Annotated in this window: 47 protein-coding genes and 4 tRNA genes (1 of these 51 only partly in view); 17 read left to right on the forward strand and 34 right to left on the reverse strand. The window is 67.8% G+C overall.

The features are described from left to right. Positions 1 to 290 (forward strand): integrase core domain-containing protein (locus CFN17_RS17965; RefSeq protein WP_208749055.1); only part of this gene is annotated, 290 nt, incomplete at its 5' end. 6 nt (positions 291 to 296) lie between these two features. Here CFN17_RS17965 and CFN17_RS17970 read toward each other — a convergent pair. The 4 genes from CFN17_RS17970 to CFN17_RS17985 form a co-directional block, all read right to left on the reverse strand. Further along, positions 297 to 1,925 carry a GTPase gene (locus CFN17_RS17970; RefSeq protein ID WP_208749056.1) on the reverse strand — a complete coding sequence of 543 codons (1,629 nt, stop codon included), beginning with the start codon at positions 1,923 to 1,925 and terminating at the stop codon, positions 297 to 299. Beyond that, positions 1,922 to 3,679, reverse strand: coding sequence for a dynamin family protein (locus CFN17_RS17975; protein WP_208749057.1), 1,758 nt, complete (start codon positions 3,677 to 3,679; stop codon positions 1,922 to 1,924). The genes CFN17_RS17970 and CFN17_RS17975 overlap by 4 nt, the downstream gene beginning before the upstream one ends. Positions 3,680 to 3,743: 64 nt before the next feature. Then, positions 3,744 to 3,819, reverse strand: a tRNA-Glu gene (locus CFN17_RS17980). Positions 3,820 to 3,947: 128 nt separating this feature from the next. Continuing rightward, positions 3,948 to 4,019 (reverse strand) — tRNA-Gln (locus CFN17_RS17985). A 345-nt stretch (positions 4,020 to 4,364) separates the two neighbouring features. On the opposite strand from CFN17_RS17985, the gene CFN17_RS17990 reads away from it, so the two are divergent. After that, positions 4,365 to 5,756, forward strand: coding sequence for a hypothetical protein (locus CFN17_RS17990; RefSeq protein WP_208749058.1), 1,392 nt, complete (start codon positions 4,365 to 4,367; stop codon positions 5,754 to 5,756). Positions 5,757 to 5,783: 27 nt separating this feature from the next. On the opposite strand, the gene CFN17_RS17995 is transcribed toward CFN17_RS17990, so the two are convergent. From CFN17_RS17995 to CFN17_RS18075, 17 genes are all read right to left on the reverse strand, one after another. Further along, positions 5,784 to 7,091 (reverse strand): sialate O-acetylesterase, encoded by a 1,308-nt coding sequence (locus CFN17_RS17995; protein ID WP_208749059.1) that lies wholly within the window; start codon positions 7,089 to 7,091, stop codon positions 5,784 to 5,786. Between the two features lie 247 nt (positions 7,092 to 7,338). Continuing rightward, positions 7,339 to 8,067 carry an HAD family hydrolase gene (locus CFN17_RS18000; protein WP_208749060.1) on the reverse strand — a complete coding sequence of 243 codons (729 nt, stop codon included), beginning with the start codon at positions 8,065 to 8,067 and terminating at the stop codon, positions 7,339 to 7,341. A gap of 1 nt (position 8,068) precedes the next feature. Beyond that, on the reverse strand, positions 8,069 to 9,607 hold the full coding sequence (gene gltX / locus CFN17_RS18005; RefSeq protein ID WP_208749061.1) for a glutamate--tRNA ligase: 1,539 nt from the start codon (positions 9,605 to 9,607) through the stop codon (positions 8,069 to 8,071). Positions 9,608 to 9,653: 46 nt separating this feature from the next. Continuing rightward, complete coding sequence (locus CFN17_RS18010) at positions 9,654 to 10,430, reverse strand: fumarylacetoacetate hydrolase family protein (RefSeq protein ID WP_208749062.1); 777 nt, start codon at positions 10,428 to 10,430, stop codon at positions 9,654 to 9,656. A gap of 36 nt (positions 10,431 to 10,466) precedes the next feature. Next, positions 10,467 to 11,276, reverse strand: a complete 810-nt coding sequence (locus CFN17_RS18015; protein WP_208749063.1) for an MBL fold metallo-hydrolase — start codon at positions 11,274 to 11,276, stop codon at positions 10,467 to 10,469. 59 nt (positions 11,277 to 11,335) lie between these two features. Continuing rightward, on the reverse strand, positions 11,336 to 11,710 hold the full coding sequence (locus tag CFN17_RS18020) for a DUF1304 family protein (RefSeq protein WP_208749064.1): 375 nt from the start codon (positions 11,708 to 11,710) through the stop codon (positions 11,336 to 11,338). 169 nt (positions 11,711 to 11,879) lie between these two features. Continuing rightward, the gene (locus tag CFN17_RS18025) at positions 11,880 to 12,992 is read right to left on the reverse strand and encodes a branched-chain amino acid aminotransferase (protein ID WP_208749065.1); all 1,113 of its coding nucleotides are present in this window, start codon (positions 12,990 to 12,992) and stop codon (positions 11,880 to 11,882) included. Between the two features lie 140 nt (positions 12,993 to 13,132). Beyond that, complete coding sequence (locus CFN17_RS18030; protein WP_208749066.1) at positions 13,133 to 14,185, reverse strand: 3-isopropylmalate dehydrogenase; 1,053 nt, start codon at positions 14,183 to 14,185, stop codon at positions 13,133 to 13,135. Positions 14,186 to 14,487: 302 nt separating this feature from the next. Next, positions 14,488 to 16,047, reverse strand: a complete 1,560-nt coding sequence (gene metG, locus CFN17_RS18035) for a methionine--tRNA ligase (RefSeq protein WP_208749067.1) — start codon at positions 16,045 to 16,047, stop codon at positions 14,488 to 14,490. A gap of 9 nt (positions 16,048 to 16,056) precedes the next feature. Beyond that, positions 16,057 to 16,824, reverse strand: a complete 768-nt coding sequence (locus CFN17_RS18040) for an ABC transporter ATP-binding protein (protein ID WP_395925562.1) — start codon at positions 16,822 to 16,824, stop codon at positions 16,057 to 16,059. Beyond that, on the reverse strand, positions 16,821 to 19,607 hold the full coding sequence (locus tag CFN17_RS18045; RefSeq protein WP_208749068.1) for an ABC transporter permease: 2,787 nt from the start codon (positions 19,605 to 19,607) through the stop codon (positions 16,821 to 16,823). The genes CFN17_RS18040 and CFN17_RS18045 overlap by 4 nt, the downstream gene beginning before the upstream one ends. Before the next feature lie 219 nt (positions 19,608 to 19,826). After that, positions 19,827 to 21,422 carry a phosphoglycerate dehydrogenase gene (gene serA, locus CFN17_RS18050; RefSeq protein ID WP_208749069.1) on the reverse strand — a complete coding sequence of 532 codons (1,596 nt, stop codon included), beginning with the start codon at positions 21,420 to 21,422 and terminating at the stop codon, positions 19,827 to 19,829. Positions 21,423 to 21,574: 152 nt separating this feature from the next. After that, entirely contained in the window at positions 21,575 to 22,600 is a 1,026-nt protein-coding gene (ilvC, locus tag CFN17_RS18055) for a ketol-acid reductoisomerase (RefSeq protein WP_208749070.1), read from the reverse strand. 70 nt (positions 22,601 to 22,670) lie between these two features. After that, on the reverse strand, positions 22,671 to 23,183 hold the full coding sequence (gene ilvN / locus CFN17_RS18060) for an acetolactate synthase small subunit (RefSeq protein ID WP_018773531.1): 513 nt from the start codon (positions 23,181 to 23,183) through the stop codon (positions 22,671 to 22,673). Positions 23,184 to 23,185: 2 nt separating this feature from the next. Beyond that, positions 23,186 to 25,084, reverse strand: a complete 1,899-nt coding sequence (locus CFN17_RS18065) for an acetolactate synthase large subunit (RefSeq protein ID WP_208749071.1) — start codon at positions 25,082 to 25,084, stop codon at positions 23,186 to 23,188. Positions 25,085 to 25,434: 350 nt separating this feature from the next. Continuing rightward, complete coding sequence (gene ilvD / locus CFN17_RS18070; protein ID WP_208749072.1) at positions 25,435 to 27,156, reverse strand: dihydroxy-acid dehydratase; 1,722 nt, start codon at positions 27,154 to 27,156, stop codon at positions 25,435 to 25,437. Positions 27,157 to 27,284: 128 nt separating this feature from the next. Beyond that, entirely contained in the window at positions 27,285 to 28,223 is a 939-nt protein-coding gene (locus tag CFN17_RS18075) for a LysR family transcriptional regulator (RefSeq protein ID WP_208749073.1), read from the reverse strand. A gap of 162 nt (positions 28,224 to 28,385) precedes the next feature. Here CFN17_RS18075 and CFN17_RS18080 point away from each other — a divergent pair, with 162 nt between their 5' ends. The 3 genes from CFN17_RS18080 to CFN17_RS18090 all read left to right on the forward strand — a co-directional run bounded on the left by CFN17_RS18080 (position 28,386) and on the right by CFN17_RS18090 (position 30,624). Continuing rightward, on the forward strand, positions 28,386 to 29,297 hold the full coding sequence (locus CFN17_RS18080; RefSeq protein WP_208749074.1) for a hypothetical protein: 912 nt from the start codon (positions 28,386 to 28,388) through the stop codon (positions 29,295 to 29,297). Positions 29,298 to 29,366: 69 nt separating this feature from the next. Further along, complete coding sequence (locus CFN17_RS18085; protein WP_208749075.1) at positions 29,367 to 30,431, forward strand: PQQ-dependent sugar dehydrogenase; 1,065 nt, start codon at positions 29,367 to 29,369, stop codon at positions 30,429 to 30,431. Between the two features lie 117 nt (positions 30,432 to 30,548). After that, positions 30,549 to 30,624, forward strand: a tRNA-Lys gene (locus tag CFN17_RS18090). A gap of 417 nt (positions 30,625 to 31,041) precedes the next feature. Here the strand turns inward: CFN17_RS18090 and CFN17_RS18095 are convergent. Further along, positions 31,042 to 31,200, reverse strand: a complete 159-nt coding sequence (locus CFN17_RS18095) for a hypothetical protein (protein ID WP_208749076.1) — start codon at positions 31,198 to 31,200, stop codon at positions 31,042 to 31,044. Between the two features lie 226 nt (positions 31,201 to 31,426). Between CFN17_RS18095 and CFN17_RS18100 the strand changes: the two genes are divergently transcribed. Further along, complete coding sequence (locus CFN17_RS18100; protein ID WP_208749077.1) at positions 31,427 to 31,612, forward strand: hypothetical protein; 186 nt, start codon at positions 31,427 to 31,429, stop codon at positions 31,610 to 31,612. Between the two features lie 16 nt (positions 31,613 to 31,628). Here CFN17_RS18100 and CFN17_RS18105 read toward each other — a convergent pair whose 3' ends face one another. After that, a complete protein-coding gene (locus CFN17_RS18105) occupies positions 31,629 to 31,817 on the reverse strand; it encodes a hypothetical protein (RefSeq protein WP_208749078.1) in 189 nt (62 codons plus the stop codon). Positions 31,818 to 31,962: 145 nt separating this feature from the next. On the opposite strand from CFN17_RS18105, the gene CFN17_RS18110 reads away from it, so the two are divergent. After that, positions 31,963 to 32,604 (forward strand): DUF2510 domain-containing protein, encoded by a 642-nt coding sequence (locus CFN17_RS18110; protein WP_208749079.1) that lies wholly within the window; start codon positions 31,963 to 31,965, stop codon positions 32,602 to 32,604. A gap of 62 nt (positions 32,605 to 32,666) precedes the next feature. Here the strand turns inward: CFN17_RS18110 and CFN17_RS18115 are convergent, their stop codons facing one another. Next, positions 32,667 to 33,098 (reverse strand): universal stress protein, encoded by a 432-nt coding sequence (locus tag CFN17_RS18115; protein WP_208749080.1) that lies wholly within the window; start codon positions 33,096 to 33,098, stop codon positions 32,667 to 32,669. Positions 33,099 to 33,221: 123 nt separating this feature from the next. Next, positions 33,222 to 33,749 (reverse strand): MarR family winged helix-turn-helix transcriptional regulator, encoded by a 528-nt coding sequence (locus tag CFN17_RS18120; protein ID WP_261792263.1) that lies wholly within the window; start codon positions 33,747 to 33,749, stop codon positions 33,222 to 33,224. A gap of 101 nt (positions 33,750 to 33,850) precedes the next feature. Here CFN17_RS18120 and bcp point away from each other — a divergent pair, with 101 nt between their 5' ends. From bcp to CFN17_RS18150, 6 genes are all read left to right on the forward strand, one after another. Next, the gene (bcp, locus tag CFN17_RS18125; protein WP_208749081.1) at positions 33,851 to 34,324 is read left to right on the forward strand and encodes a thioredoxin-dependent thiol peroxidase; all 474 of its coding nucleotides are present in this window, start codon (positions 33,851 to 33,853) and stop codon (positions 34,322 to 34,324) included. 87 nt (positions 34,325 to 34,411) lie between these two features. Then, positions 34,412 to 34,496, forward strand: a tRNA-Leu gene (locus CFN17_RS18130). 247 nt (positions 34,497 to 34,743) lie between these two features. Next, positions 34,744 to 35,418 (forward strand): fasciclin domain-containing protein, encoded by a 675-nt coding sequence (locus tag CFN17_RS18135; RefSeq protein WP_208749082.1) that lies wholly within the window; start codon positions 34,744 to 34,746, stop codon positions 35,416 to 35,418. A 213-nt stretch (positions 35,419 to 35,631) separates the two neighbouring features. Continuing rightward, positions 35,632 to 37,302 carry an ABC transporter substrate-binding protein gene (locus CFN17_RS18140; RefSeq protein WP_208749083.1) on the forward strand — a complete coding sequence of 557 codons (1,671 nt, stop codon included), beginning with the start codon at positions 35,632 to 35,634 and terminating at the stop codon, positions 37,300 to 37,302. 79 nt (positions 37,303 to 37,381) lie between these two features. Next, entirely contained in the window at positions 37,382 to 38,884 is a 1,503-nt protein-coding gene (locus CFN17_RS18145) for a malate:quinone oxidoreductase (RefSeq protein WP_208749084.1), read from the forward strand. Between the two features lie 108 nt (positions 38,885 to 38,992). Beyond that, the gene (locus CFN17_RS18150) at positions 38,993 to 42,205 is read left to right on the forward strand and encodes an efflux RND transporter permease subunit (RefSeq protein ID WP_208749085.1); all 3,213 of its coding nucleotides are present in this window, start codon (positions 38,993 to 38,995) and stop codon (positions 42,203 to 42,205) included. On the opposite strand, the gene CFN17_RS18155 is transcribed toward CFN17_RS18150, so the two are convergent. The 4 genes from CFN17_RS18155 to CFN17_RS18170 form a co-directional block, all read right to left on the reverse strand. After that, complete coding sequence (locus CFN17_RS18155; protein WP_208749086.1) at positions 42,202 to 46,485, reverse strand: Pls/PosA family non-ribosomal peptide synthetase; 4,284 nt, start codon at positions 46,483 to 46,485, stop codon at positions 42,202 to 42,204. The two genes, CFN17_RS18150 and CFN17_RS18155, sit on opposite strands and share 4 nt — an antisense overlap. A 15-nt stretch (positions 46,486 to 46,500) precedes the next feature. Beyond that, positions 46,501 to 47,925: an aspartate kinase gene (locus CFN17_RS18160; protein ID WP_261792264.1), complete on the reverse strand. Its 1,425-nt coding sequence runs from the start codon at positions 47,923 to 47,925 to the stop codon at positions 46,501 to 46,503. A 129-nt stretch (positions 47,926 to 48,054) separates the two neighbouring features. After that, the gene (gene ectB, locus CFN17_RS18165) at positions 48,055 to 49,326 is read right to left on the reverse strand and encodes a diaminobutyrate--2-oxoglutarate transaminase (protein WP_208749088.1); all 1,272 of its coding nucleotides are present in this window, start codon (positions 49,324 to 49,326) and stop codon (positions 48,055 to 48,057) included. A 456-nt stretch (positions 49,327 to 49,782) separates the two neighbouring features. Further along, entirely contained in the window at positions 49,783 to 50,814 is a 1,032-nt protein-coding gene (locus tag CFN17_RS18170) for a M20/M25/M40 family metallo-hydrolase (RefSeq protein WP_208749089.1), read from the reverse strand. Positions 50,815 to 50,960: 146 nt separating this feature from the next. Between CFN17_RS18170 and CFN17_RS18175 the strand changes: the two genes are divergently transcribed. Further along, positions 50,961 to 52,085, forward strand: coding sequence for an LLM class flavin-dependent oxidoreductase (locus CFN17_RS18175; protein WP_146337233.1), 1,125 nt, complete (start codon positions 50,961 to 50,963; stop codon positions 52,083 to 52,085). Continuing rightward, the gene (locus CFN17_RS18180) at positions 52,085 to 52,546 is read left to right on the forward strand and encodes a MarR family winged helix-turn-helix transcriptional regulator (RefSeq protein ID WP_208749090.1); all 462 of its coding nucleotides are present in this window, start codon (positions 52,085 to 52,087) and stop codon (positions 52,544 to 52,546) included. The genes CFN17_RS18175 and CFN17_RS18180 overlap by 1 nt, the downstream gene beginning before the upstream one ends. Before the next feature lie 25 nt (positions 52,547 to 52,571). On the opposite strand, the gene CFN17_RS18185 is transcribed toward CFN17_RS18180, so the two are convergent. Beyond that, on the reverse strand, positions 52,572 to 53,375 hold the full coding sequence (locus CFN17_RS18185; RefSeq protein ID WP_208749091.1) for a transglutaminase family protein: 804 nt from the start codon (positions 53,373 to 53,375) through the stop codon (positions 52,572 to 52,574). A 73-nt stretch (positions 53,376 to 53,448) separates the two neighbouring features. Continuing rightward, complete coding sequence (locus tag CFN17_RS18190) at positions 53,449 to 54,258, reverse strand: hypothetical protein (RefSeq protein WP_208749092.1); 810 nt, start codon at positions 54,256 to 54,258, stop codon at positions 53,449 to 53,451. Between the two features lie 98 nt (positions 54,259 to 54,356). Here CFN17_RS18190 and CFN17_RS18195 point away from each other — a divergent pair, with 98 nt between their 5' ends. Both CFN17_RS18195 and CFN17_RS18200 read left to right on the forward strand, forming a co-directional pair. Continuing rightward, the gene (locus tag CFN17_RS18195) at positions 54,357 to 55,031 is read left to right on the forward strand and encodes a DUF1684 domain-containing protein (protein WP_208749093.1); all 675 of its coding nucleotides are present in this window, start codon (positions 54,357 to 54,359) and stop codon (positions 55,029 to 55,031) included. A gap of 4 nt (positions 55,032 to 55,035) precedes the next feature. Next, on the forward strand, positions 55,036 to 55,521 hold the full coding sequence (locus CFN17_RS18200) for a GtrA family protein (RefSeq protein WP_208749094.1): 486 nt from the start codon (positions 55,036 to 55,038) through the stop codon (positions 55,519 to 55,521). A 12-nt stretch (positions 55,522 to 55,533) separates the two neighbouring features. Here the strand turns inward: CFN17_RS18200 and CFN17_RS18205 are convergent, their stop codons facing one another. The 3 genes from CFN17_RS18205 to nadB form a co-directional block, all read right to left on the reverse strand. Next, the gene (locus tag CFN17_RS18205; protein ID WP_208749095.1) at positions 55,534 to 56,697 is read right to left on the reverse strand and encodes a cysteine desulfurase family protein; all 1,164 of its coding nucleotides are present in this window, start codon (positions 56,695 to 56,697) and stop codon (positions 55,534 to 55,536) included. Between the two features lie 8 nt (positions 56,698 to 56,705). Then, entirely contained in the window at positions 56,706 to 57,599 is an 894-nt protein-coding gene (nadC, locus tag CFN17_RS18210) for a carboxylating nicotinate-nucleotide diphosphorylase (protein ID WP_395926932.1), read from the reverse strand. Between the two features lie 62 nt (positions 57,600 to 57,661). Continuing rightward, a protein-coding gene (gene nadB, locus CFN17_RS18215) for an L-aspartate oxidase (protein WP_208749096.1) crosses the window boundary here: on the reverse strand, positions 57,662 to 57,671 show its 3' portion. 1,721 nt of this gene lie beyond the right edge of the window; only the last 10 of its 1,731 coding nucleotides appear in the window; its start codon lies beyond the right edge, outside the window — the gene reads right to left on this strand; the stop codon is at positions 57,662 to 57,664.

The raw sequence follows: 57,671 nt of genomic DNA on the forward strand, positions 1-57,671 counted from the left end.
TGACCGACAACGCCCTGGCCTACATCCGGTCCGCGGACTTCGCCAAGGCCATCGCGGATCTCGGCGCCAAACACCGGCGCACCAAACCGCGCAGCCCCTGGCAGAACGGCAAGGCCGAACGGTTCAATCGCACCCTCCAGGAAGGCTGGGCCTACAAGAACGCCTACGACTCCAGCGACCACCGCACACAGGCCCTAACCGGCTGGCTAGACTTCTACAACCACCGCCGCAACCACAGCGCCCTCGGAGGACGACCACCCATCAGCAGATGTAACCAACCTGCTGGCTGAGTACAGCTAGCCCGCGGCCACCTTCAGCGCGGCGGTGAACGAGGCCAGCCGGCTAACTTCCAGTGCCACAGGTTCCACCACCAGATCCTCCGCGACGGCGGAAACGGCCGCTTCCAGCCGCTTCCTGGCCGCCGCGCCCCGTGCTGCCGCCGCGGCGCCGGCAATGAACTTTGCCGCGAGTGCCAGCACCACCCCCAGCAGCACCCCCGCGGCGATCAGGAGAGTCGGAACCGGCCAGCCCTCGACTCTCGGGACCTCAGGCACCGGCAGCTGCAAGTAGCCCAGTGCCGCCATCAGTCCCAACCAGCCAAACCCGGCCAGTGCCGCCACGAGGGCCAGCCACTGGATGGCGTTGAACACGCCCCACCACCAGGATTTTCTTCCCGCGGCCAAGTCCGTCGAAGCGATGGCCCGGTCCACGGCGTCGGGCATGTTGTCCCGGCCCTCACGGGCGGCGCTGCGGATGGCGGCACGCCACGGACCCGGGGCGCCGTCGGACGCGGCATCGGCGAATTCCCGGACGGCGGCATCGGTCCGGGCCCGCTCGGGCGCCCCCGCGGGCGGCAGCGACGTCCGGTTCACCTCCGGTTTGGCACCCTCGCGGCGCAGGTTCAGCCGCCGCAGCGGATCCGGCCGGAACCTGGCCAGCCACCGCGTCACGGGCCAGCCCGTGCGCCGGGTCGCCTCCAGCTTGTAGGACCGCACCACGGCGTCCGCCACAAGCGGCACGTTGGCGGCTACAGCCAGCTCGCCGGCCAGCCGGGCCTTGGACGCGGCCGTCGGACCGGCAGCTGTCCCGCCGCCGGGAGCCGCCCCGGATTCGTCGGCGAGCCGGGCGGCGGCCCGGGTGACGTCGGCCGCGAGCCGCTGCGAGATCGCCCGGCGCTGCATGGCCGCCTGGCGGATGGCGGCCCGGACCTTGTCAACCCCCGTTCCCAACAGGGCGGAGGCGGCAAGCACCTGGACCTGCGCCAGGCCGTCCCGGGCCAGGATGCCTCGCAGCGACTCCAGGACGGGCCGGACCTCATGCTCCGGGAGTCTGTCCACCTGGTTCAGGACCACCAGGGTTACGGCTCCGTGGGAGGACAGCGGCGCCAGGAAGTCGTGGTGCACGGCGGCGTCGGCGTATTTCTGCGGATCGAGGACCCAGACGAGGACGTCCACCAGCCCCACCATCCGCTGCACAACCTCCCGGTTGGCCGCCCGCGTCGAGTCAAAGTCGGGCAGGTCCAGAAGGATCAGCCCGGTGCCGTCGTCGGCGAAGCCCGACACCGGCGCGGCGGTGTGCCGTTGCCGGACGCCCAGCCAGTCCAGCAGGGCCGCGCTGCCCTCGACGCCCCAGATCCCGGCGAGCGGCTCGGTGGTAGTCGGCCGGCGCACCGCCGCCGTCGCGATCTCGGCGCCGCTCACCGCGTTAAAGAGGGAGGACTTTCCGCTGCCGGTCGCACCGAAGAACCCCACCACCGTGTGTTCCGCGGACAGCGACCGCCGCGAACTCGCCCGGTCGAGCACCTGCAGCACCTCAGCCAGGGCTTCCTCCGGGAGGACCCCGGCGGCGAGTTCGCGGGCGTCGTTGAGGGCCTCAAGCCTGCGGTCCAGCCGGGACGTTTCGCGTAGGGCGCCGTGCCGGCTCATGCGGCGGCCGCCAGCCGGCGTAGTGCCGCCGCGTGCCCGGCCAGGGCCGCCTGCTGCGCGCCGCCGTCGACGTCGAGCCTGGCCAGGAAGCGCTGGCTCTCTGCCGTCAGCAGCCGCCGGCAGCGTGTTTGCAGGTCGTCGCGCGCGGTCCGGGCGAGCCGGCGGACGGCATCTTCCCCGAAGACGGCCTCCAGGAGCCGCTGGCCCACGACGGCGGTGCCGCCGGCCACCCCGATCTCGAGACCGGTCAGGCCCGCGGTCATGGAAAACACCACGATCATGAGGGCAGCACCGAGGCCGTTGATCCCGAACGACAGCCACCGGGCGTGGGTCCGCTTCCCCTGGCCTTCGGTGCGGATGAGCTCCATCAGGCTCCCCTGCCAGGCACGGATCTCGGCCGCGACAGTGTCCGCGAATCCCGGAGAGGTCCCGGAGAGGTCGTCGGTTCCGAGCAACTGCCTGCCGGCGGGGTCCGAACGCCAGCGCCGGTCCGCGTGCTCCGCCGCATTGGCGGCTTCATCGACGATCACCGCCTGCAGCCCGGTTTCGATGGCCGTCTCCACCCTGACCGCGGGCGCCGGCTCGCCCCGGAAGAATGCGCCGATCCGGTCCCGGAACCGCCCGATGTTTTGTTCCATGGCGCGGAAGAACTCGCCCGTCCCGACGAAGTCCTGCCACCGGGCCAGCACCTCGCCGCGGAGCAGGGCGCCGTCCCGGGTGGCCTCGAGGATTCTGGCCACGGCGTCGTCGTAGGCGCTGGCGGCGTCGGCGGAGAGCTGGTCTGCGGCGTGCTGCTGCCCGGATGCGGCCTGCTGCGCCGCCTCGACCCGATGGCTGAGCGCCAGGACGGCCCCGCTGAGGGTCCGCCGGGCGATGTCCGCCCGGCCGGCGGCGTCCGCCGCCAGTTCGCCGAGCCACACCCGCAGGGGCTCGGCGGCGGCACCCGGGAGCATCCCTGCGCCGTCGAGGTCCAGTTCCGGCACCACGAAGAGCCGTGCCGCAGCCAGGCCTTCCCGGCTGAGCATGTCCCGAAGATCCGCACTGACCTCCGCCTCCGCTGCCGGCGGCACCCGGTCCAGGACCACGGCCACCATGATGTCGCGCGCGGCGGCGTCCAGCAGCAGGCGCCACGGCACGGCGTCGGCATACCGGTTGGCGGTGGTGACAAACACCCAGAGGTCCGCCGCGGCGAGCAACTGGCCTGCGAGCTGTCGGTTGTCCGCGGAGATCGAATCGACGTCGGGCGCGTCCAGGAGGGCGATCCCGGCGGGCACCGCCGGGTCGGCAACAAGCACAAGCGACGTCACGGGCCCGGCACCGGGATCGGCCGGGGTTGAGCCGGCCACCAGGCCTCCCCGGATCCGCCCCAGGGCGGGCAGGATCCGGTGGCCTTCAAACCAGCCGGCGTCCCCGGGATGGTGCAGCAGGACGGGCTGCCGGGTTGTGGGGCGGATCGCGCCGGCGCGCGTGACCGCATGGCCCACCAGGGCGTTGACCAGCGTGGACTTCCCCGCTCCCGTGGACCCGCCGACCACGGCCAGCAGTGGGGCGTCCAGGCTGCGGAACCGGGGCAGGATGTAGTCGTCGAGCTGGTTCACCGCGTTCCGCAGGTCCAGCCGGGTGCGCTCCGCGCCGGGCAGTGACAGCGGCAACCGGAGCGCGGCGAGGTCCTGCCGTACCGCTTCAAGGAGCGCGACGGCGGCCACGGCATCCGTGGCGGCGTCCGCGGTCCCGGGCGTTTCATTGGAGCTCACAGCATCATCATGCCAGTTCAGGCAAAGCAAAACGGCCCCGGGCTAATGCCCGGGACCGTTTCAGTGGTGACCCCAGCGGGATTCGAACCCGCGTTACCGCCGTGAGAGGGCGGCGTACTAGGCCGCTATACGATGGGGCCGCGTACTTTATGAACAGCATTTCTGCCGTTCAAGCCAAATGATTGTTTCATACATTTGACCTCAGTTCCAAATCGGCCAGCCGATTCAAAACTTCCGAAAATTTGCGGAATTCCTCAAATTTTCAGAGCTGGGATACCAGGACTCGAACCTAGAATGACGGTACCAGAAACCGTAGTGTTGCCAATTACACCATATCCCAATGGCACTTTCGGACCGGATGTTTGGGCTAAACCCTCGCTCCCGGCGCCTCAGCACGAGTAATTACTTTACCCGAGACTTTTCGCTTGCACAAATCGGCGCAGGACCGGCGCGGCGGGGGCCCCGAATGGGCGCCGGGCGGCGCGGATGGACCGGAAAAACGCGGAGCAACCCTTGCCATTCCGGCGCAAACAAGTTTACGCTCGGTAAGTTACCAACGAGTAACCACCCCCTCCCCCACGCCGTTGAGGGCAGCTTTGCGACTATTTTCCAGTGTTAGCTGCATCACAGCCGGGGTGGCCGGCAGCAGAGCCGCTGCCGGCGGGACCGTCGAGAGGAATCTTCTGTGCCACAGAGCCGTGCCGCCGCCATCAGAACCCGCCCCCGCGCCCAACAAGTCGCCATAGCCATCCTTGCTTTGCTGCTCATTGCCCTCCTGGGGTTTTATACCCTCGTCACGGGCAGGATTACGGACGGCTCGGCCAGGCTCCGGGACGGTGCCGGGCAGGCCGCGGCGGGCGCCGATCAGTTGAAGGACGGCGCCGGTAAACTCGCCGACGGTGCCGGCCTGGCTGACACCGGCGCCGGCAAACTGTCCGCGGGGGCGGACAAGATCTACTCCGGCATCAGTAACAAGCTGGCGCCCGGAGCAGACAAGCTCCAGGCCGGTGCCGGGGAAATCGCCCAGGGCGCCGTCAAGATCGAAACCGACGTCACCAACAAACTCGCCCCCGGCGTTTACAAGGTCGACGACGGCGCGCAGAAGCTCGCGGCGGGAGCCGTACAGCTGTCCGCCGCGCTGAGCCCGACGCCGGCGGGCAACGCCGAGAACAACCTGGCGGACGGCGCCACCCAGCTTGACGCGGGCGCGGCCCGGCTGGCCGCAGGCACCGGCGCGCTGGCCGGCGGCACGGACCAGCTCAAGGGCTACCGCGGTGCCAACGGCGATCCGGAGGCGGGGACGGGGACCGCGGCCCTGGCTCAGGCCTTGGAAATGCTGCAAGCTGCGGCGAATGATCCGGTCCAGGGGCTCGTGCCGTTGTCCGTCGTCAAGGACAAGATCGCCAAGATCACCGCCGGCGCGCACAAACTCGACGCCGGAGCGACCCAATTGCAGGCCGGCGCGCAGCGGCTGGAGGACGGAGTCGGCCAGCTGCATGCAGGAACCGGCAAACTCACCGCCGGCTTCGCCACGCTCGCCGGCAAGCTCAACAGCCAGGATCCCGCGAACCCGGGAGTCGTGCTGGGCACCCGGCTCCTGGCCGACGGCACCGCGAAGATCCGGGTCGGGATGGACGGCGTTCCCGGTGACCCCGAGCACCCGGGACTGCTCAAGGCCGCCGCCAGGATGACCTCGGGGACCTCGCGGCTCGCTGACGGAACAGTGGCCCTGAACGCCGGCATCAAGGGGACGCCGGGCGACCCGGCCAACCCCGGCCTGCTCGGCGGCTCGCAGGCCCTGGCCTCCGGGGCATCCGAACTCGCGGACGGCAACACCAGGCTCGCGTCCGGCTCATCCCGGCTGGCCACGGGAGCGGACAAGCTCGCCGACGGCAATGCCCGGATCGCCGACGGGACCGGCACGCTGTACTCCGGCGCCGCTGCGGTATCCCCCACGAGCATGCTCCGGGAGTCCGACGTCGCCACGGCGCTGGGGCTGGTGGGGGTGCTAGGCCTGGGCTCGCTGGGCACGTTCCTGGCGCTGCGCAAACGGAGGGTGCAGGCGCAGACGTCCTAGTTTGCGCTGGTCACTTTCCTCGGCCGGTCACCATGTTGGGCTGGTCACCTTGGCTGCACCGGCAGAGATCCTCGAAGTGGTCGGAAAACCGGGCCGGGAACCCTTGACCGTGACCGTGAGGGTGCGGCCCTTGTCGGCGGAAACGGGTTTGTAGGTCCTGCCGGTGGCGCCGCTGATGGCCCTGTGCGAGCGGTACCACTGGTAGGACAGCCTGACCGTCCCAGGTCCCCAGGACCCGGGCACCGCGGTGAGCGTGGCCCCGACTTTCGCGGTACCCCGGATCGACGGCGCCGCGGAACTGAGCGTTCCCCAGGTCACCTTGCCTGCACCGGGCGAGATCCTGGAGACGGAGGCATACCCGGACTTGGAGCCGGTGACCTTCACCGTCAGGGTTCGCCCGACGTCGGCCGCGGAGGGCCTGTATGTGGCCCCGGTCGCCCCGACGATCGCCACGTGCGAGCGGTACCACTGGTAGGACAGCCTGACGGTTCCGGGAGTCCAATTGACGTGGGCCACCGTCAGGGTGGAGCCGACCTTCGCGGTACCCCGGATGGCCGGCACGGGCGCACTCAGCGGGATCGAGGTAACGCGCGCGGCTCTCCAATAGGCCGAAAGGTAGGAGCTGCCCAAGTACTGGACCCCGGACCTGGAAAAGTGCGTTGTGTCGCCGCGATTGACGCCTCCGGCCTTGGAGGGCGCGAACGCGGTGAAGAGAACCCGGGCCGGAGTTTCCTGTTGGCTCCTGTCCACGTTGTTCCGGCCCGGAACAATTGCTATCCCCTCCGGCGACATGCGGCCGAGCACGAACGGCAGAGTTGGGGCCGCCAGCTTGCTCCGGAAGAACGCAATGAGTTGGTCCAGCTTCGCGGCATAGGTCGCCGCGGACATTTGCGAGTTGTTCTCGCCCTGGTGCCACAGGACGCCCTTGAGCACCACGGTGTATCCGGCCGCCTTCGCCGCCGCGATTCCCTCAAGCGTCTGTGTGACGGCAAGGTTGGGCAAGTCCACTTTCGGGGCGGAAGCCGCGCCAACGGTCCAAGTGAGGGCCCCATGGGCACCGGTGAATCCGGTCTGGCCGTGCGCTGCGGGGATGACGAGAACGCCAACATTGGCCGGCTGCGTCTTCAGGTACTCGCGGGCCATGGTCGTCGCCGGCGAGATCCCGGTGGCGGAGTCATGCATGTCCAGGGGAACCGTCGCCGGCCGGAAGCTCCGGACTTTAGCGCCGTACTGGAAAATCCTCGGGTCCTCTGCGTCGTTGGCGCCGCCGACCGGCAGCCCGCGTCCCGACATGTTCGACTGCCCTGCGGCCAGGAACACGTGCAGGATCTTCACGGACGTCCGTGCCTGTGCGGGTGCTATGCCCGCCAGCATCAGTCCAAGAACCGCCAGGCCAATTACCAGCCCCCGATAGAATCTGGCCGTGGCTCGGTACACGGATCCCCCAATCCGTCAGCAGGCGTTGCAGCCCGAATCCCCCATAGTGCTTTATCAAACGAGATACTACAGGAACTTTAGTAAATCGGGCGCAAGTCCTCGGGGGAACTGCGGGAAGCGCCTATAGAGGGGATCCTCACGCCAGTTAAGCCAGGAATTTCAGCAGGTCTTGGAGGGAGCTGATCTCCCGGCCGGCGAAGCCGGGGGCCGGCTCCCCGCTGCGGTTCAGCCAGACACCCAGGAGGCCGGCCGACGTCGAGCCTTCCGCGTCGAGCAGCCGGTTGTCCCCGACATAGAGAGTCTCTCCGGGCCCGGTGCCGATCCGGCGGACCCCCTCGAGGTAGATGGCGGGGTCCGGCTTCGCGACGCCGACGGTGTCGGTGCCCACGAGCACCGCGATCCGTTCCAGGCCTGCCGCGTCCAGCTTCACGCGCTGGTAGTCGTGGACGTTATTGCTCACGGCTCCGTAGGGGATGCCGGCGGCGTCCAGGGCATCCAGCACCGGCCCGACGTCGTCGAACGCCCGGATGTAGCCGTGCTGGCGACTGGCATAGGAGCTGACCCAGTGGTGGGCCTGCTCGTCGTCGTCCAGTTCGACGCCGAAGTACCCCAGCGCCGCCCGGCCGCGGAGGAGCCGCTGCTCATTGAACGTCAGCTCCCCGGCCAGGTAGCGGTCGTAGAAGTGCGTGGTCTCGTGGGTGAAGATCCGTCCGAACCGCTCCCACCCGGCCTCGTCGAGGCCGGGCAGGAGATGCTCACTGACGTCCCGGAGGGCAGCGGTCATGGAGAACTCGAGGTCCACCAGGGTGTCGTCGATGTCGAACAGGACACCCCGGACGGAGCCCGCCCCTGTGCCCGGGCCAGCCGCCAGCATGTCAGCCGCGGAAAGCGCGCAGGCGGGCAAGGGACGAGTCCTTGCCCAGGATGACCATGGATTCGAACAGCGGCGGGGAGATCCGGCGGCCCGAGACGGCGGTGCGGACCGGGCCGAAGGCCAGCCGCGGCTTGACGCCGAGTCCCTCCACGAGGGCTTCCTTCAGAGCGGCCTGGATGTTCTCGGCCGTCCAGTCAGCAACCGGCTCCAGCGCGGACAGCGCCGCGTCGAGGACCTCGGTGAGGTTCTCGGGCAGGCCCTTGCGGGCGTCGTCGGCGACGTCGATCGCGTCGTCGTCCTTGAACAGGAACGCGATCATCTCCGGCGCCTCGCCCAGCAGCGAAATGCGCTCCTGGATCAGCGGCGCGGCCTCGGTCAGGATCTCGTCTTCGCGGGCGGTGAGGCTCTCCCCCACGAGACCGGCGGCCTGCAGGTAGGGCACCAGGCGGCCGCGGAAGTCCTCCGGCTCCAGCATGCGGATGTGGGTGCCGTTGATCGCTTCGGCCTTCTTGATGTCGAAGCGGGCAGGGTTGGCCAGGACGTCGTTGACGTCGAAGTTCTCGATCAGCTGCTCCACCGTGAAGATGTCCTCGTCGGCGGAGAGGCTCCAGCCGAGCAGGGACAGGTAGTTCAGCAGGCCCTCGGGGATGAAGCCGCGGTCCCGGAGCAGGAACAGGTTGGACTGCGGATCGCGCTTGGAGAGCTTCTTGTTACCCTCGCCCATGACGTACGGCAGGTGCCCGAAAACCGGCATGTAGCTCGCGACGCCGATGTCCATCAGGGCCCGGATCAGCACTACCTGGCGCGGTGTGGAGGAGAGCAGGTCCTCGCCGCGGAGCACGTGCGTGATCCCCATGAGGGCGTCGTCCACCGGGTTCACCAGGGTGTACAGCGGGGAGCCGTCGGCACGGACAATGACGTAGTCCGGGATGCTGCCGGCCTTGAAGGTGATCTCGCCGCGGACCATGTCCGTGAAGGTGACGTCTTCATCGGGCATGCGGACGCGCAGCACCGGCTGGCGGCCCTCGGCCTTGAACGCGGCGAGCTGCTCGTCGGAGAGGTCGCGGTCAAAGTTGTCGTAGCCCAGCTTGGGGTCGCGGCCGGCGGCGCGGTGGCGGGCCTCGACTTCCTCCGGCGAGGAATAGCACTCGTAGGCGTAGCCGGCGTCGACCAGCTTGGCCACGACATCCTTGTAGAGATCCAGGCGCTGGGACTGGCGGTAGGGCTCGTGCGGGCCGCCGACTTCCACGCCCTCTTCCCAGCTGATGCCGAGCCATTTGAGCGCCTCGAGCAGCTGCTGGTAGCTCTCCTCCGAGTCGCGTGCCGCGTCGGTGTCCTCGATCCGGAACACGAACGTGCCCTTGGTGTGCCGGGCGTGGGCCCAGTTGAAGAGGGCCGTGCGGATCAGGCCGACGTGCGGGGTGCCCGTGGGTGACGGGCAGAACCGGACACGGACCGGGGTCTCGGCGGTGACTTCACCGGTGGAGGCAGCAAGCGGGGCGGAACTGGAGACGGCGTCGGACGCGGAGGGAGTAGTCATAGTGGTACCAACATTACCAATCTCCACCGGCGCCGCCTGCCCGCAGCTAGCGGCGCACCACCGGGTTGGAGAGTCGTCCGATGCCCTCGATCTCGACCTCGAAGCGGTCGCCGGCCTGGACCGCGCCGACGCCGGCAGGGGTGCCGGTCATGATGACGTCACCCGGCAGCAGGGTGAAGGCCTGCGAGACGATCGAAACGAGTTCCCGGACGCCGCGGATCATCTGGCTGGTGCTGCCGTCCTGGCGCACTTCCCCGTTGAGCCGGCCCTGGATCCGCAGGTCCTCGGTGTCGAGTTCGGTCTCGATCCATGGCCCGAGCGGGGCCGAGGTGTCAAAGCCCTTGGCCCGGGCCCACTGCAGGTCCGTCTTCTGCACGTCGCGGGCGGTGAGGTCATTGCCGCACGTGTAGCCGAAGATGACGTCATCCACCCGGTCCTCGGGCACGTCCTTGCAGATCCGGCCGATGACCACGCACAGCTCGGCCTCGAAGGACACGTCCTCGGAGAATTCCGGCAGGACGATGGGATCGTTGGGCCCCACCACGGAGGTGTTCGGCTTCAGGAACAGCAGGGGCTGCTGCGGGACCTCGTTGCCGAGCTCCCGTGCGTGCTCCGCGAAGTTACGGCCGACGCCCACCACCTTGCTGCGCGGAATGATCGGGGCCAGGAGCCGGACATCTTCCAGCTTGTGCTTCACGGGGGTCCGTTCCACGCCGTGGAAGAAGGGGTCGCCCTTGATGACAGTGACTTCCTCACTGCCGGGCTCACCTTCCACGACGCCGTAGAGGGGATCAGAATCAACGACAAACCGGGCGATACGCATGGTCCCTAGCCTACCGTCCCGGCAGCCTGCCCAAGGTCAGCGGCCCTGGCCGCGGAGGTAGTCGAGCTGTGCGGCGACCGAGAGCTCCGCGGCGCGGCGGACGGCGGGATCGACGTCGGCGTACACGGCGTCCGTAACGGCACCAACATCGGTCTGAGAGCTGGCGCCGGCGCCTGCGCCGATGGCGCGAAGAGCGGCCCGGACCTGCTCGAGCCGGCCCAGCCGGTGGTCCCGGTAGGCGCGCACCACCTCATCCAGGGCCGGCAGGACGGGCCCGTGGGCCGGCAGCACCGTGGCCGGGCCGAGCCGTTCCAGCCGGTCGAGTGACCCGAGATAGTCCGCGAGGGTGCCGTCCGGGTAGTCCAGCACTGTGGTCCCGGTTCCGAGCACCGTGTCGCCGGTCAGCACCGAGCCGTGCGGGCCGTCCTGCGGCAGATGGAAGCACACCGAATCCGAGGTGTGGCCCGGCGTCGCCATGACCCGGATTTCCACCCCGGCGGCCTGGAGTGTTTCGCCGTCCTGCAGCGGCGGCGCGCCGTGGCAGTGGGCGGGATCCGCGGCCCGCACCGGCGCCCCCGTCAGCTCCGCGAACCTCGCGGCGGCCGCGGTGTGGTCCGCGTGCCGGTGCGTGATCAGGATAAGCCCGATCCGCCCCTCCCCCGCCAGGGCGTGCAGGTGCCGCTCGTCGAGAGGACCGGGGTCGACGGCGACGGCGCCCGCCGCTCCCGGCGCGCCGATGAGATAGGAGTTGGTTCCCGCCAGGCTCATGGGGCCCGGATTCGGGGCGAGCCGGAACCGGGTCAGTTCGCTGCTGCGGACAATGCCGCGGGATGTCTCGGAAGTCACGGTCCCATCCTTGCACTTGTTCCGCCGGTACCGGTCCGGCTGAGCCTATCCGCCGGAACCTAGACGAGCAGCAGGATTGTGATGATGAGCGGCAGGACGGCCTCCGCGATGGCCAGTCCCCAGAGCCGCCGTTCGGTGAGGAACATGGCGAGGCCAAGGACCATATGGCCGATGCAGACAAACAGCAGGACCGCTTCGCCGGCTGAGGCATTGGCGCCCCCGAGCATGAGGGCTCCGACGATGGCGCCGACGCCCCAGATCACGTTGTAGAAGCCTTGGTTCAGGGTGCCCAGCCGCACGGTCTCGGTGTTGTCCGGGTCGGCGACGGACAGCCGCTGCAGGCGCTGGTCCCGGAGGAACAAGGTCTCCACGATGCCGACACTGATCAAAAGGACGCCGAAAACCGCGCCCAGAACTTGGATCAGCCCCGTCATCTGCACATTGTGCACCGGCCACTGCGGTGCCGAACAGTGCCGGACAGACACGTTACGCCGTGCGTTAGCGCATTTTTGCCGAATTTTTCACCGCAAGTGCAGACGTCGACGGCGGCCCCCTCCGAAAAGTGGGGGCCGCCGTCGTGCGTCACGTTGCGTCGCTTACAGGCTAGGCGAGGCGGGTGAGCCAGCCGTGGGTGTCCTCCACGGTACCGGTCTGGATGCCGAGCAGCTGGGCGCGGATGGCCATGGTGGTCTCGCCCGCCGTGGCGTCCTCGGAGCCGATGAACTCGGAGGCGTCCTTGAGCACGCCGATGGGGGTGATGACGGCGGCGGTGCCGCAGGCGAAGACCTCGGCAATTTCACCGGAGGCAACTCCGTCGCGCCACTCATCCAGGGTGATCTTGCGCTCGGTGACCTCGCGGCCCATGTCCTTGGCCACCTGGATCACGGAGGAGCGCGTCACGCCCTCGAGGATGGTGCCGCTGAGGGCGGGGGTGACGAGCGAGCCGTCCTTCATCACGAAGAAGACGTTCATGCCGCCGAGTTCCTCGACCGCGTTGTCGTTGAACTGGTCCAGGAAGAGGACCTGCTTGCAGCCGTGTGCCTCGGCTTCCTGCTGGGCGATCAGCGAGGCCGCGTAGTTGCCGCCGCACTTGGCGGCGCCGGTGCCGCCGCGCCCGGCTCGGGCGTATTCGCGGGAAATCCAGATCGAAACGGGCTTGAGCTCGCCGCCGAAGTAGTTGCCGGCCGGGGACGCGATGACGCGGAAGGAGACCTCGCGTGCCGCCCGCACGCCCAGGAAGGCCTCGGTGGCGATCATGAAGGGGCGCAGGTACAGGGCCTCGCCATCACCGGAGGGCACCCATTCCTTGTCCGCGGCCACGAGTTCGCGGATGGCACCCAGGAAGTATTCTTCCGGCAGTTCCGGCAGGGCCAGGCGCCGGGCCGACTTGTTCAGCCGGGCGGCGTTGGCCTCGGGGCGGAAGGTCCAGATCGAGCCGTCGGCGTGGCGGTAGGCCTTCAGGCCCTCGAAAATTTCCTGGCCGTAGTGCAGCACCGCGGCGGAGGGGTCCAGGGCGATCGGACCGTAGGGCTCAACCCGGGCATCATGCCAGCCGCCGTTGCCCTCGGCATCGACGCTGTAGTCGACAACTGCGGTGTGGTCGGTGAAATAGTCGCCGAATCCCGGGTTTGCCAGGATGGCTGCACGCTCTTCAGCAGACTTCGGGGTCTCCGAGAGGTGCTGGGTGAATTCGACGCCGTGGGCAGTCTGAGTCATGGTTCCTCCACGATCGGCTGCCTGGCGTGGGAACGTGGTTCACCCTCGGACCACGGCAGCATATTGGTGATTCGAAACAAGCTTACGCCCGTTGGCGGCGGCGGATTGGCGGTTTTGCCGTACCGGGACGGCTGCCGGTGCTACAGCGCCGCCGCGATGGCGTCGCCCACCTCGCTGGTGGTGCGGACCGCGCCGTCGCGGGCTTCGACGTCGGCCGTAACGGCAGCCTCGATCTTCCGGGCGGCGCCGCCGAAGCCGAGGTGGTCCAGCAGGAGCGCGGCGGAGAGGATCGCGGCGGTGGGGTCGGCTTTCTGCTGGCCGGCGATGTCCGGGGCGGACCCGTGGACGGGCTCGAACATGGACGGCGCGGTGCGTTCCATGTTGATGTTGCCGGACGCGGCCAGGCCGATCCCGCCGGTCACTGCGGCTGCGAGGTCGGTGATGATGTCGCCGAACAGGTTGTCGGTGACGATCACGTCAAACCGGGACGGGTCGGTGACCATGAAGATCGTGGCCGCGTCGACGTGGAGGTAGTCATGGGTGACCTCGGGGAATTCCTGGGCGACGGCCTCCACGGTGCGCTTCCAGAGCTGGCCGGCGAAGACCAGGACGTTGTGCTTGTGCACGAGGGTGAGCTTCTTGCGGGGACGGTCGTTGGCCCGCCGGAACGCATCGCGCACCACGCGTTCCACGCCGTGGGCGGTGTTCAGGGAGACCTCGGTGGCGACCTCGTGCGGGGTGCCGGCACGCAGCGTGCCGCCGTTGCCGACGTACGGGCCTTCGGTGCCTTCACGGACCACGATGAAATCGATCTCGCCGGGATTGGCCAGCGGGCTGCCGACGGTGCCATAGAGGCGGGAGGGCCGCAGGTTGACGAAGTGGTCCAGGCTGAAGCGCAGCTTCAGGAGGAGCTCGCGCTCGATGATGCCGGAGGGAATCCGGGTGTCGCCGGGGGCGGCCCCGACTGCCCCGAACAGGATGGCGTCGCGCTTCTTCAGGTCGGCGAGGGTTGCCTCGGGCAGGGTCTCCCCCGTCTCGAGCCAGTGCTCGGCCCCCAGCTTGTAGTGGGTCTGCTGGAGCACGATCCCCTCGGCGGCCGCGGCCTTCTCGAGGACCTTCAGGGCCTCGGCGGTAACTTCCGGGCCGATGCCGTCGCCCGGGATGACTGCCAGATCAATCGTGGATGCGCTCATATTGCCAGCGTAGCCAAGGGATCCACATTCTGGTCAAGTCGTCTCACTATTCAAACACCAGCGTCCCTCCCTCACGTCCTGCAGGCAATACCATCACCCTCCCTCACGTCCTGCAGGCAAAAGCAGAACGCTCCCGCACCCCGGCGCGGGGGGTGCGGGAGCGTCGGGCGGACCGCCGCAGGATCTGCGGGAGCGTCGGGCGGACCGCCGCAGGATCTGCGGGAGCGTCGGGCGGACCGCCGCAGGATCTGAGGGAGCGTCGGGCGGACCGCCGCAGGATCTGAGGGAGCGTCGGTTTGGGCTCAGGCCTCGGCGGGCTCCTCGTACTTGGGGAACACCGGGGCCGGGGCCGGGAGGCTCGTGCCGGCGGCAATCGGCGTGCCGATCGCGGTGAACTGGCGGGCGTCGCCCTCGGGCTGGCCGAGCGTGTCCAGGAGCGCCGCCGTCGACGTCGGCATGACCGGCTGGGCCAGGATCGCCACGATCCGCAGCACTTCCAGGGTCACGTACAGCACCGTGTGCATGCGCTCGACGTCGGTCTTCCGCAGCACCCAGGGGGCCTGCTCGGCGAAGTAGGCGTTGGTGTCGCCCAGGACGGTCCAGATGGCCTCCAGCGCCCGGCTGAATTCCTGCTTCTCGAACGCGGCCCGCACGGTCTCCAGCAGCGCGTCGGCCTGGCCGAGGAGTGCGGTGTCCGCGGCGGTGAACTCACCCGGCGCCGGGACGCGGCCCTCGCAGTTCTTCGCCACCATGGACAGCGACCGCTGTGCCAGGTTGCCGAAGTTGTTGGCCAGGTCCGAGTTCGCCCGCCCCACGATGGCCTCGTGGTTGTAGTTGCCGTCCGCGCCGAACGGGACCTCGCGCAGGAAGAAGTACCGCACCTGGTCCAGGCCGTATTGGGCGACGAAGTCGGCCGGCGCCACCACGTTGCCCAGGGACTTGGACATCTTGACCCCGTTGTTGTGCAGGAAGCCGTGGATCATGATCCGCTTGGGCAGTTCGAGCCCGGCGCTCATGAGGAACGCCGGCCAGTAGATGGCGTGGAACCGGGAAATGTCTTTGCCGATCACGTGGACATCGGCCGGCCAGTACTTCTTGAAGGACTCCGCCTCCAGGTCGGGGTAGCCGACGCCGGTGAGGTAGTTGGTGAGCGCGTCGACCCAGACATACATGACGTGGCCGTCGCTGCCCGGCACCGGGACGCCCCAGTCGAACGTGGTGCGGCTGATGGACAGGTCCTCCAGGCCGCGCTTGACGAAGCTGATGACCTCGTTGAACCGGGACTGGGGTGCCCCGAACTCCGGGTGCGCCTCGTAGAGGGCCAGCAGCCTGTCCTGGTAGGCCGAGAGCCGGAAGAAGTAGCTCTCCTCGGCCGTCCATGTGACTTCGGTGTCCGTCTCGCGCGAGTAGCGCAGGCCGTCGTCCTTGACCACGGTGTCGTCTTCGCCGTAGTAGGCCTCATCGCGGACGGAGTACCAGCCCTCGTACTTGGACAGGTAGATGTCCCCGTTCGCTTCCATCTTTTTCCAGATGGCCTGCGAGGCGGCGTAGTGGTCGGCGTCCGTGGTGCGGATGAAGCGGTCATAGGAGATCCCCAGGGCCGCGTGCGCGGCCTTGTAGATCTCCGCGTTCCGGTCCACCAGTTCCTTAGGCGTGATGCCTTCCTTCTCGGCGGCCTGGGCGATCTTCATGCCGTGCTCGTCCGTTCCGGTGAGGAAGAAGACGTCGTACCCGTCCAGGCGCTTGAACCGTGCCATCGCGTCGGTAGCGATGTACTCGTAGGCGTGGCCGATGTGCGGCACGCCGTTGGGGTACGTGATGGCGGTGGTGATGTAGAACGGGGTTTTGTCAGTTGAAGTCACGGGTTAAATCTAGATCAGTTCGGTCAGGGTATCGCTCTGGCGGACCAGTTCGTGGTCATGTGAAGCCACGAGCACGGCAATGCCGTCCGAGGTGGTGTCCTTGAGGATGCTGATGATGCGGTTGGCCGCGGCCCGGTCGAGGCTGGCGGTCGGCTCGTCGACCACCAGGACGCGGGTGCCGAGGATCAGCGCCCGGGCGATCGCGACGCGCTGCCGCTCACCGCCGGAGAGCTGGGCCGGGCGGTGGCGCATGCGCCGGCCCAGGCCGACGAGGTCCAGGAGGTCCTTGGCCATGTCGCGGCGCATCTCGACCTCGCCGTCGGGCACGGCCGGAAGCAGGACGTTCTCAAGCGCGCTCATGCCGTCGATCAGGGCGCCGCCCTGGTCGACGTAGCCGATCAGGGCCCGGCGGCGGTCGGCGATCTCGTCGTCGCCCATGGTCTCCAGCGAGTCGCCTTCCCAGAACACCCGCCCCGACGTCGGCAGGGTCAGGCCCGCGCCGACGGTCAGGATGCTGGTCTTGCCGGAGCCGGAGCGGCCGGCGACGCAGTGCATTTCACCGGCGTGCAGCGTCATGTTGAAGTCGTCCACGACGTTGACGGGTTCGGCACCGCCCTTGCCGCCGCCGTAGTGGATGGTGATGTTGCTCAGTTCCAGCGGGGTGGCATGGTCCGTGGCCTTCACGATCGTGTTGGCGCGGGTCTTGTGCGCACCGCGACGGGTGCTGGCGGTCATCCGGTCGTGTGCCTCCCGGTCAAGGTTCAGCTCGTTAGTCATTGGACCACTTTCGTTGCAATCGGAATCCAGCAAAGTACAGCCACAAGACCGGCAAGAGCGGCCCAGAGCGCGGCATAGGGGGCCAGGAGCAGGCCGATGCCGAGGGCTCCCACGATGCCAAGCGGCAACGCGACGGTTCCCACCATGGCGTTTTCGAAGAATCGGACCTGCCCCAGCATGTCGGGGTTCCAGCCCATGGCCCGCAGCGTGCCGAGGTACTGGCGCTTGGCCTGCAGCTCGAAGCGGCCGGTCACCATGGTCAGGACCAGGCCTACGGCCACGCCGGACAAGGCCAGGATGAGGCTCGGGAGCGCGATGCTGGCCGCGGCCAGCCCGCTGAGCGCGCTGGCGCCGGCGGCCCGGGGAATGTCGATCAGCAGCGCAACCAGCCCGCCGACGGCCGCGGCGAAGACGCCGACGGCGACGGCCAGCGAGATGGTGTTGAACTTGTTCGCGCTCAGCTGGCGGTTGGCGAAGGTCAGCGGGGAGTCGACCGCGATGAGCCGCTCATCGTGCTGCGGTTCCTGGTCCACGACCTCCCGGTGGCGCAGCTGCTGCGCGGCGAAGAACGCGGCGCCCGCGTAGAGCACCAGGACCGAGGCCGAGACGATAGCGGTGGCGGCGCTCCAGCTGATCAGGCTCAGGGCGATTCCGGCGACGGCCAGCAACGCTGCGCCGACCCCGAACTCGGCCAGCACCCAGGACCGGATCCTGCGCTGGGTCCAGCCCATGGCCCGCAGTGTCCCGGCTTCGCTGCGCCGCTTGCGGACGTAGCTGACGGTGGAGGCGCCCGTGAGCAGGGCGGCGCCGCAGAGGGTCAGGAACAGCAGGGTCAGGTTCGTGGCGGTCAGGGACCCGGACACGGCGTCCGCGGCGTCCTGCCGGACCCACGACTGCTGCACGGTGCCCAGCGGAGACTCCTTGCCGGCGTCGTCCTTGGAGTAGCCGGGCACGGCGATGTTGGCGTCCTCGCGGGCGGAACCGGCCACCACGGTGGCCTGCAGTCCCATGTCGCGGATCTGGTTCGCGAGCTGCTCGACCTCGGGCTGGGCCTGCTTCCAGCTGCCCGGGACCTTGGCCCGGACCCGGACGGCGTCAATGACGTTGGCGTTCGAATCGTAGCCGCGGGCGGCGGCGAGGCCGTAGAAGTCGGTGATGGCGCCGGCGGACTGGCTCACCAGGCCCGTGGCGCTCAGCGAGGGCTTGAGCTCGGTGTTGGCGTCCTTGCCGTCCGCGTCCTTGGTCAGGGTGAACGGCGCGGGATCGTAGCCGCCCAGGGGCAGCCGGTTGACGTCGCCGGCAGCCTCCTTGACCGCTGCGGGGTCGAACGTGCCGTAGACCATCGCCAGCGGGGTGGCGAGCTTCTTGCCGGTCTCGAGGTTGTCGCGGTACGAGCGCTCGTCCACCGGGTCGCGCTGGGTCTGGTCGACGGCGGCACCGTTGGCGGCCTTGTCCGGCAGCCGGTTCACGGTGACCCAGTCCCCGGGCGTGGCGCTCTTGTCCACGGCGCCGTTGGCGGCGGTGGCGCCGTCCGTGTACTTCGGGGCGGCGGCGAAGTTGGTGGTCCAGGTGGCCGGGTCGTAGAGGCCCTGGCTGAAGGCACCGGTGTCGCCCATGAGCTTCGACAGGTCCTGGGACCCCGGCCAGGCGAGGGCGAACGGTGACTTGGAAACGAACGGCAGGTAGTCCTTGTCCAGCGAGCGGGTCACGGTGCCCACGTCCTTGGTGACGTTGCCGGAGTCGTCGATTTCCTCGATCTTGACGGAGTACTTCAGGTCCAGGGCGGTGCCCGAGCGGACGATCAGCGGGATGGCCTGGGAGTCGGCGGTCAGCTGGCCGTCGCGCTTGGCCTGCTGGTACTGGGTCATCAGCGGTGCCCAGTACTTGAGCTTGACGCCGAGGAAGTCCGGGCCTTCCTTGAGTTCGTCCATGCTGATGCCGTTAGTGAAGAGGCTTTCGAAGTGCCGGCCGATCGCGCCGGCGTTGCGGGCGTCGGCGGGCGGCGCCTTCTCCAGCGGGGCCAGGAAGTCGCCGGCAGTGCCCAGCAGCGCGCGTTCGGAGACGGGGTCGACGGCGACGACGGACTCGGTCACCTGCGGCGCCATGGGCAGGGAGACGGAAAGGTTGAAGAGGTTGTGCTCGGACCCGCCGGCCGGGGTGGGGAACTTGATGCCGGTCTCGCCGGCCGGACCCTGGATGCGGACGTTCTTGCCGCCGGCAACCTGCTCCTCGACGAGCTTGGCCTTGCCGAGGGTGCCCTCGGCCGTGGTCTTGAAGAGGGTCTGGTCCGAATGCCCGTCAGAGCTGACGGCACTGGCGGTGAGCCGGTATTTCTTCGGGGTGTCGCTGAGCACCGACTGCGCGGCCGGCCATTTGCCGGGGTCCGTGGCGGTGGGGTCCCCGGAGGTGCCCGCGAGGGCCGCGTTGAAGCCCAGGTAGTCGGTGGCGTCCAGCCGCGGTGACTCCAGGTTCTGGGTGACGCGGGAGACCAGGCTGATCGGCGCGGCCACTGAGGTGCCGGAGAGTTTCCGGATCGCGTCCAGCTGTTCGAAGCTGATGCCGCCCTGGCCGGTGGCGATGTCCGGCTGCATCAGGCCGCCGTTATCTTTCGCCTTGGCCTGCACCAGGACGTCATAGAGCCCCCGGGAGTTCTGGTCCACGGTCCTGGCCAGCGCTGCCTGGGACTGGCCCTGGACGAGGACGGACAGGCACATGGCCACGATCAAAATGGACGCGGTCAGCAAAAGCACTCTGCTTCTGATGAACCTCTGGACGGCGTTCATTGGGCTCCTGAAAGCTGGATTGCGTGCGCACGCCACAGTTCATTTCCTGCGGAAGTGAAGGCGTCCGTTGCCGGGCGTGCAAAAGTAAAGGCCGGTCTGCCGGCCCGTCCCAAAAATCGGTGTCCCGAAAATCGGTCCTAGCCATTGTACGCAGACCGGCCGGCCGCTCGTGGCCGCCGGCGGCGGTCACGCCGCCGCCGGCGCCCTGCGGAGGGGTTTTTAGTCCTCGAGGTCGACTTCGCGGACCATGTCAGCGCCGATCCCGGCCTTGATCGCGTCAAGGACCTGCTGGGGAACGGAGCTGTCGATGGTCAGCAAGGCGAGCACCTGGCCGCCCTCGGCCTGGCGGGCCACCTGCATGCCGCCGATGTTGATGTTGTTCATGCCCAGGATGTGGCCGATCGTGCCGATCACGCCCGGGCGGTCGGCGTAGGCCACCACCACGAGGTGCTCGCTGATCGGGATCTCCACCTCGTAGCCGTTGACGCCGACGAGCTTCTGGATCTGCTTGGGGCCGGTGAGGGTACCGGCGACGGAGATCTGGCTGCCGTCGCTGAGGGCGCCGCGCAGGGTCAGGACGTTGCGGTAGGACTCGGTGTCCGGCGTGGTGATGAGCCGGACGTTGATGCCGCGCTGTTCGGCAATGACCGGGGCGTTGACATAGGAGACCTGCTCGGTGACGACGTCGGCGAAAATTCCCTTGAGGGCCGAGAGTTCCAGGACCTTGACGTCGAGTTCGGAGATCTCGCCGGCCACCTCGACGTCGAACTGCGTGAGGGAGGCGTGGGTCAGCGCGGTGAAGATGCGGCCGAGCTTCTCGATCAGCGGGATGCCGGGGCGGATGTCCGGGTGGATGACGCCGCCGGCGACGTTGACGGCGTCGGGCACCAGTTCGCCGGCCAGGGCGAGGCGAACGGACTTGGCCACGGACACGCCGGCCTTCTCCTGGGCCTCGTCGGTGGAGGCGCCCAGGTGCGGGGTCACCACGACGTTGTCGAGCTTGAAGAACGGCAGGTCGGTGCTGGGCTCTTTGGAGAAGACGTCCACGCCCGCGCCGGCGATCTCACCGGCTTCCAGGGCGGCGTAGAGGGCTTCTTCGTCCACCAGGCCGCCGCGGGCGACGTTAATGACGTAGGCCGTGCTCTTCATCTTCTTGAAGGCGTCGGCGCCGAGCATGCCGACGGTTTCCGGCGTCTTGGGCATGTGGATGGTGATGAAGTCGGACTGGGCGAGGAGCTCGTCGAGGGTCACGAGCTGGACGCCGAGCTGGGCGGCCCGCGCGGAGGTGATGTAGGGGTCGTACGCCAGGATCTTGGTGTCGAAGCCTTTCAGGCGTGCCGCCACCAGGGCGCCGATCCGGCCGAGGCCGATGATCCCGATCTTCTTTTCGAAAAGCTCGATGCCGGTGTACTTGGAACGCTTCCACTCCCCGTCCTTGAGGGCGGCACTGGCCTGCGGGATGTGCCGGGCAAGGCTCAGGATGTGGCCGACGGTCAGTTCCGCGGCGGAGACGATGTTCGAGGTCGGTGCGTTGACCACCATGACACCGGCCTGCGTGGCCGACTTGATGTCGACATTGTCCAGGCCGACGCCGGCACGGGCGATCACCTTGAGGTTCTTGGCGGCGGCGATGGCCTCGGCGTCCACCTGGGTGGCGGAGCGGACCAGGATCGCGTCGACGTCGGCGATCGCGGAGAGCAGCTGGGAACGGTCGGCGCCGTCGGTCTGGCGGATTTCAAAGTCCGGGCCGAGTGCCTCGATCGTGGCGGGCGAAAGTTCCTCAGCGAGGAGTACGACAGGTTTGGTGCTTGTCACCGGTGACCTCTTTAGCTCTCTTGTGTATCTGGTGGGGATTTTGGTGAAACGGGGACTGCTGGCGCTACGGGCGGTACTAGCGAATCGGGTGGTACAGCACAGCAGGGAAGCCGGACCCCAAGATGGTGTCCGGCTCCCCTGCCGGGCAATGGCTAGCGGGCTGCAGAGCCTTCGACGTAGTCTGCATCCTGCTGCTGCCAGGCGAACAGCGAACGCAGCTCGCGGCCGACGGCCTCGATCGGGTGCTGCTCGGCCTTGGCGCGCAGCGCCTTGAACTCGGGGGCGCCGGCGTCCTGGTCGTCGATGAAGCGCTTGGCGAAGGCGCCGTCCTGGATGTCCTTCAGGACAGCCTTCATGTTCTCCTTCACCTCGGGGGTGATGACGCGCGGGCCGGAGACGTAGTCGCCGTACTCTGCGGTGTCCGAGACGCTCCAGCGCTGCTTGGCGATGCCGCCCTCCCACATGAGGTCAACGATGAGCTTGAGCTCATGGAGGACCTCGAAGTAGGCGATCTGCGGCTGGTAGCCGGCCTCGGTCAGGGTCTCGAAGCCGTACTGGATCAGCTGGGAGACGCCGCCGCACAGGACGGCCTGCTCGCCGAAGAGGTCCGTTTCGGTCTCTTCGGTGAAGGTGGTCTTGATGACGCCGGCGCGGGTGCCGCCGATCGCCTTGGCGTAGGACTTGGCCAGTTCCCAGGCGGAGCCGGAAGCGTCCTGCTCGACCGCGATGATGTCCGGGATGCCGCGGCCGGCTTCGAATTCGCGGCGCACGGTGTGGCCCGGAGCCTTCGGGGCGACCAGGATGACGTCAACGCCTTCCGGAGCCTGGATGTAGCCGAAGCGGATGTTGAAGCCGTGGGCGAAGGCCAGGGCCTTGCCGGGGGTCAGCTTGTCCTTGATGGAGTCGTTGTAGATCGAGCGCTGGTGCTGGTCCGGTGCGAGGATCATGATGACGTCGGCCCATTCGGCGGCGTCGGCGACGTTCTTGACCGTGAAGCCGGCGTCCTCGGCCTTCGCGATCGAGCGCGAGCCTTCCTTGAGCGCGATGACGACCTCGACGCCGGAATCGCGCAGGTTCAGCGCGTGGGCGTGGCCCTGGGAGCCGTAGCCGACAATGGCTACCTTGCGGCCCTGGATGATCGACAGGTCTGCGTCGTCGTCGTAAAACATTTCAGTCACTTGCGTAACTCCTCTTGAGTGGATTTTTAGGTTATGTCTGTGGTTCGGTGTCGGGCTGCCGTGCAGCGCCTTAGGCGCTGCGCAGCGCCCTGTCACTCATGGAGCGGGATCCCCGTCCAACGGCCAAGGTGCCGGACTGCACGATTTCGCGGATGCCGAAAGGCTCCAGCACTGACAGCAGTGCCGTGAGCTTCTCGGGGTGGCCCGTTGCCTCAATGACCACCGACTCTGTGGAGACGTCGACCACTGAAGCGCGGAACAGGTCTGCAGCCTGGGTGACCTGCAGGCGTGTTGCGGCATCCGCACGTACCTTGACCAGGATGTGGTCACGCTGTACGGAAGATTCGGAGGTGAGCTCGACGATCTTGATCACGTTGACCAGCTTGTTCAGCTGCTTGGTGACCTGCTCAATCAGCTCGCCGTCGGCGTCGACCACCACGGTCATCCGGGACATGCCCGGAACCTCGGTGGGGCCGACGGCCAGGGAATTGATGTTGAAGGCCCGGCGGGCGAAGAGGCTGGCGACGCGGGTCAGCACACCGGGCTTGTCTTCGACCAGAACGGACAATGTGTGGCGGGTCATGTTCAGTCCTCCTCTTCCCATTCCGGGGTCATGTTGCGGGCAACCTGGATCTGGTCGTTGCTCACTCCGGCGGGGACCATCGGCCACACCATGGAGTTGGGGCTCACGACGAAGTCAATGACGACGGGGCGGTCATTGATTTCCAGTGCCTTCTGGATGGTGGCATCGATGTCCTCGTCGCGTTCGCACCGGAAGGAGGCGCAGCCGTAGGCGTCCGCCAGTTTGACGAAGTCCGGGATGCGGATGGTGTCGTGGCCGGTATTGAGGTCGGTGTTGGAGTAGCGGCCCTCGTAGAAGAGGGTCTGCCACTGCCGGACCATGCCCAGCGAGGAGTTGTTGATGACCGCGACCTTGATCGGGATGTTGTTGATCGCGCACGTGGCCAGTTCCTGGTTGGTCATCTGGAAGCAGCCGTCGCCGTCGATCGCCCAGACGACGCGGTCCGGGTTGCCCACCTTGGCACCCATGGCCGCCGGCACGGCGTAGCCCATGGTGCCGGCGCCGCCGGAGTTGAGCCAGGCGTGCGGGCGTTCGTACTTGATGAACTGCGACGCCCACATCTGGTGCTGCCCGACGCCGGCGACGTACACGCCTTCAGGGCCGGTCAGGGCACCGATCCGCTCGATGACACGCTGCGGGGCGCTCAGGCCGTCCTCGGGTTCGGTCCAGCCCAGCGGGTAGGTTTCCTTAAGGTTGTTCAGGAAGGCCCACCAGTTGGTCAGGTCCGGGGTGCCGAAGGCCTCGAACTGCGTGCGCAGGGCCTCGGTCAGTTCGGGAATGATTTCCTTGACCGAGCCGACGATCGGGACGTCGGCAGTGCGGTTCTTGGAGATTTCCGCCGGATCGATGTCGGCGTGGATCACCTTGGCGTTCGGGGCGAAGGAGCTCAGTACGCCGGTCACGCGGTCATCGAACCGGGCGCCGAGGGTGATCAGCAGGTCCGACTGCTGCAGCGCGGTGACGGCGGACACCGTGCCGTGCATGCCGGGCATCCCCACGTGCTGCGGGTGCGAGTCCGGGAACACGCCGCGGGCCATCAGCGTGGTCACCACGGGCGCGCCGGTCAGCTCGGCCAGTTCGCGCAGCTCGGCCGCGGCATGGGCCTTGACCACGCCGCCGCCGACGTACAGCACGGGCTTGCTGGCCGCGGAGATGAGCCGGGCGGCCTCCCGGACCTGCTTGTTGTGGCCGCGCAGCACCGGCCGGTAGCCGGGGAGGTCGATCCGGGGCGGCCAGGAGAACGTCATCTGGCCCTGCTGGGCGTCCTTGGCGACGTCCACGAGGACCGGTCCCGGGCGTCCGGTGGAGGCCAGGTGGAAGGCCTCGGCCATGACGTGCGGGATGTCGTTGGGGTCGGTGACCAGGAAGGAGTGCTTCGTGATCGGCATGGTGATCCCGACGATGTCCGCTTCCTGGAACGCGTCGGTGCCGATCACCCCGCTGGAGACCTGGCCGGTGATGGCCACCATAGGCACGGAGTCCATGTGGGCGTCCATGATGGCGGTAACGAGGTTGGTGGCACCCGGGCCCGAAGTGGCGATGCAGACGCCAACCCGTCCGGTGACCATGGCGTAGCCTTGCGCGGCGTGGCCGGCTCCCTGTTCGTGACGGACCAGAACGTGGTTCATTGTGGAGGCCATCAAGGGGTCATAGGTGGGCAGGATCGCGCCACCGGGCAAACCGAAAATGTCCTGGACGCCGAGTTCTTCGAGCGAGCGGACAATTGCTTGCGAACCGGACATGACCGTCGGGGGTACGACGTTGTTCGGTCCGAGGACAGGAGAGACGGCAGCAGTGTCGACGCCGGCCTCGGCCGGACGTTCGACGCGATCCGGGGCCTTGTGGGCTCCAGTGGACTTTGTGGCCATCAGCGAGGGGCTGATCGGCGATCCTTTGCTCATCGGACTCTTCCTTTGTGGATCTTCGGTGATCATGGAACTGCTTGCATAGCGGGTGGTGCATGGTGCCGGTACTGCGGGAAATAAAAAAACCCCTCAGCCGGCGGGCTCTTCGAGGGGTTGCGCGTGACGGTTCGTTACCAGTCGGGCTAGTCAGCCACGCGCTTGGTAAGGACGACGGTGACACTTGAAGCGGCGCCGGCGGTAACGATCTCGGTCATGGGTTCAGTTTTCCCTCTGAGTAAGACAGGTGTCAACGAGTGTTGCCCGAGTCTCACTATTTGGACAACGCTGTCCACTGGCTGAACCTGGCCCCGAAGATGCGGCGCTCGCGCCGCATCTTCGGGCTGGCATTACCCGCAATAGGCGCCGGTGGAGGCGCTGTGGACGAGCTTGGCGTACTTGGCCAGGACGCCCTTGCTGAACTTGGCCGGGAGCGGCTCCCAGCCCACCTTGCGGGCCTCGAGTTCGGCGTCGTCAACCAGGAGGTCGAAGGTGCGTGCCGCGATGTCGACGCGGATGCGGTCGCCGTCCTTGACGAACGCGATGGGGCCGCCGTCGACAGCTTCGGGCGCGACGTGGCCAATGCAGAGGCCCGTGGTGCCGCCGGAGAACCGCCCGTCGGTGAGCAGCAGGACGTCCTTGCCCAGGCCGGCGCCCTTGATCGCACCGGTGATGGCGAGCATCTCCCGCATGCCGGGGCCGCCCTTGGGCCCTTCATAGCGGATGACGACAACGTCGCCCTTGTGGATCGCACCGTTGTCCAGTGCGTCCAGGGCACCCTGTTCGCGTTCGAACACGCGGGCGGTCCCCTCGAAGACGTCGGCGTCGAACCCGGCGCTCTTGACGACGGCGCCCTCGGGGGCCATGGAGCCGTGCAGGATGGTGATGCCGCCGGTCTTGTGGATCGGGTTGTCCAGCGCGCGCAGGATCTTGCCGTCCAGGTCCGGCGGGTTGATGGCGGCGAGGTTCTCCGCGACCGTCTTTCCCGTGACGGTGAGGCAGTCACCGTGCAGCAGGCCGGCGTCGAGCAGGGCCTTCATGATCACCGGCACGCCGCCGATCTTGTCGACGTCGGTCATCACGTAGCGGCCGAACGGCTTGAGGTCGCCCAGGTGCGGGATCTTGTCGCCGATCCGGTTGAAGTCCTCAAGCGTCAGTTCGACGTCGGCCTCGCGGGCGATCGCGAGCAGGTGCAGCACGGCGTTGGTGGAGCCGCCGAAAGCCATGGTGACGGCGATGGCGTTTTCGAACGCCTTGCGCGTCATGATGTCGCGGGCCGTGATGCCCAGGCGCAGCAGGTTGACCACGGCTTCGCCGGACTTGTGGGCGAAGGCGTCGCGGCGGCGGTCCGCCGAGGGCGGCGCGGCGGAGCCGGGCAAGGACATGCCCAGGGCCTCGCCGATGCAGGCCATGGTGTTGGCGGTGTACATGCCGCCGCAGGCTCCTTCGCCCGGGCAGATGGCCTTTTCGATGCGGTCCAGGTCCTCGCGGCTCATCTTGCCGGCGGCACAGGCACCGACGGCCTCGAAGGCATCGATCAGGGTGACTTCCTTTTCAGAGCCGTCCTCGAGCTTGACCCAGCCGGGCATGATCGAGCCGGCATAGAGGAACACGCTGGCGAGGTCCAGGCGGGCGGCAGCCATCAGCATGCCGGGCAGCGACTTGTCACAACCGGCCAGGAGCACCGACCCGTCGATCCGTTCGGCCTGCATGACGGTCTCCACGGAGTCGGCGATGACCTCGCGGGACACCAGGGAGAAGTGCATGCCCTCGTGGCCCATGGAAATGCCGTCCGAGACGGAGATGGTGCCGAACTGCATCGGGAACCCGCCGCCGGCGTGGACGCCTTCCTTGGCACCCTGGGCGAGCCTGTTCAGCGAAAGGTTGCAGGGAGTGATCTCGTTCCACGAGCTCGCAACGCCAATCTGGGGCTTGGCGAAGTCGTCGTCGCCCATGCCGACCGCACGGAACATGCCGCGCGCGGGAGCCGCGTGGATGCCGTCGGTAACGACCCGGCTGCGGGGCTTGATATCCGGCGTGGCGCCGGCTGCTGCTTCGGTGTCCTGGCTCATGGCTCAAAGTCTAGGCGCCCGCCGGAGGCGGCCACGACCCCATACGGGAGCGTTAAGCGGAAATCGGCGAATATGTCGATCAAATAGTGGACTCTCATCTCACATGATGAAATACGCCGACGTCCGGCTCAATCCGGCGCAGTACCGGGGCGCAATTCCGGGGCGTCGGCAACGGCCCGGGCTTCGGCCTTGAGCAGCGCCAGGACCTGCTGGATGGTGGTCCGGGCCGCGACATCCGGACGCGCCAGCGCGACAATGCTCCGACTCGCTTTGACGCCCTCGAGCGGGCGCAGGACGAAGCCGCGCTCCTGATTGCTGACAGCCGTGTACCGCGGCAGCAGGCTCAGCCCGTGCCCGGCACTGACCAGGGCCTCCAGCACGCGCAGATCGGGGAACTGCTGGACGCGGAGCGCCGGCGCGTCGGCGCGCAGCTCGATCTGGCGCAGCACGGTATCGAACGGGAAGCCTTCGGGCACCCCCATCCAGGGGAAGCCGACCACGTCCTCGGCGCGCAGCGCGGGCTTGGCGGCGAGCGCATGTCCTGCCGGCAGCGCGACATCCAGCGGTTCGTCCAGCAGCGGCACCACCGCCAGGCCCTGGCCGCCGAAGACCCCCGGGCCGTCGACGCTGTGGGCCAGGACGATGTCGTAGTCCGCAGTCAGCCCGGCGAACCCGGCCACGCCGGGATCCTCGAAGTGCGCTTCGAGGCGGAGCCCCTCGATGGCTTTGACCCGGTGGAGGAGGCCGGGCAGGAACATCTCGGCCGCGCTCGGAAAAAAGGCCGCCACCACGCGTGTCTGCCAGCCGCGCCGGTATGTGTCGATGGTGGCCTCGGCCCGGGCCATGGCGGTGGACACCTCTGCGGCGGCGCCGGCCATGGCCAGCCCCGCCTCGGTAAGCCGGACTCCCCTGCCGGACTTTTCCACCAGGACCACGCCGAGTTCGTCCTGCAGGGTTTTGAGTTGCTGGGAAACGGCCGACGGCGTGACCTTCATGGCCTCCGCGGTGGCCCCCACCGTGCCGCGGTCGGCGAGTTCACGCAGAATCCGCAGTCGCTTGAAGTCCATGAGGCGAGGCTACACGGCATGTTGGCGCAGGTCGGCGCCGCGTCCCGCGAGGCTGGACAGCCGGCTTGGCCCGGACGTACCGTCAAACATCGGCAACCGTGCCCCATGCACGCGATGGATGCGCTATCGCGGTGGACGCACTATGGACTGAAAGGCTCTGCTATGGACTGGATTGTCTGGCTCGTCGTCATCGTTGTGGTGGTCGCTGTGATCTGGGCGATACTCAACCGCAACAAGAGCCGCCAGGGCGCGGACTCCGCATCGGCGTCCGCTGCAGCGCCGGTGGTGACGCCGGCACCAACGCCGACGCCGACACCCGCCCCGGCGCCCGAGGCCGCGGCACCGGTTGCACCGCCACCCGCGGCCGAGCCTGAGTCCGCGGCGTCCGAACCAGGGGCTGCGCAGGCTGCGCCGGCCGAGCCGCGCGTCGCAGGGGCCGCGCCGGCCCTAACGCCGGAAGGTGCCGGAGCCCCGGACGGTTCCGAATGGGAAACCCAGTGGTCCGAGACCGCCCCGCCTGCCGGGACGCACGCCGCCGTCCACCATGAACCGGGCCATGGCGCCCACGCCGGGGCGGGGACAGAAGCTGCCGCCGCCGCCGTGCCGGTCCACCACCCCGAATACACCGGACCGCATGCGCCCACCCTGCCCGGCGCGGAGTCGGCCGCCGCTGAGCGCCTCGACGACGCCGCCCGCCCCACTGCGGTGACGCCTGAGGCTCCCGCCCCCGCACCGGAGTCCGCGGCGGAGTTCGTGCCGGAGTCGGCGCCCCTCGCCGACGCGGAAACCCTGCAGACAGCCGCCTCGTCCGCGGCGGCAGAGTCTTCTGCAAGCCACACGGCCGAGCCCGCCGGGCACCTGGCCACCGATCAGCCCTACGGCGAGGGCTCGGCGGCTCCTGCGGCCGACGGCAGCGGCCCGGAAGGATTCACCGTCAAAGGCAACGCGTCGTCGATGATCTACCACGACGAGACGAGCCCGGCCTACGATGAAACCCGGGCCGAAGTGTGGTTTGTTTCCGCAGCGCACGCCGAGGCCGCCGGTTTCCGGCCGCCTCGCCGGACACGCCAGTAGCCACCGGACGGACGGGCGCCTTCTGCGGTGACGCTCCCAGGTTTCTTAGGCAGGGCAACGGCCCGGGGCATGGCCCTGGCGGTTGCCCTGCTCCTTTTAAGCGGCTGTACCGACGCCGCACCCCCGCCCCCGTCGCAGTCCGGAGGCAGCCCGGCGAAGGGCACTTCGGGCGCCGCGGGGGCGCCCACGGTTACCGGCCGCATTGACGGGCTCCAGCTTCCCTGGTCCGCCGTGTATCTGCCGGACGGCACCGCCGTCATCTCCGAACGTGACTCCGCCCTGCTCCGCACCGTCAGCGGCGGCAAACTTGGGACGATCAGCCAGGTGCCCGGCGTCGTTCCCGGCGGCGAAGGCGGCCTCCTGGGGCTTGCCCTTTCCCCGGACTTCGCCACCGACCGCTACCTCTACGCGTACCTCACCGCGGCGGCGGACAACAGGATCGTCCGCATGCGGCTCGAGGACCGCGGCGGACGGCTGGAAGCCGGCCCCGTGGAACCTGTCTTCACCGGCATTCCCAAGGCCAGTACGCACAACGGCGGGCGGATCCGTTTCGGCCCCGACAATTTCCTCTATGCGGGAACGGGCGATGCGCAGCGCCGCGAGCAGCCGCAGGACCCCTCGGCCCTGGGCGGGAAGATCTTGCGTCTGACCCCCGACGGACGGCCTGCCCCCGGCAACCCTTTCGGGGACAACCCGGTCTACAGCCTCGGGCACCGGAACGTCCAAGGACTCGCGTGGGACAGCGCGGGGCGGCTCTGGGCCAGCGAGTTCGGTCCCGACGTCAACGACGAACTGAACCTGATTGTGCCCGGGGGCAACTACGGCTGGCCGGAGGTGACGGGTGCCCCGCACCGCTCCGGCTTCCTGGACGCCAAGGTGGTGTGGCCGTCGACGGCGGAATCGTCACCAAGCGGACTGGAAATCGTCCGCGACACGGCCTATCTGGGCGCCCTGCGCGGGCAGCGACTGTGGGTGGTTCCCCTCAAAGGCGAATACGCGGGCGATCCTGTGAGCCAATTCACACGGGAGTATGGCCGGATCCGGAACGTTTCGCTGGCCCCGGACGGCCGCCTCTGGCTGCTCAGCAACGGACAAAACCCTGATTTTGCGCTGATTTTGGACCTCCCGCGCTAGCGGAGCATGACCCCGACGCACCGATTTCACACTGCGGCCAAACTCGTGTAGAGTTTCATGTCGTTGCGGAGAACACCGCGGGAAATAAAAAGCCCGGGATGAACGAAAACAACAGATGCACCTCTAGCTCAACTGGCAGAGCAATTGACTCTTAATCAATGGGTTCCGGGTTCGAGTCCCGGGGGGTGCACCACAATGAAACCCCGTCTTCGCAGGCTTAGCGGCCTGCGAAGACGGGGTTTCTTTTTGCCGTGGGCTCATCGGGCCGGCTTCGGGGTGAGGGGTCAGGTATTAGGGGTTAGCGGCCAAAAAGTGCGAATGGCCGTTCGGAGACCACGTGGGCGTGCTTCCGCTGGCCGCCAAGCCCCATTCCCGGTGATCCGCCGGGCCGCGGAACAACCGTGTCGGGGTTTCCCCAGCTTTGGAGGTGCCGTACGGCGTGTTGCGGAGAACCGCGGGTGCTCGGGGCCCCGGCCCCGATGAAAGTGGGGAAATTCCGGCGGGACGGGGCGGCTTTTGCCTGCCAAACGGCGCCGCACCGGGCTCAGGTACCGGGAGAATCCGCCAACACCCCTACGATGGTCAGGATGATTTCCATCCGGAAGGCTTCTCACGCGTCCGCCGCGGCCCTGGTGGTGGTGGTCTCGCCACTTGTCCTGGCGCTGCCGGCAACGGCGGCTCCCTGTTCACCGGGGAGCCTGATCCCGCTGAAGATCTGCCCGGGCTCCCCCTCTCCGGCACCGCCGACGGACTCACCAACAACGGCCACACCGCAACCGTCACAGCCGCCGCAACAGCCGTCCCGGCCGCCGTCGGGCACTGCTCCACCCCAAACCCCGGGACAAGAGCCCTCCCCGACAACGGAAAGCCCGGGCGCCGGGCAGCCAAAGATTCCTGCATCCGCACAGCCGCAGCCGTCGTCGTCACCGGACCAGGGCGACGCAACCCCGCCGGCCACGGGGACCCCGACGGAAGCGGTCAAGGCCGCCACCGGCGTGTCGTCGCCGTCAGCAGCGTCCCCGGGTCCCTCCGCCTCAGCGCCGGCCGGCGGCAAGGCGGCCACGGACGGCCCAAGGCCGGACGAAGACAGGAGCCTCGCCGGCGCGTTCCTGCTCACGCTCAGCGGGCTCCTGATCAGCGCCTCGGCGGCCTTCGGCCTGAGACGGACGGCCCGGCACTAAGATTGCCGGCCCAAGGTTAGACCTTCTCGCGGCTCCGGTCGGCTACCTTCTCCGGCTCCTCCACAGTGAATTCCTTGGTGCGGCGCGGGAAGGCCCAGAACTTGAACTCCTTTGCCTCCGGCCGGGGCTCCCGGCGTTCGGTGGATTCGCGTGCGGCATCCTTCCGGGTATCACGCCCGAAATCCTTGTAGTTCGAATAGCACATCACTGACCTCCTTCATGGTGATTGCCTATTAATCGTCCTCCTGATCCTCCGGCGCGTCGAGACTCCCTCGCTACCGGGGCCGCCCCGATGTACGCTCTGTCTCAGCAGCAGCGAACGCCCGCGCACCGGAAAAGGATGTACAGCCATGACCGTCCCGCCCAACGCTTCCGCCCCCGGCCCTGGCTGGTACCCGGACCCCGCAGGCTCGGGCCGGCTTCAGTGGTGGAACGGAACGGCGTGGACCGGACAATTCAACCCGCCGCAGGGGCAGCCGCCGCAGTTCCAGGCGCCGGCACCGCACCCGAAGGAGCAGCGCCGGCGCATCAGTGACCGCACCCCCGTCTACAACGCCTACGTCTGGACGATCGTGGCGCTGCCGCTCGTGCCCATCATCCTGCTGATGTTCTGGAACCCGGTGCTCCGGTACCGGACTGTTGGTCCGCGGCAGACGCAGACTCTCGATCCGGCGTCGATCTTCACCACCCCGTACTTCCTCCTGATCAGCAGCGGGTTCCTGATCTACGGCGTCGCCGCCCTGCTGGCCTACCTGGACTGGGACCGGCTGCGCAAGGACGGCGTGGTGCGCCCGTTCCACTGGGCGTGGGTGTTCCTCAGCCGGGAGGTCTATGTGATCGGCCGCTCCATCATCGTCCACGAGGTGGCACCCCGGCGCGGACTCGCCCCCGTGTGGGCCACGATCGGCGTCACCGTCCTGTCCGTGGTGCTCGTGGGCCTCAAGACGTCCGCCCTCGTGGCCAGCTTCGCGAACCAGGCCGCCTCCATCTGAGTTCTCTCTCTCCTTGCTCCGCGCTGACGCAGGCACGCCCTAACTTTCAGCCCCCGGAACTTTCAGCCCCCGGACCGGATGATCAGCAGCGGGCACTTGGCGTGGTGCGCCAACTGGGAGGAGACCGATCCCAGCAGCATTCCGGTGAACCCGCCCAGGCCACGCGATCCCACCACCAGCAGGCCGGCATCGCGTGAGGACTCCAGCAGTGCCGCGGCCGCGTTGCCCTCCACCAGGCGTCCGGTCGCCGGGACACCGGTATCGGCCACGCGTCTGAGTTCGTCGTCAAGGATTCTCTGCGCATCGCGCTCGAAGCTGGCATAGTCCCAGGCCATGCCGCCGGCGTCGGAAACATACGGAAGCTGCCAGGACGCGACGACAATCACCTCACCGCCCCTGAGCCGCGCCTCCTCCACGCCCCAGTCGAGGGCCGCCCGCGACTCTGCGGACCCGTCGACGCCGACGACGACCACGAACGGGTTACTGGTAACCATGCCATGCCTCCGACCCGGTTGGGGCTCACGCGTTGCCACCATCATCCGTCCACGGGCCGGGGCAGGACATCATCCGGGCAGCATGGGATGCCGCTGTGGCTCGAACCGTGAGGCTCGGGCAGGCTAGTTAAGCGGGGTGGCCTTGGCGACAGCATCCGGCTCGGCCGGGGAAACGGCGCCGGCGGCGAGGCCGGGATCCGCGGCAGTCACAATCGCCTTGACCTCCGGGGATGACGCCCGGTTGGCCAGCACCCGGACCACGGCCTGGAGTTCCTGACGCAGCACATCCGGGTCAATGGGCGCCGCGGCGAGCACGGAGCGTTCCATGTCCGCGGCCGCGGCAACGGCCTCACGGCCCTGGTCCGTCAGGGACACCACGTGGCTGCGCCGGTCAGAGGCGCTGCGCTCGCGCGAGATGTGGCCGTGCACTTCCAGTCGACTCAGCGTCTTCCCCATGGTCTGCGCCTGGACACGCACCAGCTGGGCCAGTTGGGCTTGCGTCATCGGCCCGTTGGCCGACAGCACCTCCATGGCGATCACTCCGGCGTGGGTCAGGCCTATGGCCCCCAGTTTTTCGTTCCAGGAGTGTTCTACGAGACGTGCTGCCGTGGACAGTAGGCGGCCCGTGGGCCAGCGATCCAAATCAGGCATACCCAAGAGTATAGCGAGCGCCGGATTGGTCGCAGGTACGGTGCTCTCATTAGGCTGGATGGTCACGCCACTTCACGACACACCTGATTAGGGAGACACCCGTGCCTGAACGACTCGTCCCCGGTGCCGATGCGCCGGAATTCACCCTCAAGGACGCCGACGGGAGGGACGTGAGCCTCAGTAGCTTCCGGGGCCGGAACACCATCCTCTACTTCTACCCCGCCGCCTCCACCCCCGGCTGCACCAAGCAGGCCTGCGACTTCCGCGACTCCCTCGCCTCGCTGCAGCAGGCCGGCTATGACGTGGTGGGCATCTCCCCCGACGCGGTGGGCAAGCTTGCCAAATTCGCAGCCGCCGAGAGCCTGACCTTTCCGCTGCTCTCCGATGAGGACCACGCCGTCGCCGAGGCGTATGCGGCCTGGGGTGAAAAGAAGAACTACGGCAAGACCTACCAGGGCCTCATCCGCTCGACCGTCGTCGTCGATCCCGACGGCAAGGTCGTCGTCGCGCAATACAACGTCCGGGCCACCGGGCATGTCGCCAAACTCCGCCGCGACCTGAAGCTCGGGGAGTAGCTCACGCCGACAGTCTGCCTGACAGTAGGTACAATGGAGCCTGGCGTCCGGCGCCGGGCTTCTTGTCCCGGATCACGACGACGCCGCGCGCGAGTGGTGAAATTGGCAGACACGCAGGATTTAGGTTCCTGTGCCTTCGGGCGTGGGGGTTCAAGTCCCCCCTTGCGCACCAATGAGAACCCCGGTCTTCGGACCGGGGTTCTTGTGCTTTCCGGCCGGTTTCCGCCGGATTCCGGCCGGTTTCCAGGCAATGTCAGGCGCTGATAAAAGAATTCCGGCCCCTCACCCATCCGTTTCTTCCAGGCACCCGAATACCCAATGAGACACCACCCCAGGGTCGGTGCCCGACAGTCGGGAAAGGGCCGCAGCGGCAAAGACCGCAGCCGGCAACCATCGCCACAACAAAGGAGAAACCCGAAATGCAGACCATCAAGCGCACCACCTTCGCCGTTGCAGGTATCGCAGCCGCCGCCATGCTCAGCCTCACTGCCTGCGGTGGATCCAGCGCCCCCGCAGCCTCCTCGGCGCCGGCCGCCGCGCCGTCGGAATCCGGCATGGCACCGTCCCCGTCCATGAGCCCCTCCGCGGCCGCCATGGACCCGGCCGCCAACCTCGTCGGCCCCGGCTGCGCCGATTATGCCGCCCAGGTTCCGAGCGGGGCCGGCTCCGTCTCGGGCATGGCCCTTGACCCGGTGGCCACCGCGGCGTCCAACAACCCGATCCTCACTACCCTGACCGCCGCCGTATCCGGCAAGCTCAACCCCAAGGTCAACCTGGTGGACACGCTGAACGGCAGCGAATTCACCGTCTTCGCCCCGACCGATGACGCCTTCAAGAAGATCGACCCGGCCACCATCGAAGCCCTGAAGTCCGACGACGCCACGCTCAGCAAGATCCTGACCTACCACGTGGTGCCCGGCAAGATCACCCCGGACCAGATCGTCGGCACCCACAAGACCGTTCAGGGCGGCTCCGTCACTGTCACCGGCAGCAAGGATGCCCTCAAGGTCGACAACGCCAACGTTGTCTGCGGCGGCGTCCAGACCGCCAACGCCACCGTCTACATGGTCGACTCCGTCCTGATGCCCAAGTAGGCAACTCCCAGACCCTCCTTCGCCGGTCCGGCGTGACTCCCCGGGCCATAAGGAGAAGCCAAGGCCCGCACCACCAGGTGCGGGCCTTGGCTTCTCTGGTGCCCACGGCCGCCGAGCGATGCCCGGCCCGGCTGTCAACTAGACTGGGGCTGTTCCGCAGCCGGCGGACCATCCAGTTCCCCAGAGGTGATTCCTTCAGTGCCCAGCAGCAGAATGCCCAGCAGGATAGCGCGGCGGCTTGCCGCCAGCATCGGCGCCGTCCTCCTTCTGCTGCCGGTCGCATCCTGCACGGGATCCCCTGATCCCGCGCCCGGCTCCGCCACCTCCTCCGCCGCCGCCGGCGCAGCACCCACGGCCCTGTTCACCTTCGGCACCGCGGCGGAACCGCTGGGGCTGGATCCTGCCCTGGTGTCCGACGTCGAGTCCTACCGCGTTACCCGGCAGGTGCTCGAAGGCCTCGTCGGCGTGGACCAGACCACGGGCCAGCCCACTGCCCTGCTCGCCACCGAATGGTCGCAGAGCGATGACGGCAAGTCCTACACATTCAAGCTCCGCGACAAAGTCAAGTTTCAGGACGGCACGGCCTTTGACGCCGCGGCCGTGTGCACCAACTTCAACCGCTGGTTCAACTTCCCGGAACCGCTGCGCCAGCAGGCCACCGGCACCACGTTCAAGAGCGTGTTCAAGGCCCACGCCGACCAGGCCCCGCTGTCCCTCTACAAGGGCTGCACCGCCGTCGCCCCGGACAACGTGCGGATCGACCTCACCCAGCCGTTCACGGGCTTCCTCCAGGCCCTCACTCTCCCGGCCTTCGCCATCTCCTCCCCGCGGGCCCTTGCCGCGGAACACGCCGATGTCCTGGACCAGAGCCGCGGCGGCCAGCCGGTCTCGGCCTACGGCCTGCACCCCGTGGGAACCGGGCCGTACGTCTTCGGCTCCTGGAACCCGGGCAGCGTCACCCTGACCAGCAACAAGGACTACTGGGGTGACAAGGGGCAGATCGGGACCATCAAGTTCGTCACCTACGACCACCCGCAAAAGCGCATGCAGGCGCTCCTGGACGGCAAGATCGATGGCTACGACGCCGTCACCGTGGGGAACTTTGACCAGTTGGTCAAGAGCGGAAAGCAGATCATCCAGCGGGATCCCTTCTCTGTCATGTACCTGGGCATGAACCAGGACATCCCCATCCTGCAGAACCTCAAGGTGCGCCAGGCGATCGAGATGGCGCTCGACAAGGACACCCTGATCCGGCGCTTCTTCATCGACAACACCGCCCAGGCGTCCCAGTTCGTCCCGCCCAAGCTCAGCGGCTTCAACAACAACGCCCCCACGCTCGGGTACAACCCGGACAAGGCCAAGGAACTGCTGGCCGAGGCCGGGTACAAGGGCGAGGAACTGAAGTTTTACTACCCGCTCAACGTCACCCGGCCCTACCTGCCGACGCCGGAGAAGGTGTACGCGGAGATCAGCCGGCAACTGACCGCCGTCGGGCTCAACATCAAGCCGGTGCCCGTGGACTGGGCCGACGGCTACCTGCAAAAGGTCACCTCGCCGGGCGACCACGCCCTGCACCTGCTGGGCTGGAACGGCTCATACTCCGACCCGGACAACTTCGTCGGCCCGCTCTTCGGCGAGCACACGGGGGAATTCGGTTACCAGGACCCCCAGGTCTTCTCCAAGATCGCCCGGGCCCGCGGATTGCCGGACGGTAAAGACCGCACGGCGGAGTACCAGACCATCAATGCGCAGATCGCGGCCACCGTTCCGGCGGTCCCCATTGCGTTCCCGATCTCCGCCCTGGCGCTCTCGGACCGGGTCCTGAAGTACCCGGCGTCGCCAGTGCTGAATGAAGTTTTCACAAAGGTCGAACTCAGGCCTTGACGCCCGGGGTCAATTTCAGTTAGTGGGCGGTGCAGGGATATTCTGTGACAGCCAGAGCCGCTGCTATCGGAGACTGATTGTGACTTTCATTTCCAAGACCCAACATGCCGACGTCGTCTTGATTGGCGGCGGCATCATGAGCGCCACGCTCGGCGCTTTCATCAAGCAGCTTGAGCCGAACTGGACCATCTCGCTGTTCGAGCGGCTCGACGAGCCCGGTCTGGAGAGCTCCGGACCGTGGAACAATGCCGGCACCGGACACGCCGCCCTGTGTGAGCTTAACTACTCCCCCGCAGCCAAAGACGGCTCGGTGGACCCCGCCAAGGCCCTGAAGATCAACGAGCAGTTCCAGCTGTCCCGCCAGTTCTGGTCCCACCTGGTCTCGAACTCCCTGATCGGCTCCCCCAAGGGCTTCATCAACACCGTGCCGCACATGAGCTTCGTGATCGGCGAGGACCACACCAAGTTCCTCCGCACCCGCTACGAGGCCCTCAAGCCGAACCCGCTGTTCCGGTCCATGGAGTACTCCGAGGACCAGGCGCAGATCGCCAAGTGGGCCCCGCTGATCGTCAAGGGCCGCGATCCCAAGCAGCGCGTCGCGGCGACCCGCGCCGCCGAGGGCACCGACGTCGACTTCGGCGCCCTGACCCGGGAACTGACCACGTACCTGGGCAACAACGGCGTGGAGATCAACTACGGCCACAACGTCAGCGACATCAAGCGCGCGTCCGACGGCGGCTGGGACCTTTCGCTCAAGCACGCCCGCAGCGGCGAGCACGGCTCGATCCACGCGAAGTTCGTGTTTGTCGGCGCCGGCGGCGGCGCCCTGCACCTGCTGCAGGCCTCCGGCATCCCGGAAAGCAAGGGGTTCGGTGGCTTCCCGGTCTCCGGCCAGTTCTTCCGCTGCACCGACGAGTCCCTCGCCGCGCAGCACAGCGCGAAGGTCTACGGCCAGGCGTCGGTCGGTGCCCCGCCGATGTCCGTGCCGCACCTGGACACGCGCTACGTCAACGGCAAGCGCTCCCTGCTGTTCGGCCCGTACGCCGGTTTCTCCACCAACTTCCTCAAGAACGGCTCCTACCTGGACCTGCCGCTGTCCATCCGCCCCTCCAACATCGTCCCGATGCTGGCCGTGGCCAAGGACAACATGGACCTCACCGCCTACCTGATCAAGGAAGTCGCCAAGCGCCACGGCGACAAAGTCGAAGCCCTGCGGGAGTACTACCCCGAGGCGAAGGACGGCGACTGGGAGCTCATCACCGCCGGCCAGCGGGTCCAGATCATCAAGAAGGACCCGAAGAAGGGCGGCGTGCTGCAGTTCGGCACCGAGGTCATCGCCGGGCGCGACGGCACCATCGGCGCCCTGCTCGGCGCGTCCCCGGGCGCGTCCACGGCCGTGCCGATCATGATTGAGCTGCTGCAGAAGTCCTTCCCGAAGAACTTCAAGGGCTGGCAGTCCAAGCTCAAGGAGATGATGCCCGGCTACGGCGTCAAGCTCAATGAGAACCCCGAGCTCGCCGCGCAGCTTGAGGCCGAGACGGCCAGGACGCTGCAGCTCGAACAGGTCTCCGCCCGCAGCTGAGTCCCTGCAGCTGGATCCTCCCAGCCGAACTCCATAGCTGAATCCCGGCCCGGCCGCGGCCTGTACTTCCCGTTTGCAGTTGTCGTCGACCCACCAGGAGACCATGAGATGTTCCGGCTCGCAAAGCTGTCGCTGGCCAACCGGGCCCTGATCGCGCTGATCACGGTGTTCGCCACCGTGTTCGGCGTGATCACGATGTCCTCGCTGAAGCAGGAACTCATCCCGTCCATCGAGTTCCCGCAGATCACGGTCATCAGCTCCATGCCGGGGGCGTCGCCGGAAGTCGTCGACAAGCAGATCAGCGCGCCCCTGGAAAAGGCGCTCAACAGCGTCGAAGGGCTCGAGTCGACGTCGTCGACCTCCCGCAACGGCGTCTCGCAGATCACCCTGGCCTTCACCTACGGCACCAACCTGGACCGGGCCCGGAACCAGATCGACCGGGCGATCTCCAACGCCCAGCAGTCGCTGCCCAAGGACGTCCAGCCGCAGGCCATCGCCGGGAGCATCAGCGACTTCCCGATCGTTTTCCTGGCCGTGTCCTCGGACAAACCGCTCAGCGAACTCAACGCCGACCTCGCCCGGCTCAGCGTGCCCCGGCTGCAGAAGCTCGACGGCGTCCGGGGCGCCGATGTCACCGGCGGCGCCACCGAGCACATCCGGATCCTGCCGCGGCCCGCGGACATGGCGGCGTCGGGCGCGGGCATCCAGTCCATCAGTGACGCCCTGAAGAACAACGGTACGCTGGTACCGGCCGGCACGATCGAGGAACAGGGCAAGACGCTCTCGCTGCAGATCGGCAGCCCGGTGGACTCGCTCGATGCCATCAGGGCCCTGCCCCTGGGCAGCGCCCGCGACGGGGCAACGATCGGCAGCGTCGCGGACGTCAGCCTGGTCGAGGACGCCCGGACGTCCATCACGCGTACCAACGGCAAGGAAACCCTGGCCGTCTCCGTGACCAAGAAGCCCGACGGCGACACGGTGGCGATCTCCCACGCCGTGAAGGACGCCATCCCGCAGCTCGAGGCCGAACTCGGGTCCAACGCCAAATTCACCCCGGTCTTCGACCAGGCGCCGTTCATTGAGAAGTCCATCAAGGACCTCACCACCGAGGGCCTGCTGGGGCTCGGGTTTGCGGTCCTGGTGATCCTGGTGTTCCTGATGTCCGTGCGCGCGACCCTCGTCACGGCCGTGTCCATCCCGCTGTCGTTGCTGATCACGTTCATCGGGCTCTCGGCCACCGGCTACTCCCTGAACATCCTGACCCTCGGGGCGCTGACCATCGCGATCGGCCGGGTGGTGGACGACTCGATCGTGGTCATCGAAAACATCAAGCGCCATTTGAGCTACGGCGAGGACAAGATCACCGCCATCGTGACCTCCATCCGGGAGGTCGCCGGTGCCATCACCGCGTCCACCCTGACCACCGTGGCCGTGTTCCTGCCGATCGCCTTTGTCGGGGACCTCGCCGGGGAGCTGTTCCGGCCCTTCGCCCTCACGGTGACCATCGCCCTGCTTTCCTCGCTGCTGGTTTCGCTCACGATCGTCCCGGTGCTGGCGTACTGGTTCCTGCGCACCCCGGCCGTCACCGGATCCGCCGCTGGTTCTGCTGTCGGCATTGCAGCCGAGGCGCACGAGGCCGAGCAGCGCACGCTGCTGCAGCGCGGCTACCTTCCGGTCCTGTCCGGGACGCAGCGGCACCCGGTCCTGACGCTGGTCGCCGCGGCGCTGGTGCTTGCCGGGACGGTGGCCATGTCCCCGCTGCTCGCCACGGACCTGCTGGGCCGCTCCGGCGAGAACAGCATGACGGTCAAGCAGGCCCTGCCGGCGGGCACGAGCCTGGCCGAAGCCACCGCGGCGGCCATCAAGGTCGAAGATGTCCTGCGCGGCGTCGAGGGGATCAAAGACGTCCAGTCCACCACCGGCAACGCCCAGACCGGATTCTCGGCCCTGCTGTCCACCGGAGCGTCGAATTCGACCTTCACCGTGGTGACGGACGAAAAAGCCAACCAGGGCAAGCTCCAGGACACCGTCCGCACCGAACTTGCCAAGCTCGGCGACGCCGGCAAGATCACGGTCGGGTCCCAGCAGGGCGGCTTCGGCACGTCCTCGACCGTGGACATCACCCTCAAGGCCGCCACCACCGCGGACCTCCGGACCGCCAGTGACGCCATGGTCAAGGCCATGGACGGGGTGCCCGGCAGCAGCGAGGTCGCCACCAACCTGGCTGCCAGCCAGCCCGTGGTCCAGGTCAAAGTTGACCGGGCCAAGGCCGTCGCGGCCGGCCTGAACGAAGAACGCGTGGCCGGGGTCCTCGCCGCCACGATCAGCCCGATCCCCGCCGGAACAGTCAGGATCGACACCGACGACTTCCCGGTACGGATCGGCGAGGGAACCCGCTTTACGAGCATCGACGCCGTCCGTGCGATCCCGCTCCCGACGGCGGCCGGTGCCGTGCCGCTGGGCAACATCGCCTCCGTGGAACAGGTCGATGTACCGGTCTCCATCACCGCCAGCAACGGCCAGCGCACCGCGAAGGTCTCGGTGACGCCGTCGGGCGCCAACCTGGGTGCGGTGAGCACCGAGGTCCAGAACCGGCTCAAATCGGTCCAGCTGCCGCCCGGGGTGACCGCAACAATCGGCGGCGCCACAACTCAGCAGGCAGACTCATTCCGCCAGTTGGGGCTCGCGCTGCTGGCCGCCGTCGCTATTGTCTACGTGATCATGGTGGCCGCCTTCAAGTCCCTCATCCAGCCACTGATCCTGCTGGTTTCGGTCCCCTTCGCAGCGACCGGCGCCATCGCCCTGCTCGTGATCACCGGCGTGCCGCTCGGCCTGCCGTCACTGATCGGCATGCTGATGCTCGTGGGCATCGTGGTGACCAACGCGATTGTGCTGATCGACCTCATCAACCAGTACCGCCAGCCGCGCGACGGCCAGCCGGGCATGAACGTGGCGGACGCCATCACGCACGGCGCCCGCCAGCGCCTCAGGCCCATCCTCATGACGGCCCTCGCCACGGTGTTCGCCCTGACCCCGATGGCCCTGGGCCTGACCGGCGGCGGAGGCTTCATCTCCCAGCCCCTGGCCATCGTGGTGATCGGCGGCCTGATTTCCTCCACCGTGCTCACGCTCATCCTGGTTCCGGTGCTGTACCGGCTCGTCGAGGGCCGGCGCGAACGCATGGCCCTGCGGAAGTCCCTGCGCCGCGGCCGCCACTCCGCACCGGCAGCCGGCGCGTCGGTCGGCCCGGCGACCGGCGAGCCTGAGGAGTTCCCGGACGAATTCCCGGAGGACGCCCCCCTGCCCGCGGGGCCGCGTTAGGCGCGCGGGCTCGGGGCCTTGGCCCGGGCGGCCCGGTGCGTCCGGTGGGCTCCATGGGTTACCCGCGGGGGCTTCGGCAGTCCGCCCCCTGGCTGGGAGCCGTTGTTCCTGTGGCGGGGTTCGGTGCTGTGCCGGGGACCGCTGGAGAGGCCGGCCGGCCGCCGCTTCCAGGCCGCGACGGGGGCCAGCACTTCGCGCGCCGGGTTGCCCGTGAAGGTCGAATTTTCCGGCACGTCCTCGCCCTTCATCACCATGGCGTCGGCCCCGAGGGTCGATCCGTCGCGCATCGTCACACCGTAGTTGACCCAGCCGTCCACCCCGATGGAGCAGCGGTTGCCGAAGACGATGTAGTCCGACTTGAACGTGCCGTCTTCCATGGAATGGCCTTGAACGTGGACTCCCTCGTTGAAGGTGCAGTCATCGCCAATCGTCACCAGGGTCTTCTCCGGCATGTTCAGGCCCGCGTCATACATCCGCTTGCCCACCCTGACGCCCAGCAGCCGCCAGATCATGGGCTTGAACGGCGTGCCATTGAACGGTGCCCCGCCCAGCAGCTTCCACAGCCGTTCGTGCCGCCAGAAGTAGCGGTCATAGATGGAGCAGTACTGCGGTGTCAGGCGGCGGAAGCCCATCACGGAGCGCTCCACCAGGGCCATGAAGAGCACCCTGAACACCATCAGCCCCAGCATGGCGCCGGCGACGGCCAGGACACCGAGGAAGCTGTGCGCGGACACGGCAACGGCGCCCGCCAGGGTGGCCGCCACCAACAGGACATACCGTACTGACAGGAACAGCACCATGCTCACGATGTTGTGCCGGTTCTTCGCCGGGAGCAACCGGTGCATGGCCTCGGCAATCTTGAGTTCGTCAAACCGGCTGTCACGCTGGACGGACCGGGGAATCTCGAACGCTGGCGAGCCCAGCAGCCCGACGTCACGCCGGACCGGGCCGTCGATGGGAATCATCACCTTGGTTGCCAGCAGACAGTTCTCCCCGGCCTGCGCCCCGATGGGGAACGTGATGTTGTTGCCCAGGAAGTTATGTCCGGCGATGCGGACCCTTGAGAGCCGGAAAGAGGTGTTGGTGTAGTCGGCGTTCATCATGTTCAGGCCGTCCGACACCATGGTCCCTGTTCCGACGGAGTTCAGGAACGGCGTTTCGTGGCCCAGCGTGGGGCCGAAGTTCGAGCCTGTCTGTTCCACCTTGCCCAGGTCCCAGCCCAGGGCGCGCAGGTAAGGCACAATGTAGGAGCTGTCACCGAAGACGTCCTTGTAAAGCTTGATGTTCGACACGCGGGCGATCATGCGATGGATGGTGAAGTGCCAGCCGTAAAGCGGGTAGACCACATCCGGTTTGATGAAGACGTTCAGCAGGCGCGGGCCGAGGAGGACGGTCACCAGACCGGTGAACAGCCCGACGATGAACAGCACCAGGGTCACCACTACGACGTCGGCAAAGAACGTGAAGGCGCCCAGCTGCAGGTGTCCGGAGTCCAGATAGGGCGGCAGTAGAGCCGCCAGCCCGAGGACGAAAGCGGGCACAACCAGGACCAGGCGGTTGAACAGCTGGAGCAGCGAGTAGATCACCCGGCGTCGGGTGCTGCAGTGGGCCGCCGGGACCCGCAGGTAGTTCACGTCGGCACGTGCGGCGGGGGAACCGTGCCAGACCTCGCCGTCCGGCACCGCCTGCGAGGTCTGCAACGATGAAGCGTGGCCCAGCTGGGTGTCGTCGCCCATCGACGTTCCGATGTCGAGCGTGGTCCGCTCCGAGACCAGCACGTTGCTTCCCAGAGTCACCGGGCCCATCTCGATCATGCCCTCCCGTGCGCGGTAGCACAGGATCGAGGCGTTTTTGTGGACCACGGTGTTGTCGCCGACGGTGAGCAGGTCCGGGCAGGCAGGCACTTTCCGGGAGAAGATCACCACTCCCTTGCCGATCTTTGCGCCCAGGAGCCGCAGGTACACCACATACAGCGGCGACCCGGCGAACAGGACGAGCGGATTGGCCCGGGTCAGGGTCTTGACCGTCCAGAAACGGAGATAGGACGGACTCCAAATCCGGATGGTCCCCGGCTTCCACCGCCCGACGAGAACCCATTTGAGGATGATCGGAGTCACGGACAGGACCACGAAGGTCGCGGCGCCGAAACCGATGGAGCGGATCCACATGTCAAGGAGCGTGCTTCCGCCCGAGGTCCATTCGTACCCCACGATCAGCAGCCACGCCGCGTACATCGTGTACCCCAGGAAGATCAGCAGTTGGATCACTCCGCACAAGCCGTACTGCAATGAACTCACCGGGCGGAACGGCGCCGCAGGCTCGACGTCGGTCTCCAGCACGGCCGTGCTCGTCACCGATTCGCTGTGCCGGGCCTCGAGGCACGCGGCAAGCTGCCGGACGGTCGGATTCTCGTAGATGTCCTGCATAGCCGCCGGCGGCAGCGCGGTTTCTTTCCGGATGCGGGCGCAGAACCGCGCCATCAACAGAGAGTCTGCGCCGAGGTCGTTGAAGAAGTGGGCGTCGGCGGACACCTTGTCCAGGCTCAGCACGGCGCCAAGCTGCTCGGCCAGGGTTTCCTCGGCAGCGGTTTCCGGCGCCGCGTACGCCCCCGCAGCCGACTGGCTGATCCTGTGCTCCGGACGCGGCAACCGTTTCCTGTCCACCTTGTCGCTGGCCATCATGGGAATGGCGTCCAGCTGTTCAAAATATGCCGGCACCATGTAGCCGGGAAGCCGGGTGCGCAGCATCCGGTGGAGCTCACGGGCATCAACGTCCGTGGCGTCCTGGCGCAGGGTGTAGTAGGCGGCCAGTTCCACCGTTCCGGGTTCCGGCTGGTACGTCTGCACAACCGCCTGCGCGATACCGGGCAGCTGCAGGAGGATGGATTCGATTTCGCTCAGCTCGATGCGGTAGCCGCGGATCTTGACCTGGGTGTCGATCCGGCCGAAGTACTCGAGTTCGCCGTCGTCGTTGATCCGGCCCAGGTCCCCGGTCCGGTAAATCCGGCCGGAGGGGTTGTTCTTGATCCCCACGAAGTCCGGAACAAAGGCCCGTTCCGTCAGATCCGGCCGGTTGACGTATCCCCGGGCCAGCCCGACGCCGGCCAGGCCGATTTCCCCCGTTTCACCGGGCGGCAGGGCGCGCAGCTCCTCGGGATCCACGATGACCGCCGTGTACGTGGGCAGGGGCACGCCGAGGGACACGGGCGTGTCCGGGTCCAGGAGGGACCAGGTGGCGGTCACGGTCGCTTCGGTGGGGCCGTAGACGTTCAGGAAGCGGCGGCCCGGGCGGTGCCACCGCGCGACCAGGTCCTTCGGGCAGGCCTCGCCCGAGACCAGCAGGAAACGGAGCCCGGGCAGGTCCTCGTCGAGGGTGGCCAGCAGCGTCGGCACACAGCAAAGCGCCGTGATGCGTTTTTCCTGCAGGTACTCCGCGAGCTCGGCCCCCAGCATGCTGGACCGGCCCGGCTTGGGCACCAGGGTGGCTCCGACCATCCAGGCGACCCAGATCTCCTCCACCGAAAAGTCAAAGGCGATCGTCATGCCCTGGTACACGCGGTCCTCGGGCACAATGCCGTAGATGTCGGAGGCCACCCGGACAAAGTTGCAGATGCTGGCGTGCTCGACGGCCACGCCCTTGGGCCGGCCGGTCGAGCCGGAGGTGTAGATGATGTAGGCCAGTTCGTCGGCCGTCCCGCCGACGTCCTCCGCGCCCAGGCGCGAGGAATCCTTGGCGTCGATCTGTGCCTCCACAGCATCCAGGCACACAGTCACGGCGGCGACCTCGGGCAGCAGGTCCTTCAGATGGGACAGGGACAGGACCATCGCCACGGTCGCATCTTCGACAATGTATTGGAGGCGGTCCGGCGGGAACCCCGGATCCAGGGGAACATAGGCCGCGTGGATCTTCAGGACCGCGAGCATCGCCACGTAGGACCGCCACGGCTGGTCAAACAGCAGGGCAATGCGGTCACCGGGCCGTGCGCCGCACACCAGCAGATGGCGCGCCAATTGGTTCGCCCGCTCGTCAAGCTGCGCGTAGGTCAGGACGATGTCCCCCGCGTCCACGGCGACCTGGTCGGCCAGTCCCTGTTCCCGCAGGCGGTCACAACGGTCCTCAAAGAGTTGTTCCAGCCGCTCCCCCCGCTGCCAGCGGGCGGCTTGATCCGGCGCGGCCGACGTCAGGACCGTAGCACCGCCCGGGCCGCCGTCCATTGACATTTTGCCGCGCAACTCCGGGGGGCGGGTGAGGCTGTTGCCGATCCTCGCGGTCTTGCCCATCCTTTAGCTCCTTCGCTAGAAGTGACGTGCCACGGTTCTGCCGATCCGCGGGACAGGGGTCAGGTCCCTGCCGGATACTGCAACCCATGTGCGGACCGGGCGGCCGACGGCAGCTGTATGGACGGCAGGTGTGTGGTTGTCAACGTGCGCGGTCACCGGTTCGCTTTCCGCCGGGGCCATGCCGAACGCCCGGCGGACGGCACGTTCGGCGTCCGCGAGCCGGTCGGTGGGGGTGGCGACGCCCAGGCAGGTCTCGGAGATGTCGACGAGGTCGAAGTCGACGTCGACGTCGGACAGGGCCTTGAGGAAAGTGCAGAAGATTTCCGGCGAGGACCTCATCCCCAGGCCCGTGACGGACACCCTTCCCATCTCGTTATCGTGCTGCAGGCCCTGGAATCCGATCGCTCCCTGGGCGGCGTGCAGCACGTCCAGGGCACGTTCTGCCTGCGCAGCGGGAAGGATCAAGGCGACGTCGGAACGCGCCGAACCGGGGCCGGCCGGTTTCTGGACGATGTTTTGTACTGTTGCGCCCGACCGCGACAGCGCTTGGAAGACGTGCGCCATGCATCCCGGTTCGTCCGGTATTCCGGCGACGATGATTTTCGATGCCGAGTTGACCCCGGCCACGGCGGTGACCACGGGTTGCTCGCGTGCCGGCTCGCGCCGCTCATGGCGGTCGAGGCCGGGCAGGATCAGGGTCCCCGGCTCGGCGACAAAGGAGGACCTGACATGGATCGGAATATCGAATCGGCGTGCGTATTCCACGCACCTCAGGTGGAGGACCTTGGACCCGGAGGCCGCGAACTCGAGCATTTCCTCGCTTGAGAGGACGTCCAGTTTTCGCGCCGTCGGCACAACCCGGGGGTCCGCTGTGTAGACACCGTCGACATCCGTGTAGATCTCGCAAATGCCGGCCCCCAGTGCTGCCGCCAGTGCCACCGCGGTCAGGTCCGAGCCGCCCCGGCCGAGGGTGGTGACTTTCCGACGCTTCTTCGTTCTGCCCTGGAATCCCGCAACGATGGGCACTTCGCCGCGGGCGAGGCAGGCACGGACGCGGTCGGGCCGGACGTCGGTGATGTGCGCCTTGCCGTGGACGCTGTCGGTAATCAGTCCCGCCGCACTGCCGGTGAATGTCCGCCCCACCTGGCCAAGATCGGCCAGGGCGATGGCCAGCAGGGCCGAGGACACGAGCTCCCCGATGCTCAGGAGGGCGTCGAGGTCCCCGGGCAGCGGCCTGGTGGAAACTCCGGCGGCGAGGTCACAGAGTTCATCGGTGGTGTCCCCCATGGCCGACACGACCGCCACCACGCGGAACCCGTCCTCCCGGGTCTTGGCTATCCGCTCGGCGGCGCGGACGATACCGGCGGCATCCGCCAGCGACGAACCGCCAAACTTCTGGACTATGACACTTCCGGCCGGTATGACGCTGCCGGGCGGCATCGGCCGGCCAGCTTCCTCTGGATCACTATCGTTGACCGCTAGTGCCTTACGGGTGCCCATTTCTCTCCCCGAAATCTGCTTCGATTCTTGCGCGCGGTCTGTGCCCCACGCGGCGGTCGGTGCGGATGCTCAAACGCTGGAGACCAGGGCGACCGGGATCCCGGTCACGGATTCTGCGGCTCCGGCGAGAATGTCGAGTCCTTTCTGCAGCTCCTGGGCGCTGATTGTCAGCGCGGGCATGGTCTTGAGGACCTCGCTCTCCGGCCCGGACGTTTCGAGGAGCAGCCCTCGGGCGAACGACTCGGCAGCAATCTTTTCCGCTGTACCGGGACTGGGGTAGTAAATGCCCGCGAGCAGGCCGCGGCCGCGGACGGTGGCGCCTTCGACGCTCGCCGCGATCCGGGCAAGCCCGTCATGCAACTGGCCAATGAGCGCGGCGACATGCGCTTCGAACCTGCCGTCCCGCCAAAAATGGTCCAGCGCCGCGGTTCCTGTGACGAAGGCCGGGTTGTGCCCGCGGAATGTGCCGTTGTGCTCGCCGGGCTTCCAGATGTCCAGTTCGGGCCTGAAGAGGGTCAGGGCCAAAGGCAGCCCGAAGCCCGAGATGGACTTCGACAGGGTGATGATGTCCGGGGTGATCCCGGCCTCTTCAAAGCTGAAGAAGGTGCCGGTCCGTCCGCAGCCGGCCTGGACGTCGTCAACGATCAGCAGGATGCCGTGATCGTGGCACAGCTCCGCGAGGCCCCGCAGCCAGGATGCCCGGGCGGCCCGGAGTCCGCCCTCGCCCTGGACCGTCTCCACGATCACCGCGGCTGGCTTGTCGAGCCCCGAACCGCTGTCTTCCAGGGCGTGCCGCAGCCAGAGGAAGTCCGGCGCCTGCCCGTCGAAGAATCCGTCGTAGGGCATGCTGGTTGTATTCGTCAGCGGGACGCCGGCCCCCTGGCGTTTCATGGAATTGCCTGTCACCGACAAGGAGCCCAGAGTCATCCCGTGGAACGCATTGGTGAAGCTCAGGACCTGCTGCCGGCCGGTAGCCTTGCGCGCCAGCTTCAGAGCCGCCTCCACGGAGTTGGTTCCCGTGGGCCCGGGGAACATGACTTTGTAGTCCATGCTCCGCGGCTGGAGGATCACTTCCTGGAAGGTTTCCAGGAAACGCCGCTTGGCGGGGGTTTTCATGTCGAGCGAGTGGACGATCGCGCCGGAGAGCAGATATTCAACCAACGGGCGCAGGAGCACCGGATTGTTGTGTCCGTAGTTCAGGGCCCCCGCACCGGAGAAGAAGTCCACGTATTCGCGGCCGTCTTCACTGTAAAGGGTGCTGCCTGCGGCACGTTCAAAAACGGTGTCCCAACTGCGGCAATAGCAGCGAACCTCAGACTCCAAGCTCTCAAAGATATCCATCTTTCGACGTCCCCCGTACTTCTGCAACTGGCGAAGTTTCCCGTGCGTGCCTGCAGCCCGGGCTTTCAGATGACGGGCAGGCGGAAGGGCACGGCGCCTGCGGCGCGCTGCCCCCGGCCCCCGCGGGCCCGTATTTTCTTGGCCTGCGGAGAGAGTCCGCCGGCAAACTGGGCAGTTACGTCACATCAGCCACGTCACGTCAACAGCGTCACAGACGTCTCGTCGCGTCACATAATGTACGGCTGCCCGGATGTCAATCTATAGCCAGAATAATCTCAGCTTGCTCACAGCACCTGAGTAGCCGGTACCTGTTTTTTGCGCGTAAGCGGCTGATAAACTACGTGACTAGTCGCAGGTCCAAGAGGCCTTACGCCAAAGGTGTACTCGAACTTCCCGTAACAGGCCGAATGCCTGTTGCCAACGCCCGAAACCTGCCCTAACCTTGGCCGGGCCGCCTTATCCCTTGCCTGTGGCGTAGGCCGCGGTGGCGTAGGCGAGGGCGGCGGACATTTCCTTGAGCAAATCGGCGTTTGTGTTGGCAATGGTGTCGCAGGCCTCGTGGTAGCAGGGATCGAGATGCTTGCCGGCCTGGCCGCCGTACTCCTGCACCTGGGCCTGGGTCTTCTTCTTCACATCGCCGGTGAACAGCCCGCCGCCGGGAATGCCCGCCGAGAGGAACGCGTCGTAGTCGGAGCCGCCGTCGAACGGCGTGGTCTCGGCCGGCAGCGAGTTCTCTTCGAAGAAGCGGAAGAAAATGTCCTCGATCGCCTTCGACCCGGCCGGCCCGGCGTTCCCGAAGTCCGTGCCGTCGCCGTCGTGCACGGACCGGACCCCGTTGGGCGACGCGGCCATGTCCACGTTCAGGTTCGCCGCGGTCTGTTGCTTCTCGGTCCGGCTGAGCTCGTCGACATAGTGCTGGGATCCGTAGAGCCCGTCTTCCTCCCCGCCCCAGAACGCGAACCGGACCCGGTTGGCCGGCGCGATCCCGGATTCCTTCAGCCACCGCGCGGTCTCGAGGACGGCCGCGACACCGCTGGCGTTGTCATTGATGCCGGGACCCTCGGGCACCGAGTCCAGGTGCGCGCCCACCACCACGGTACGCTCCGCGCTGCCGCCGGTGTCGGCGAGGATATTGAAGGACTGCACCCGCTTCTTGTTCCGGCCCTCTCCCCGGAAGCTGAAGGCCTGCCGGACCGGCGTGTAGCCGGCCGCCCGCAGCTGCTCCTCGACGTAGCGGCCCGATTCCTCGTACCCGTTCGTGCCGGAGGCGCGGTTGCCGTCATTGGCGTCGGCGATCCGCTGCAGCGCCTCCAAATGGCTGCTCACGCCGCGGGACTTGAAGTCCGCCAGCACCGTGCGCGCATCCACCGGGCTCACCGGGTCCAGCCGCGAACCGCTGCAGCCTGCCAGGGCGATACTGACCGCACTCAGGATGACCGCGGCAGCCGCCGCAGTGCGTTTCCGCCTGTCCAATCGTGCACCCGTCACGGTACGAAGATAGCGTGCCGGCCGGCACAGGGGGAAGGGAATATCCGGACGCAGGTGGCGTTATACCTGCCGATACATGCAAATGCATGTAACTCGGCTATAGTGGAAGCAGTTCCCGGATCAGACCGGCCACGGAAAGGCACATCATGCAAATCGGCGTCTTCAGCGTCAGCGACATCACCACCGACCCCACCACGGGCCGGACCCCTACGGAACACGAACGCATCAAGGCGTCCGTGGCGATCGCTAAGAAGGTCGAAGAGATCGGCATGGATGTCTACGCGATCGGCGAGCACCACAACCGGCCGTTCTTCTCCTCCTCCCCCACCACCACGCTGGCCTACATCGCCGCCCAGACGGAGCGCATCATCCTCTCGACGGCCACCACCCTGATCACCACGAATGACCCGGTCAAGATCGCCGAGGATTTCGCGATGCTCCAACACCTCGCGGACGGCCGCGTGGACCTGGTGCTGGGCCGCGGCAACACGGCCCCCGTCTACCCCTGGTTCGGCAAGAACATCCAGGACGGAATCGAACTGGCGATCGAGAACTACAGCCTGCTGCGCCGGCTCTGGGATGAAGACACCGTCAACTGGTCCGGCAAGCACCGCACCCCACTGCAGAACTTCACCTCCACGCCCCGCCCGCTCGACGGCGTCGCGCCTTTTGTCTGGCACGGTTCCATTCGCACGCCGCAGATCGCCGAAGTGGCCGCGTACTACGGCGACGGCTTCTTCGCCAACAACATCTTCTGGCCCAAGGAGCACTACCAGCAGCTGATCGGCCTCTACCGTGAGCGCTACGAGCACTACGGCCACGGCAAGGCGGACCAGGCCATCGTGGGCCTCGGCGGCCAGTTCTTCATGCGGAAGAACTCCCAGGACGCCGTCAAGGAGTTCCGTCCCTACTTCGACAACGCCCCCGTCTACGGCCATGGTCCGTCGCTGGAGGACTTCACGTCCCAGACGCCGCTGACGGTCGGGAGCCCGCAGGAGGTCATCGAAAAGACCCTCACGTTCCGGGAGTATTTCGGTGACTACCAGCGGCAGCTGTTCCTGATTGACCACGCGGGGCTGCCGCTGAAGACCGTGCTGGAGCAGCTGGACCTGTTCGGCGAAGAGGTCCTGCCGGTGCTCCGCAAGGAATACGCCGAGAAGACCCCGGCGCACGTTCCGGAACCGCCGACGCACGCCGGCCGGGTCGCCGCGGCGGTGGCTGCCGGGACCGTCGACGCCGGCACGGTCGAAAACACGCGTCTGGACGCGTGATGTCTGCCAAGACCACCGAATCACCTGTTCGCCTGGCCGCGGAAACCTGGGAATCCCTGTTCCGCGCCCAGGTGGCGGTGATGCGCAAACTGCAGGCGGCGCCGGCGTTCAAGGCCCTCGCCGTCAATGAGTACGACGTTCTCTTCACGCTCTCCCGCTGCCCCTCCGGATGGCTGCGCCTGAACGAGCTCAATGACAACGTGCTGCTGAGCCAGTCCAGCCTGAGCAGGCTCGTGGAGCGGCTCGAAAGGCGCGGCCTCGTGGAGCGGATGCCGGCCCCGGACGACGGGCGCGGCATCCTCGTCCGGCTCACCGAGGCCGGACGGGACCTGCAGAAGCAGATCGGCCGCGAGCACGTCCGGGACATCGCGGCCCTGGTGGGTCCTGCGCTCTCCGCCGCGGAACAGCAGGAACTGCTGCGGCTGACCGAGAAGCTCCGCGCCGCGGTCGCCGCCCGCTGACGGGGGGCCCGGTGCGAACGGGCGCCTAGCGGATGGCGACGAGCTTCGCCGGGTCTTCCTCCGGGAGCACATCGACGGTGGCGGTGACTTTGAGCTCCTTCAACGACAGGCTGCCGCCCACGGTGGACAGGAAGGCGGTGTCCGAAGAATCGCGTCCGGCCGTGATCCGCAGCATGCTTTCCCGCGGAGCGAGTCCGGTGGGGTCGATGATGTGCCAGGCGCCGTTGATGTGTGCTTCGGCGACGGCGTGGAAGTCCATCGGGGTCAGGCCCGGCGCGTAGACGGCGGCCAGCCGGGCCGGGACGTTTTTCGAGCGCAGCAGAGAAATGGCGAGGTGGGCGAAGTCCCGGCAGACGCCGCGGCGGTGCAGGAGGGTCTCGACGGCGCCGTCGGTTCCCCGCGAGGAGCCGCTGACGTAGCGCAGCTCGCTGAAGACCCAGTTGCGGACCGCGTGGAGCAGTTCTTCGCCCTGGAGGCCGCCGAATTCCGCGTAGGCGGTGGGCAGCAGCCGGTCGGACTCCGCGTAGCGGCTGGGCCGGACATAGCGGATCAGTTCCATGAGCCCGGGTTCTTCCGGCAGCGCGAACCCGGTGACGGTGGCCGAGTATTCGACGAGGACTTCGGTGGGCTCGGCGAATTCCATGTAGTGGAAGCGCCCGCCGTGGTGGTCCGACAGCTCGGTGAGCGGCACGTCTTCACCGCCCGCAGTCACCACGAGCGACTCCTCCAGCGAGTCATACCCGGCATTCCGCGCCACGGCGACGGCGAGGGCCACCTTGGTTTCGGCAACGGTTTTGAAGGCCAGGCGGGCGGCTACGGTGCGTTCCATGTATCTCCGGGATGTGAGGTGACGTCAGGGGAAGATCGCCGCCGACGGCCCGGGGATGTGCGGGTGGGCGGGACTAGTTTTTGATCTTCAGAGACATTAGCATCCGCTGGACATTGGCGAATTCCGAGCCCTCGTGGACGTACTTGGCCGCCTGGTCAAGGGTGTCGAACGCCTTTGCCGGGGCAACCTTCCGGTCGGGAGCCAGTGGCTTGAGCACCGTCAGGTCGCCAAAGGAGTAGTCGGCCTTGCCGTCCGGGCCGCGGACCACATTCTGCAGGGCGCAGCTCTTGCCGCCGGCGCCGCCCGCCACGTTCGTGATGCCGTAGGAGCCGAAGAACTTGTAGCCCTGGATGACCCGGAACACCACGTGCGGGTCGATCGTCCCCTCGCCGCCGCCGTGCGGCAGGTCCACGGGCACGCTGCTGACCACCACGTACTCGCGGGCGGCACCGTCCGGGCAGGCCGCGGCCGGCTGCGGCTTCAGGCCCGTCTGCAGGGTGGCCAGGTACACGCCGTCGGCGTCCTTGACCTCGATCTTGAGGCCGCCCGGAAGCGTTCCCTGGTCCGGGGCCACGGACTGGACAATCCAGTCCTGCGGAACCTCGAAACTGACAGTCTTCGCCGGGTCGGTGAAGACTTTCCAGGCCTGCGCCGTCGAGCCCGGGGCGGAGGAGACGCTGGCGGAGGCCGTCGGGCTCCCGGTGGTGGCCGGCGTCGTACTCTCCGCAGCGCTGCCGCCTGCCGTCCAGACGGGTGCACCCTTGCCCTCGCTGCTGCACCCGGAGAGCGCTGCCGCCGCAACCGCGAGCGCCGCGCCGGTGCGCAGCACGGCGCCCCGGATCCCAGCGACGCCGGTTCGTGAAGAAGGGGTGGTCCCGCTCATGGTGCCAGCCTAACCGCGGCACCCCGATCCGGCTCCCATGTCCGGGACATAAATCCGGGCAGAAAATCCGCCCGGGGAAAGCGGGATACGCTGGGGGCATGGCCGAACAGCACTTTGACGGAACGCATCTTGGGGCGCAGGACGATGTGGCGGGAATGTCGGCGCTCGATATCGCGGACTGGCGGCTGCGGACCTTTGCCCTCTACGCCACGGTGCGCAAGCTGGCAGCCGAGAGCCCCGCGGAAGCCCATTCCTACTGGCGCCACGAGCGGGACCGGATGTTCGGCACCCACCCGGCGTCGGCGCTGACGGCCGCGGCCAAGGCCAGCTTCGGCGGCCTGAAGACGGCGGACTACGATCCCATCTACCGTTTCCATGTCCCCCTGACCCCGGAGGGCGCCGGCCGGGAGATGAACGTCGAAACGGCGACCGACGGACTGGTCCGGTTCGTCCGGCTGGGCACCTTCGACCTTCCCGAGATGGGGCAGCTCGCGGTCTGGAAGCTCCACGGCTACGGCGGCGGGATCTTTGTGCCTTTCCGTGATGCCACCGCCGGGCAGCCCGGCGGCAGCTACGGCGCCGGACGGTACCTGCTGGACACCATCAAGGGCGCCTTCCACGGCGTGCGCGGGTCCGGGCCCAAGGCCGAATTCGTCCTCGACTTCAACTTCGCCTACAACCCCTCCTGCGCCTACAACGAAGCGTGGGCATGTCCCCTGGCGGGCCCGGCCAACCGGCTGGCCGTCGAGATCCCCGTGGGCGAGCTGTACTGAGCGGATGGAGTCCCAGCTCGAACAGCAGTCCCGGGGCGCCGGCGTCGTCCGCGGGCCGGCCACCCGGCGGTACCGCGGAATCCTCCGCTACCCCGTGGTCCGGCAGCTCATCCGGTTCACCGGGGTCGGCATTGTCTGCACCGTGACGTCGCTGGCCCTGTACGCGCTCTCCCGGCCCTGGCTGGGGCCCCAGCCGGCCAACGCGGCGGCCCTGATCGTGACCTCGTTCATGAACACCGCGCTCAACCGGCGCCTGACGTTCAAAATCACCGAGCGCCGCCGGATGAAGCGCGACCACCTCAACGGCCTGATCGTGATCCTGGTGGCCCTGCTGATCACCGGCGGCAGCCTCGCCGTCCTGCACTGGCTCAGGCCCGACGCCACGGTGGCCGACGAACTCTGGACCACCACCCTCTCCGGCTTCGCCGCCACCGCCGTGCGGTTCACGATGCTGCGGCACTGGATCTTCCGCCGCGCCCGGCACCGCTGAGGACCCCTGCTGCTAGCTGGTTGGGCCGAGGGCACGGACGCTGACGACGGCGGTGCGGACCGCGGCCGCTGCCTCCTGCAGCTCCCCCGCGGTGATGGCGGAGTCAAAGCTGAAACGCACGGCCGTCTGGGCCACCGCCGGCTCGATGCCCATGGCCAGGAGCACCGGTGAGGGCGCGTCCGAGCCCGCCGCACAGGCCGATCCGCTGGAGCAGATCACGCCCTGCCGTTCGAGTTCCAGCAGCACGGACTCGCCGCTGGTGCCCGGGAAGCAGAAGGACGCCACGGAGGGCAGCCGCTCGGTGGGGTGGCCGGTGAGGAACGCCCCCGGAACGCCGGCCAGCACCGCCTCAATGAACCCGTCGCGGAGGGCCGCCACGCGCCCGGACGGGCCGGCCGGGTCTGCGGTCGCGGCCAGGGTCAGGGCCGTCGCCGTTGCTACCGCGCCGGCGACGTTCTCCGTGCCGGAGCGGCGGCCGCGCTCCTGGCCGCCGCCGTGGACCAGCGGTTCCACCCTGGTCCGGCCGCGGAGGAAGAGGGCGCCGCTGCCCTTCGGTGCGCCGAGCTTGTGGCCGGACATGCTCAGTGCGTCCACGCCCAGGGCGCCGGTGTCCAGCGGCAGCCAGCCGGCGGCCTGGACGGCGTCGGTGTGGAAGGGGATCCCCCGTTCGCGGGCCAGCGCGGCGAGCCGGGCGACCGGCTGGACCGTGCCGACCTCGTTGTTGGCGTACATGACGCTGACCAGGGCGGTCCGGGGACCCAGCACCGCCAGGAGCGCCTCCTCTGTGACCTGCCCGTAGCGGTCCACGGGGATCACATCGACGCCGAAGCCGTGGACGCGTTCGAGATACCTGGCCGATTCCTCCACCGCGGGATGTTCGACGGCGCTGATCGCCACCCGGTCCAGGCCCGGGTCGGCGGAGCGCCGGGCCAGGGCGATGCCCTTGACGGCGAGGTTGTCCGCCTCCGTTCCGCCGGAGGTGAAGATGACTTCCCCGGGCCGGCAGCCCAGTGCCTTGGCCGTCGCGGCCCGGGCGCCGGCGAGCGCCGTCGCGGCCGCATCCCCCAGCGAGTGGTGGCTCGACGGGTTGCCGAATTCGCCGGTGAGGTACGGCCACATGGCCTCCAGCACCTCGCGGCGGACCGGCGTGGTGGCGGCGGCGTCGAGGAAGATCACGGTGCGCCTCAGCCGGCCGCCGAGACAGCGTCTGGATCCGTGCCTGCGGCGATGTCCAGCTCGATGTCGAGGCCGAGGTCCAGGGCCGTGACACTGTGCGTGAGCCCGCCGATCGAGATGACGTCCACTCCGGTGGCCGCGATGTCCGCCACGGTGGCGAGGTTGACGTTGCCGCTGGCTTCGATGCGGGCGCGGCCGGCCACGAGTTCGACGCCGGCCGCGAGTTCGGCCAGGGAAAAGTTGTCCAGCATGATGGTGTCCACCCCGGCGGCCAGCACGGGTTCAATCTGTTCCATGGTGTCCACTTCCACCTCGAAGTGCGTGGTGTGCCCAAGCTGGGCCTTGGCCCGGCGCAGCACCGCGGTGAGCTTCGCCGGGTCTCCCCCGGTCAGGACGGCCAGGTGGTTGTCCTTGGCCAGGACGGCGTCGGAGAGGCTGAAACGGTGGTTGGCGCCGCCGCCGCAGCGCACGGCGTAGCGTTCCAGCACGCGCAGCCCCGGCGTCGTCTTGCGGGTGTCGGTGATCCTGGCCCCGGTGCCTTCGACGAGCGCCACGAACTCGGCGGTCCTGGTGGCGATGGCGCTCATCCGCTGGACCAGGTTCAGACCGACGCGTTCGGCCAGCAGCACGGCGCGGGCGTTCCCGGTCACCCGGGCCAGGGCGGTTCCGGCGTGAAAGGTCTCGCCGTCGCTGACCAGCAGTTCGACGGCGGCGTCCGGGTCGGTCAGCGTCATTGCCGCGGCGAACACCTCACCGCCGCTCATGACGCCGGGCACGCGGGCGTTCAGCACCGCGGTTGCCCGTGCCTGCGCGGGAATGAGCGTCTGCGAGGTGATGTCGCCGTACGGGGCGTCTTCCTGGAGCGCGGCGCGCAGGACCGCCAGGACGGCGGATTCGGGCAGGCTCCCGGCGAGCGCCGCGGTGCGGGCGGGCAGGGTTTCCGGGCTTGCATGGGCAGTCGTGGTCACGAGGAA

This window comes from Arthrobacter sp. PM3 (assembly GCF_003352915.1).
Classification (GTDB): domain Bacteria; phylum Actinomycetota; class Actinomycetes; order Actinomycetales; family Micrococcaceae; genus Arthrobacter.

Bases quoted from the DNA above. Each gene is read 5' to 3' on its own strand.
- CFN17_RS18180 (WP_208749090.1), top strand. From the start codon at position 52,085: ATGTCTGCCAAGACCACCGAATCACCTGTTCGCCTGGCCGCGGAAACC.
- ectB (WP_208749088.1), bottom strand. From the start codon at position 49,326: ATGGATATCTTTGAGAGCTTGGAGTCTGAGGTTCGCTGCTATTGCCGC.
- CFN17_RS18085 (WP_208749075.1), top strand. From the start codon at position 29,367: ATGGCCCTGGCGGTTGCCCTGCTCCTTTTAAGCGGCTGTACCGACGCC.
- CFN17_RS18000 (WP_208749060.1), bottom strand. From the start codon at position 8,067: ATGCTGGCGGCTGGCCCGGGCACAGGGGCGGGCTCCGTCCGGGGTGTC.
- CFN17_RS18030 (WP_208749066.1), bottom strand. From the start codon at position 14,185: ATGAGCGCATCCACGATTGATCTGGCAGTCATCCCGGGCGACGGCATC.
- CFN17_RS18075 (WP_208749073.1), bottom strand. From the start codon at position 28,223: ATGGACTTCAAGCGACTGCGGATTCTGCGTGAACTCGCCGACCGCGGC.
- gltX (WP_208749061.1), bottom strand. From the start codon at position 9,607: ATGACTACTCCCTCCGCGTCCGACGCCGTCTCCAGTTCCGCCCCGCTT.
- CFN17_RS18065 (WP_208749071.1), bottom strand. From the start codon at position 25,084: ATGAGCAAAGGATCGCCGATCAGCCCCTCGCTGATGGCCACAAAGTCC.
- CFN17_RS17970 (WP_208749056.1), bottom strand. From the start codon at position 1,925: ATGAGCCGGCACGGCGCCCTACGCGAAACGTCCCGGCTGGACCGCAGG.
- ilvN (WP_018773531.1), bottom strand. From the start codon at position 23,183: ATGACCCGCCACACATTGTCCGTTCTGGTCGAAGACAAGCCCGGTGTG.
- CFN17_RS18160 (WP_261792264.1), bottom strand. From the start codon at position 47,925: ATGCCGCCCGGCAGCGTCATACCGGCCGGAAGTGTCATAGTCCAGAAG.
- CFN17_RS18020 (WP_208749064.1), bottom strand. From the start codon at position 11,710: ATGACGGGGCTGATCCAAGTTCTGGGCGCGGTTTTCGGCGTCCTTTTG.
- CFN17_RS18185 (WP_208749091.1), bottom strand. From the start codon at position 53,375: ATGGAACGCACCGTAGCCGCCCGCCTGGCCTTCAAAACCGTTGCCGAA.
- CFN17_RS18105 (WP_208749078.1), bottom strand. From the start codon at position 31,817: ATGTGCTATTCGAACTACAAGGATTTCGGGCGTGATACCCGGAAGGAT.
- CFN17_RS18155 (WP_208749086.1), bottom strand. From the start codon at position 46,485: ATGGGCAAGACCGCGAGGATCGGCAACAGCCTCACCCGCCCCCCGGAG.
- CFN17_RS18045 (WP_208749068.1), bottom strand. From the start codon at position 19,607: ATGAACGCCGTCCAGAGGTTCATCAGAAGCAGAGTGCTTTTGCTGACC.
- CFN17_RS18110 (WP_208749079.1), top strand. From the start codon at position 31,963: ATGACCGTCCCGCCCAACGCTTCCGCCCCCGGCCCTGGCTGGTACCCG.
- CFN17_RS18200 (WP_208749094.1), top strand. From the start codon at position 55,036: ATGGAGTCCCAGCTCGAACAGCAGTCCCGGGGCGCCGGCGTCGTCCGC.
- CFN17_RS18040 (WP_395925562.1), bottom strand. From the start codon at position 16,824: ATGACTAACGAGCTGAACCTTGACCGGGAGGCACACGACCGGATGACC.
- CFN17_RS18115 (WP_208749080.1), bottom strand. From the start codon at position 33,098: ATGGTTACCAGTAACCCGTTCGTGGTCGTCGTCGGCGTCGACGGGTCC.
- CFN17_RS18140 (WP_208749083.1), top strand. From the start codon at position 35,632: ATGCCCAGCAGGATAGCGCGGCGGCTTGCCGCCAGCATCGGCGCCGTC.
- CFN17_RS18190 (WP_208749092.1), bottom strand. From the start codon at position 54,258: ATGAGCGGGACCACCCCTTCTTCACGAACCGGCGTCGCTGGGATCCGG.
- ilvD (WP_208749072.1), bottom strand. From the start codon at position 27,156: ATGAGCCAGGACACCGAAGCAGCAGCCGGCGCCACGCCGGATATCAAG.
- CFN17_RS18025 (WP_208749065.1), bottom strand. From the start codon at position 12,992: ATGACTCAGACTGCCCACGGCGTCGAATTCACCCAGCACCTCTCGGAG.
- CFN17_RS18150 (WP_208749085.1), top strand. From the start codon at position 38,993: ATGTTCCGGCTCGCAAAGCTGTCGCTGGCCAACCGGGCCCTGATCGCG.
- CFN17_RS18135 (WP_208749082.1), top strand. From the start codon at position 34,744: ATGCAGACCATCAAGCGCACCACCTTCGCCGTTGCAGGTATCGCAGCC.
- CFN17_RS18195 (WP_208749093.1), top strand. From the start codon at position 54,357: ATGGCCGAACAGCACTTTGACGGAACGCATCTTGGGGCGCAGGACGAT.
- CFN17_RS18175 (WP_146337233.1), top strand. From the start codon at position 50,961: ATGCAAATCGGCGTCTTCAGCGTCAGCGACATCACCACCGACCCCACC.
- CFN17_RS18080 (WP_208749074.1), top strand. From the start codon at position 28,386: ATGGACTGGATTGTCTGGCTCGTCGTCATCGTTGTGGTGGTCGCTGTG.
- CFN17_RS18120 (WP_261792263.1), bottom strand. From the start codon at position 33,749: ATGCCTGATTTGGATCGCTGGCCCACGGGCCGCCTACTGTCCACGGCA.
- CFN17_RS18010 (WP_208749062.1), bottom strand. From the start codon at position 10,430: ATGCGTATCGCCCGGTTTGTCGTTGATTCTGATCCCCTCTACGGCGTC.